Origin of the sequence: Streptomyces sp. NPDC048197 (assembly GCF_043202395.1) — a bacterium.
Lineage (GTDB): Bacteria > Actinomycetota > Actinomycetes > Streptomycetales > Streptomycetaceae > Streptomyces > Streptomyces siderophoricus.
Window position 1 is genome coordinate 56,512 of the sequence record NZ_JBIDAJ010000010.1, and the last position, 56,988, is coordinate 113,499.

48 protein-coding genes, 1 tRNA gene and 1 pseudogene (2 of these 50 cut by a window edge) are annotated in these 56,988 nt (G+C 72.1%); 11 read left to right on the plus strand and 39 right to left on the minus strand.

Annotated elements, in window-relative coordinates; genetic code table 11:
- Positions 1-133 carry the 5' end (the start) of a DUF397 domain-containing protein gene (locus tag ACGF4C_RS15965; protein WP_393566686.1) on the minus strand. It extends 149 nt beyond the left edge of the window, so 133 of the gene's 282 nt are visible here — the first part of the coding sequence; its start codon is at positions 131-133; its stop codon lies beyond the left edge, outside the window.
- A 7-nt stretch (positions 134-140) separates the two neighbouring features.
- Positions 141-1,007: a helix-turn-helix transcriptional regulator gene (locus tag ACGF4C_RS15970; RefSeq protein WP_030415680.1), complete on the minus strand. Its 867-nt coding sequence runs from the start codon at positions 1,005-1,007 to the stop codon at positions 141-143.
- Positions 1,008-1,116: 109 nt separating this feature from the next.
- Here ACGF4C_RS15970 and ACGF4C_RS15975 point away from each other — a divergent pair, with 109 nt between their 5' ends.
- Complete coding sequence (locus ACGF4C_RS15975; protein ID WP_393566688.1) at positions 1,117-1,608, plus strand: ATP-binding protein; 492 nt, start codon at positions 1,117-1,119, stop codon at positions 1,606-1,608.
- Positions 1,609-1,651: 43 nt separating this feature from the next.
- On the opposite strand, the gene ACGF4C_RS15980 is transcribed toward ACGF4C_RS15975, so the two are convergent.
- Positions 1,652-2,428, minus strand: coding sequence for an SGNH/GDSL hydrolase family protein (locus ACGF4C_RS15980; protein ID WP_393566933.1), 777 nt, complete (start codon positions 2,426-2,428; stop codon positions 1,652-1,654).
- Positions 2,429-2,747: 319 nt separating this feature from the next.
- Here ACGF4C_RS15980 and ACGF4C_RS15985 point away from each other — a divergent pair, with 319 nt between their 5' ends.
- Entirely contained in the window at positions 2,748-3,557 is an 810-nt protein-coding gene (locus tag ACGF4C_RS15985) for a tyrosine-protein phosphatase (RefSeq protein ID WP_393566690.1), read from the plus strand.
- Here ACGF4C_RS15985 and ACGF4C_RS15990 read toward each other — a convergent pair.
- The 17 genes from ACGF4C_RS15990 to ACGF4C_RS16070 all read right to left on the minus strand — a co-directional run bounded on the left by ACGF4C_RS15990 (position 3,547) and on the right by ACGF4C_RS16070 (position 23,911).
- On the minus strand, positions 3,547-4,698 hold the full coding sequence (locus ACGF4C_RS15990; RefSeq protein ID WP_393566935.1) for a serpin family protein: 1,152 nt from the start codon (positions 4,696-4,698) through the stop codon (positions 3,547-3,549). The two genes, ACGF4C_RS15985 and ACGF4C_RS15990, sit on opposite strands and share 11 nt — an antisense overlap.
- 54 nt (positions 4,699-4,752) lie before the next feature.
- A complete protein-coding gene (locus ACGF4C_RS15995; RefSeq protein WP_393566691.1) occupies positions 4,753-6,135 on the minus strand; it encodes an aspartate aminotransferase family protein in 1,383 nt (460 codons plus the stop codon).
- Complete coding sequence (dxs, locus tag ACGF4C_RS16000; protein WP_393566693.1) at positions 6,132-8,012, minus strand: 1-deoxy-D-xylulose-5-phosphate synthase; 1,881 nt, start codon at positions 8,010-8,012, stop codon at positions 6,132-6,134. The genes ACGF4C_RS15995 and dxs overlap by 4 nt, the downstream gene beginning before the upstream one ends.
- Positions 8,013-8,087: 75 nt before the next feature.
- Positions 8,088-9,113: an adenosyl-hopene transferase HpnH gene (gene hpnH / locus ACGF4C_RS16005; protein ID WP_030417106.1), complete on the minus strand. Its 1,026-nt coding sequence runs from the start codon at positions 9,111-9,113 to the stop codon at positions 8,088-8,090.
- A 5-nt stretch (positions 9,114-9,118) separates the two neighbouring features.
- Positions 9,119-9,787, minus strand: a complete 669-nt coding sequence (locus ACGF4C_RS16010; RefSeq protein ID WP_393566695.1) for a 1-hydroxy-2-methyl-2-butenyl 4-diphosphate reductase — start codon at positions 9,785-9,787, stop codon at positions 9,119-9,121.
- Positions 9,787-11,814: a squalene--hopene cyclase gene (gene shc, locus ACGF4C_RS16015; protein WP_393566697.1), complete on the minus strand. Its 2,028-nt coding sequence runs from the start codon at positions 11,812-11,814 to the stop codon at positions 9,787-9,789. Before shc ends, ACGF4C_RS16010 begins: the two co-directional genes overlap by 1 nt.
- A 168-nt stretch (positions 11,815-11,982) precedes the next feature.
- Positions 11,983-13,047, minus strand: coding sequence for a polyprenyl synthetase family protein (locus ACGF4C_RS16020; RefSeq protein ID WP_201804744.1), 1,065 nt, complete (start codon positions 13,045-13,047; stop codon positions 11,983-11,985).
- 53 nt (positions 13,048-13,100) lie between these two features.
- Entirely contained in the window at positions 13,101-14,507 is a 1,407-nt protein-coding gene (gene hpnE / locus ACGF4C_RS16025) for a hydroxysqualene dehydroxylase HpnE (RefSeq protein WP_393566699.1), read from the minus strand.
- Positions 14,508-14,607: 100 nt separating this feature from the next.
- Positions 14,608-15,561, minus strand: coding sequence for a presqualene diphosphate synthase HpnD (gene hpnD / locus ACGF4C_RS16030; RefSeq protein WP_393566701.1), 954 nt, complete (start codon positions 15,559-15,561; stop codon positions 14,608-14,610).
- A complete protein-coding gene (hpnC, locus tag ACGF4C_RS16035; protein ID WP_393566703.1) occupies positions 15,558-16,424 on the minus strand; it encodes a squalene synthase HpnC in 867 nt (288 codons plus the stop codon). The genes hpnD and hpnC overlap by 4 nt, the downstream gene beginning before the upstream one ends.
- 450 nt (positions 16,425-16,874) lie before the next feature.
- Positions 16,875-17,678 (minus strand): ABC transporter ATP-binding protein, encoded by an 804-nt coding sequence (locus tag ACGF4C_RS16040; RefSeq protein ID WP_201804759.1) that lies wholly within the window; start codon positions 17,676-17,678, stop codon positions 16,875-16,877.
- The gene (locus tag ACGF4C_RS16045) at positions 17,671-18,600 is read right to left on the minus strand and encodes an ABC transporter permease (protein ID WP_030416858.1); all 930 of its coding nucleotides are present in this window, start codon (positions 18,598-18,600) and stop codon (positions 17,671-17,673) included. The genes ACGF4C_RS16040 and ACGF4C_RS16045 overlap by 8 nt, the downstream gene beginning before the upstream one ends.
- Before the next feature lie 78 nt (positions 18,601-18,678).
- Complete coding sequence (locus ACGF4C_RS16050; protein WP_393566937.1) at positions 18,679-19,551, minus strand: glycosyltransferase family 2 protein; 873 nt, start codon at positions 19,549-19,551, stop codon at positions 18,679-18,681.
- Between the two features lie 14 nt (positions 19,552-19,565).
- The gene (locus ACGF4C_RS16055; protein ID WP_393566705.1) at positions 19,566-20,345 is read right to left on the minus strand and encodes a CDP-alcohol phosphatidyltransferase family protein; all 780 of its coding nucleotides are present in this window, start codon (positions 20,343-20,345) and stop codon (positions 19,566-19,568) included.
- Entirely contained in the window at positions 20,323-21,384 is a 1,062-nt protein-coding gene (locus ACGF4C_RS16060; protein WP_030416855.1) for an iron-containing alcohol dehydrogenase family protein, read from the minus strand. Before ACGF4C_RS16060 ends, ACGF4C_RS16055 begins: the two co-directional genes overlap by 23 nt.
- On the minus strand, positions 21,372-22,109 hold the full coding sequence (locus ACGF4C_RS16065; RefSeq protein ID WP_393566708.1) for a sugar phosphate nucleotidyltransferase: 738 nt from the start codon (positions 22,107-22,109) through the stop codon (positions 21,372-21,374). Before ACGF4C_RS16065 ends, ACGF4C_RS16060 begins: the two co-directional genes overlap by 13 nt.
- Positions 22,106-23,911: a DUF5941 domain-containing protein gene (locus ACGF4C_RS16070; protein WP_393566938.1), complete on the minus strand. Its 1,806-nt coding sequence runs from the start codon at positions 23,909-23,911 to the stop codon at positions 22,106-22,108. The genes ACGF4C_RS16065 and ACGF4C_RS16070 overlap by 4 nt, the downstream gene beginning before the upstream one ends.
- A gap of 559 nt (positions 23,912-24,470) precedes the next feature.
- On the opposite strand from ACGF4C_RS16070, the gene idi reads away from it, so the two are divergent.
- On the plus strand, positions 24,471-25,082 hold the full coding sequence (gene idi, locus ACGF4C_RS16075; RefSeq protein ID WP_201804768.1) for an isopentenyl-diphosphate Delta-isomerase: 612 nt from the start codon (positions 24,471-24,473) through the stop codon (positions 25,080-25,082).
- Here idi and ACGF4C_RS16080 read toward each other — a convergent pair.
- The 3 genes and pseudogenes from ACGF4C_RS16080 to ACGF4C_RS16090 form a co-directional block, all read right to left on the minus strand.
- Positions 25,057-25,548 (minus strand): ATP-binding protein, encoded by a 492-nt coding sequence (locus ACGF4C_RS16080; RefSeq protein WP_201804770.1) that lies wholly within the window; start codon positions 25,546-25,548, stop codon positions 25,057-25,059. The two genes, idi and ACGF4C_RS16080, sit on opposite strands and share 26 nt — an antisense overlap.
- Positions 25,549-25,806: 258 nt before the next feature.
- A tRNA-Met gene (locus tag ACGF4C_RS16085) sits at positions 25,807-25,880 on the minus strand.
- Between the two features lie 98 nt (positions 25,881-25,978).
- Positions 25,979-27,637: pseudogene (locus ACGF4C_RS16090) on the minus strand (ABC-F family ATP-binding cassette domain-containing protein).
- 54 nt (positions 27,638-27,691) lie between these two features.
- Here ACGF4C_RS16090 and ACGF4C_RS16095 point away from each other — a divergent pair.
- Complete coding sequence (locus ACGF4C_RS16095; protein ID WP_393566710.1) at positions 27,692-28,462, plus strand: enoyl-CoA hydratase/isomerase family protein; 771 nt, start codon at positions 27,692-27,694, stop codon at positions 28,460-28,462.
- Positions 28,463-28,468: 6 nt separating this feature from the next.
- On the opposite strand, the gene ACGF4C_RS16100 is transcribed toward ACGF4C_RS16095, so the two are convergent.
- Both ACGF4C_RS16100 and ACGF4C_RS16105 read right to left on the minus strand, forming a co-directional pair.
- Entirely contained in the window at positions 28,469-29,140 is a 672-nt protein-coding gene (locus tag ACGF4C_RS16100; protein WP_393566711.1) for a DJ-1/PfpI family protein, read from the minus strand.
- A gap of 53 nt (positions 29,141-29,193) precedes the next feature.
- Positions 29,194-30,156 carry a GlxA family transcriptional regulator gene (locus tag ACGF4C_RS16105; RefSeq protein WP_393566713.1) on the minus strand — a complete coding sequence of 321 codons (963 nt, stop codon included), beginning with the start codon at positions 30,154-30,156 and terminating at the stop codon, positions 29,194-29,196.
- A 151-nt stretch (positions 30,157-30,307) separates the two neighbouring features.
- Here ACGF4C_RS16105 and ACGF4C_RS16110 point away from each other — a divergent pair, with 151 nt between their 5' ends.
- The 3 genes from ACGF4C_RS16110 to ACGF4C_RS16120 all read left to right on the plus strand — a co-directional run bounded on the left by ACGF4C_RS16110 (position 30,308) and on the right by ACGF4C_RS16120 (position 35,361).
- The gene (locus tag ACGF4C_RS16110; protein WP_393566714.1) at positions 30,308-31,177 is read left to right on the plus strand and encodes a hypothetical protein; all 870 of its coding nucleotides are present in this window, start codon (positions 30,308-30,310) and stop codon (positions 31,175-31,177) included.
- 137 nt (positions 31,178-31,314) lie between these two features.
- Positions 31,315-33,762 carry a Tex family protein gene (locus ACGF4C_RS16115; RefSeq protein WP_393566716.1) on the plus strand — a complete coding sequence of 816 codons (2,448 nt, stop codon included), beginning with the start codon at positions 31,315-31,317 and terminating at the stop codon, positions 33,760-33,762.
- Between the two features lie 390 nt (positions 33,763-34,152).
- The gene (locus ACGF4C_RS16120) at positions 34,153-35,361 is read left to right on the plus strand and encodes a Cmx/CmrA family chloramphenicol efflux MFS transporter (RefSeq protein WP_393566718.1); all 1,209 of its coding nucleotides are present in this window, start codon (positions 34,153-34,155) and stop codon (positions 35,359-35,361) included.
- Here ACGF4C_RS16120 and ACGF4C_RS16125 read toward each other — a convergent pair.
- Positions 35,306-37,246, minus strand: coding sequence for an FUSC family protein (locus tag ACGF4C_RS16125; protein ID WP_393566720.1), 1,941 nt, complete (start codon positions 37,244-37,246; stop codon positions 35,306-35,308). The two genes, ACGF4C_RS16120 and ACGF4C_RS16125, sit on opposite strands and share 56 nt — an antisense overlap.
- Positions 37,247-37,461: 215 nt before the next feature.
- Here ACGF4C_RS16125 and ACGF4C_RS16130 point away from each other — a divergent pair, with 215 nt between their 5' ends.
- Complete coding sequence (locus ACGF4C_RS16130) at positions 37,462-38,463, plus strand: FAD-dependent oxidoreductase (protein ID WP_393566721.1); 1,002 nt, start codon at positions 37,462-37,464, stop codon at positions 38,461-38,463.
- A 211-nt stretch (positions 38,464-38,674) separates the two neighbouring features.
- On the opposite strand, the gene ACGF4C_RS16135 is transcribed toward ACGF4C_RS16130, so the two are convergent.
- The 3 genes from ACGF4C_RS16135 to ACGF4C_RS16145 form a co-directional block, all read right to left on the minus strand.
- Complete coding sequence (locus ACGF4C_RS16135; protein ID WP_393566940.1) at positions 38,675-40,033, minus strand: M14 family metallocarboxypeptidase; 1,359 nt, start codon at positions 40,031-40,033, stop codon at positions 38,675-38,677.
- Positions 40,034-40,367: 334 nt separating this feature from the next.
- Positions 40,368-42,338: a Xaa-Pro dipeptidyl-peptidase gene (locus ACGF4C_RS16140; RefSeq protein WP_393566723.1), complete on the minus strand. Its 1,971-nt coding sequence runs from the start codon at positions 42,336-42,338 to the stop codon at positions 40,368-40,370.
- Between the two features lie 79 nt (positions 42,339-42,417).
- The gene (locus ACGF4C_RS16145; RefSeq protein WP_393566724.1) at positions 42,418-42,657 is read right to left on the minus strand and encodes a hypothetical protein; all 240 of its coding nucleotides are present in this window, start codon (positions 42,655-42,657) and stop codon (positions 42,418-42,420) included.
- An 88-nt stretch (positions 42,658-42,745) separates the two neighbouring features.
- Here ACGF4C_RS16145 and ACGF4C_RS16150 point away from each other — a divergent pair, with 88 nt between their 5' ends.
- A complete protein-coding gene (locus ACGF4C_RS16150) occupies positions 42,746-44,233 on the plus strand; it encodes a M1 family metallopeptidase (protein WP_393566726.1) in 1,488 nt (495 codons plus the stop codon).
- A 95-nt stretch (positions 44,234-44,328) separates the two neighbouring features.
- Here the strand turns inward: ACGF4C_RS16150 and ACGF4C_RS16155 are convergent, their stop codons facing one another.
- Positions 44,329-45,192, minus strand: coding sequence for an oxygenase MpaB family protein (locus ACGF4C_RS16155; protein ID WP_393566728.1), 864 nt, complete (start codon positions 45,190-45,192; stop codon positions 44,329-44,331).
- Between the two features lie 177 nt (positions 45,193-45,369).
- Here ACGF4C_RS16155 and sph point away from each other — a divergent pair, with 177 nt between their 5' ends.
- A complete protein-coding gene (gene sph / locus ACGF4C_RS16160) occupies positions 45,370-46,359 on the plus strand; it encodes a sphingomyelin phosphodiesterase (protein ID WP_388962819.1) in 990 nt (329 codons plus the stop codon).
- A 68-nt stretch (positions 46,360-46,427) separates the two neighbouring features.
- Here sph and ACGF4C_RS16165 read toward each other — a convergent pair whose 3' ends face one another.
- From ACGF4C_RS16165 to ACGF4C_RS16175, 3 genes are all read right to left on the minus strand, one after another.
- Positions 46,428-46,910 (minus strand): macro domain-containing protein, encoded by a 483-nt coding sequence (locus ACGF4C_RS16165; RefSeq protein ID WP_393566730.1) that lies wholly within the window; start codon positions 46,908-46,910, stop codon positions 46,428-46,430.
- 155 nt (positions 46,911-47,065) lie between these two features.
- Positions 47,066-48,535: an amino acid permease gene (locus tag ACGF4C_RS16170; protein ID WP_393566732.1), complete on the minus strand. Its 1,470-nt coding sequence runs from the start codon at positions 48,533-48,535 to the stop codon at positions 47,066-47,068.
- A gap of 526 nt (positions 48,536-49,061) precedes the next feature.
- Complete coding sequence (locus tag ACGF4C_RS16175; protein WP_393566734.1) at positions 49,062-49,301, minus strand: hypothetical protein; 240 nt, start codon at positions 49,299-49,301, stop codon at positions 49,062-49,064.
- A 112-nt stretch (positions 49,302-49,413) separates the two neighbouring features.
- On the opposite strand from ACGF4C_RS16175, the gene ACGF4C_RS16180 reads away from it, so the two are divergent.
- A complete protein-coding gene (locus tag ACGF4C_RS16180) occupies positions 49,414-50,169 on the plus strand; it encodes a MerR family transcriptional regulator (protein ID WP_393566736.1) in 756 nt (251 codons plus the stop codon).
- 503 nt (positions 50,170-50,672) lie between these two features.
- Here the strand turns inward: ACGF4C_RS16180 and ACGF4C_RS16185 are convergent.
- The 6 genes from ACGF4C_RS16185 to ACGF4C_RS16210 all read right to left on the minus strand — a co-directional run.
- Positions 50,673-52,877, minus strand: coding sequence for a 3-hydroxyacyl-CoA dehydrogenase NAD-binding domain-containing protein (locus ACGF4C_RS16185; protein WP_393566738.1), 2,205 nt, complete (start codon positions 52,875-52,877; stop codon positions 50,673-50,675).
- A 33-nt stretch (positions 52,878-52,910) separates the two neighbouring features.
- Positions 52,911-54,125 carry an acetyl-CoA C-acetyltransferase gene (locus ACGF4C_RS16190; protein WP_030813100.1) on the minus strand — a complete coding sequence of 405 codons (1,215 nt, stop codon included), beginning with the start codon at positions 54,123-54,125 and terminating at the stop codon, positions 52,911-52,913.
- A 22-nt stretch (positions 54,126-54,147) separates the two neighbouring features.
- Positions 54,148-55,290: an acyl-CoA dehydrogenase family protein gene (locus tag ACGF4C_RS16195; protein WP_393566942.1), complete on the minus strand. Its 1,143-nt coding sequence runs from the start codon at positions 55,288-55,290 to the stop codon at positions 54,148-54,150.
- A 27-nt stretch (positions 55,291-55,317) separates the two neighbouring features.
- The gene (locus ACGF4C_RS16200) at positions 55,318-55,452 is read right to left on the minus strand and encodes a hypothetical protein (RefSeq protein ID WP_393566741.1); all 135 of its coding nucleotides are present in this window, start codon (positions 55,450-55,452) and stop codon (positions 55,318-55,320) included.
- A complete protein-coding gene (locus tag ACGF4C_RS16205; protein WP_393566743.1) occupies positions 55,452-56,633 on the minus strand; it encodes a CaiB/BaiF CoA transferase family protein in 1,182 nt (393 codons plus the stop codon). Before ACGF4C_RS16205 ends, ACGF4C_RS16200 begins: the two co-directional genes overlap by 1 nt.
- Positions 56,634-56,813: 180 nt before the next feature.
- Positions 56,814-56,988, minus strand: the end of a protein-coding gene (locus tag ACGF4C_RS16210) for an MmcQ/YjbR family DNA-binding protein (RefSeq protein WP_393566745.1). It continues 206 nt past the right edge of the window; the window shows 175 of its 381 coding nt (coding positions 207-381); its start codon lies off the right edge, out of view; the stop codon is at positions 56,814-56,816.

Here is a 56,988-nt window from a genome sequence, read left to right on the forward strand (position 1 = left end):
GGGCGATCCGGCCGTCCCCCAGCCGCATGGCCTCGACGCACTCGCCACCGTTTCCGCCGCTCCACGGTTTGTGCCAGCCCTCTGTGCCCAGTTCTTTGGCGGGCATGCCGTTGTAGATGCGTATGCGATCCATGGGGGGTTCAGATCTCCTTGCGAAAGCCACCCAGAATGGCCTCGGTGGTGTGTGCCGGCGCGGCCTGCGCACACATCCGGTCCAGGGCCTCCAGGTACTGCGAAACGTCGTTGCGCTGGTCGAAGTACACGGCTCCGACGAGGCTTTCCGTGTAGGCGATGTCCGGGAGTTCCGGGATCGGGAAACGGAAGATGTGGAAGGGTCCGTACATGGCGGGGTGCGGGCCGGCGGCGAAGGGCATCACCTGCAGCCGGACGTTCGGCAGCGCGGTGGCCTCCATGAGCCGGGTGATCTGGTCGCGCATCACCTTGGGCCCGCCGATCGGACGCCGCAGGACGGTCTCGTCCATGACCACCCAGAGCATCGGCGCGTTGTCGCGGGTCAGCAGGGACTGCCGTTCCCTGCGCAGGGCGACGATGCGGTCGATCTCCGCGCCGGAGGCGTGCGGCATCCCGGCACGGAGCACGGCGGTGGCGTAGTCCTCGGTCTGCAGCAGTCCGGGGACGTAGTGCGGTTGGTAGGCGCGGATGAGGTTGGCCTCGCCCTCCAGGCTGACGAAGGCGCTGAACCACTCGGGGAGGACGTCCCGGAAGCGGTGCCACCAGCCTGGCTTGTTGGCCTCGCGGGCCAGGCTCAGGAAGCCCTCGATCTCCTCCTCGTCGGTGACGCCGTAGGTCGCCAACAGCTTTTCGACGTAGGGGAGTTTGAGCCCGACCTCGGCCTTCTCCATCCGCCGGACGGTGGCGTGGGTCACGTCGAGCGCCGTGGCGGCCTGCTCGTAGGAGAGTCCCGCCTTCTCGCGCAGGTCCTGCAGTCGCTTGCCGAGCACCACCCGCAGGACGGTCGGTGCGCCTGCCGACCGTGGGTCCGCCACGTCCGATCGCCTCCAACTGACTTCAGTGTTCAGCAGTGTGTCATGCCGTCATCAGGACGAACAGACTGCACTGACGATTCTGCAAATTGCAGAGTGATCCTTGCCATCGGTGACCGACATCGCACATAGTTACGGCGTGGCTTCCTCCAACAACGCTCCCTCGTTAGGGCGCTGCGGCGGCTTCGTCGCCCAGCACCCGCAGGACGCGTTCCACTTGCCGGCGCGACGCACGTCCGTCCCCGAGGCGCGCAGACGCGTCCAGACGCTGCTCGCCGAGTGGGGCGCGGCTCAACAAGTCCGCGACGACGTGGAGTTGGTGGTCTCCGAGCTGTTCACCAATGCCGTGCGGCACACCGGCAGCGAGAAGGTCGGCTGTGAAATCGCCCTCATCGGCGCGCACATACGCATAGAGATCACGGACGAGGGCGACCCCGGGGGCTCGGCGCCGCAGATCCAGCCGGGCAGTCCGGACCAGGAGTGCGGCCGGGGGCTGTTCCTGGTCGGCGCGCTCTCCGACAGCTGGGGCTCGCGCCCGGACGACAGCGGGCGGGGCCGGGTGGTCTGGGCGGACCTGCCGTACTCCAGCGCTCCGGCGCACTGAAGGCCCCGTTCCGCCGTCGGCGGACGGGGCCTTCGTCAATGGTTCAGAGCGGCAGCAGGTCGGGCCGCTTGGGCTCGACGTGGTCGCCGGAGGACTCGCCACGCAGCCGGCGCCCGATCCACGGCACCAGATGCTCCCGCGCCCAGTGGATGTTGTTCCGCCGCGCCTCGGCGGCCGACCGCTCCGCCTCCGGCGGCCACGGCTGGTCCGGGTCGGCCGGCACCGGCAGGCCGAGCACCTGGGCGGCGCGCAGCGCCACACGGGTGTGGCCGTCGGCCGACAGGTGCAGCCGGTCCTCGCTCCAGGCCCGCCGGTCCTGTACGGACTTCAGCGACCACAGGTCGAGCACCGGGCAGCCGTGCCGGTCCGCGATGGCCCGGACGTGCGCCGTGTAGGTGGCGATCTTCCCGCGCAGGAGACCGAGCACCGGGACCCCGCGGGTGTCGAAGCCGGTGCAGAGCAGGACCGTGCCGACCGAGGCGCGCAGCTCGGCCACCGCCGCCTCGTAGCGCTCGGCGACCGCGTCCGGGTCGGAACCCGGCCGGAGGATGTCGTTGCCGCCGGCACAGAACGTCACCAGGTCGGGGGCCAGCTCCTTGGCCCGCGGCACCTGTTCCTCGACGATCTGGTCCAGCAGCCGCCCCCTGATGGCGAGGTTGGCGTAGCGGAAGGCACCCTCCGCCTGCTGGTCCGAGAGCAGGACCGCGAGGCGGTCCGCCCAACCGATGTACACCCCGTCAGGGCCGGGATCCCCGACCCCCTCTGTGAAGCTGTCCCCGACGGCTGCGTACGACCCGATGGCACCTGTGGCGCCGGTGATGAGGTCTTTCGACTCATCTGCAGCGCTCGTGGCGCCGCTGCTGATGTTCTTCGAATCGTCTGCCACGTCAGGACATACTTCACCTTGAGAAGTGACCTACGCCACCGTAACCAGGGGTTGACGAGGCGTGATTAATGCCACCAGGTCAAATTCTGCTCAAGTTGGAATAAGAATCGGTCATGGGTTGCTTCTTGAGCGCTTCCTCGCGCCCTGCGGCACTCCGATTGCGGCCTGATTTCCTATTGCATCAATGTCGTATCGTCGGGACTGCCCCGCCTCGTCGACGAGCAGCGTCGGCGACCGACCCAGAGGAGCGCCCGTGACGCAGCAGACGCCGCAGGTCCCGCAGGCCCAGCCGGAGCTCGCGGAGGTCCGCAACTTCCGCGACGTGGGCGGGCTGCCGACCGTGGACGGGCGTCGCGTACGGGAGGGCAGACTGTTCCGCAGCGGACACCTCGCCCACGCCACGGCGGAGGACACGGCGTTCCTGGCCGGCCTCGGGCTGCACACCGTCTTCGACTTCCGCAATGCCTCGGACATCAAGCTGGAGGGCCCCGACGTCCCGCTCCCCGGCGTGCGCAACGTGAACATCCCGCTGACCGACCCGGCCGACGGCGCCGAGTTCTGGACGATGGTCCGCGACGGCGAGCTGGAGCAACTGCGCACCGCGCTCGGCGACGGCAAGGCCGCGGCCCGGATGGCCGCCACCTACCGGCACATCATCACCACCCGCACCGAGGACCACAGCCGGGTGCTGCACGCGCTGGCCGAGGACAGCGTCCCCGCGCTGATGCACTGTGCGGCGGGCAAGGACCGGGCCGGCCTGTCCGTGGCCGTGACCCTGCTGGCGGTCGGGGTGGAGCGGGACGCCATCGAGGCCGACTACCTCAAGTCCAACGACCCGCACCGCCGCTACAAGATCCGCCGCTCCGACAACTCCGCGGTCGGGATGTCGCCGGAGGTCATGGAGCTGCTCTCGCCGCTGTTCGGCGCGCACACCGACTACCTCGCAGCCGCCTATGACGCGATCGAGCGGACCTGGGGCTCGACGGAGAAGTACCTGTCCGAGGGCCTGAAGCTGGCCCCCGAGACCCGCGAGCGGCTGCGCGAGGCGCTGCTCACCGACTGACCGGAGCGCCCTGGGGTTCGGCGACCCAGCCCGCCGTCAGCACCAGCCCCGACGCCCGGTGCACGGCGAGGAACCCGAAGGGCCGGTCGAAGCGGGCCGTGATCCGCAGCGCCTGGTACGGCGGGGGCGGCGGCACGGACCCCGCGGCGACCGGCATGACCGTGACGGCCGCCGCCCGGAAACCGAGCGCGCCGAAGGTCGCGGTGGCCTGCTGCCGGGCGGCCGACACCGCGAGCGGGTGGTCGCTGATGCCCGGGAAGTGCCCGCGGGAGGTATCCGCCGCGGCGGTCAGCCCGAACAGCTCCGGCCGCTTGAGCAGGTCGTGTGCGGCGTCGACGGTGAACCGCACGGTCGTGAGGTCCAGCCGCGGCACCCCGTCGTAGCTCGGCACCGTCGTCACCCGCAGCCCCGGCCCGGCGCCGTCGGTGAGCGCGGCACCGGACACCGCCGGGTACCGCCCGGCCAGCGCCTCGACGCCGTGTCCCAGCACCTCACCGCCCGGCACCCCGGACCCGCCGAGCAGCAGGTGGACGTCCAGGCCGTTGTCGCCCTCGACGCGTACGGCGGTCAGCGGGCCGGCCGGGGTGCCGTGCACCCGGACCTGCGCGGCCGCCGCCCCGGAGCGGCTCAGCGCGGTCACCTCGCGCCCCGCCCAGGGGCCTTCGGTGAGCCGCAGCGGGTGCTCCCCGAAGGGTTCCATCCAGGTCGTCCGCACCAGCAGCGCACTGGCCAGCACGAGCAGCAGGTCGGGGGTCACCTCGACCGGCATCCGCTCGACCATCCCGTCGGTGTGGCGCCGCGCCCAGACGTCCAGCGCCTCCTGGTCCGCCGCCGCGGCGCCGGTCAGCTCGCCGAGCGTGCCCGGCGCCAGACCCTCCCGCCACTCGGGGCGCAGTGACAGCGTGCGCCGGGCCCACAGCGCGGCCGCGGCACCCACGCCGTCGGCCTCGTCCAGCGCCGCGAGCAGCGAGCGGCCCTCGGCCGGCGCCCGCTCCGGGTCGGTGCCGAGCGCCTCGGCCAGCTCCGTACGGGCCGGGCCCGCCGAGGGGCCCGCGAGCAGCGCGAGCAGCGGCCAGACACCGGCCGCGGTGAGGACCGTGCCGGCCGGTCCCACCGCCTCCCGCGCCCAGCGTGCCGTCATGCCGTTCACGGACCGCACCGTCGTCCCGTCCGGCATCGCGTCCCCCCAGAGCTGTCAGCGGTGGGCGACCGCCTGTTTGACCAGCGTCCGCCCGAAGTCCCACATCAGGTTGCCGCCGCCGTGCGCGTCGTCCATGACGGCCGTGAAGGCGCCGACGAACCGGTCCACCTCCCGCTCGCCGATGATCAGCGGCGGGATCAGCTTAATGACCTCCAGGTGGTCGCCGGAGACCTGGGTGAGGATGCGGTGCCGCTGCAGCAGCGGCACCACGACCATCTGCGCGAACAGCCCCTTGCGGGCCGCCTGCAGCATCGTCCAGCGGCTGCGCAGCCCGAGCGAGGAGGGCCGGCCGAACTCGATGCCGATCATCAGGCCGCGGCCCCGCACGTCGTGCAGCAGCTCGTACTTCGGGATCAGCTCGGCGAGCCGGCCGCGGAGCAGATCGCCGGTGTGCCGGGCGTGCGCGACGGTCTGCTCGTCCTCCATCACCGCGAGGACCGCCAGACCGGCGGCCATCGCCTGGGCGTTGGAGCCGAAGCTGGCGGAGTGCACCAGTACGCGGTCCATGGACGAGTAGACCTTTTTGAAGATCCAGTCCTTGCCGAGGGTCGCGCCGACCGGGACGTAGCCGCCGGACAGTGCCTTGGCCACGCACACCAGGTCCGGTGCCACGCCGTCCTCGTGCTGGTAGGCGAAGAAGTCACCGGTGCGGCCGAGGCCGGTCTGCACCTCGTCGGCGATCAGCAGGGCCTTGTGCCGGTGCAGGAGGTCCTGCGCGGCCCGCAGATAGCCGGGCGGCGCCTCGTGCACGCCCTTGCCCTGGATCGGCTCGACGATCAGCGCGGCGACGTCGCCCTTCGTCAACTCCCGTGCCAGGGCGTCGAGATCACCGAGCGGCACGGCGGTGTCGGGCAGCAGCGGCGCGAAGCCGTCGCGGAAGCCGTCCTCGCCGTTGACGGAGAGGGAGCCGGTCGTCAGGCCGTGGAAGGCGTGGGTGCAGTACAGGATCCGCGGCCTCCCGGTCGCGTACCGCGCGAATTTCAGCGCGGTCTCCACGGCCTCGGTGCCGCTGTTGCCGAAGAAGACCCGGTCGAGGTGGGCGGCGTGGCCGAGCAGCTGCTCGGCGAGCAGGCCGGGCAGCGGCTGGCAGTCGAAGCGGGTGAGGTCGGGCAGCTGGGCGTCGAGGACGTCGTGCAGCGCCTTCCGTACGACGGGGTGGTGCCGGCCCAGGCCCATCACCCCGAAGCCGGCGAGCATGTCGAGGTAGTCCTGGCCTTCGGCGTCCCAGAAGTACGCGCCCTCGGCCCGCTCGTAGACCTTGTCGAAGCCGATGGTGTGCAGCATCCGCGGCAGCTGGTGGTTCAGATGGCGGGCGTGCAGGTCGTACCGCTCGCCGCCGCGCTCCGCGAGCAGCCGCGTCAGGTCGAATCCGGTCATGAGACGGTCTCCTTACGGGCCAGCGCGGCGCTGATCCGGCCGGCGATCTCGGCCGGGGTCAGGCCCAGGTCGGCCAGCAGCTCGGCCCGCTTGGCGTGCGGCAGGAACTGCTCGGGGATGCCGAAGGTGCGCAGCGGTACGTCGACGTCCGCGTCCCGCAGCGCCTGGCCGACCGCCCAGCCGACGCCACCGGTACGGCTGTTGTCCTCGACCACGGCCACCAGCGCGTGGTCGGCGGCGAGTTCGGCGACGGCCGGGTCGACCGGCTTGACCCAGCGCGGGTCGATGACCGTCGCGTCCACGCCGCGCGCCGCGAGCAGCTCGGCGACCCGCAGGCAGACCGGTGCCATCACGCCGACCGCGACCAGGAGGACGTCCGGGTGCGGTGCCCGGTGCAGGACGTCCACCCCGCCGATCCGGTCCACGGCCGGGATCGGGTCGTCCACCGATTCCTTGGGGAAGCGCAGCACGGTCGGTGCGTCGTCCACGTCGAGGGCCTCCCGCAGCTGGGCGCGGAGCTGGTCGGCGTCGCGCGGGGCGGCGATCCGCAGGCCGGGGACGACGCCGAGCACCGACAGGTCCCACATGCCGTTGTGGGAGGCGCCGTCGGTGCCGGTGACGCCGGCCCGGTCCAGGACGAAGGTCACACCGCACTTGTGCAGCGCGACGTCCATCAGGATCTGGTCGAAGGCGCGGTTGAGGAAGGTGGCGTAGACCGCGAAGACCGGGTGCAGGCCGCCGGTGGCCAGGCCCGCCGCGGAGACGGCCGCGTGCTGCTCGGCGATGCCCACGTCCCACACCCGGTCCGGGAACGCCTCGGCGAACTTCTGCAGGCCGACCGGCTGCAGCATCGCCGCCGTGAGGGCGACGACGTCCTCGCGTTCCGCGCCGATGCGGACCATTTCGTCGCCGAAGACGGACGTCCAGGACGGTGCGCCGGGCGGGGCGACCGGCGCGCAGGTCAGCGGGTCCATCACGCCGACGGTGTGGAAGTGGTCGGCCTCGTCCTCCAGGGCGGGCCGGTAACCGCGGCCCTTCTCCGTCAGGCAGTGCACCAGGACCGGGCCGTGGAATCCGGACGCGCGGCGCAGCGCCGATTCGACGGCCTCGATGTCGTGCCCGTCGATCGGGCCGAGGTACTTCAGGCCCAGGTCCTCGAACATGCCCTGCGGCGCGATGAAGTCCTTCAGGCCCTTCTTGGCACCGTGCAGCGTGCCGTAGAGCGGTTTGCCGACGACCGGGGTGCGCTCCAGCAGGTCCTTGCCGCGGGCCAGGAAACGCTCGTAGCCGTCGGTGGTGCGCAGGGTGGCGAGGTGGTTGGCCAGCCCGCCGATGGTCGGCGCGTAGGAGCGCTCGTTGTCGTTGACGACGATGACCAGCGGGCGGTCCTTGGCGGCCGCGATGTTGTTCAGCGCCTCCCAGGCCATGCCGCCGGTCAGCGCGCCGTCGCCGATGACCGCGACGACATGGTCCTTCTTCCCGCGCACCTGGTTGGCCTTGGCCAGACCGTCCGCCCAGCCCAGCACCGTCGAGGCGTGGCTGTTCTCGATGACGTCGTGCGCCGACTCCGCCCGCGAAGGGTAGCCCGACAGACCGCCCTTGGCCCGCAGCTTGGAGAAGTCCTGACGGCCGGTGAGCAGCTTGTGGACGTAGGACTGGTGGCCGGTGTCCCACAGGATGCGGTCGGCGGGCGAGTCGAAGACCCGGTGCAGGGCCATGGTCAGCTCGACCACGCCCAGGTTGGGGCCCAGATGGCCACCGGTGCGGGACACCGCGTGGACCAGGAAGTGCCGGATCTCCTCGGCGAGTTGGGGCAGGCGGTCGGCGGGGACCGCCTTGAGGTCACGCGGTCCGGTGAGGTGTTCCAGCATCGTCATGTTCGGTCCCCCTCGGGTCGTTCGGCGGCCGTGGCGGGGGGAGCCCGCCGCGGCGGGCTCCCCCGGACACGACGGTCAGCCGCGGTTTCCGGCGACGGTCTCCTTGGCCGCCCGGAGGGATTCCTTGAGGGAGCCCATGGTGGCGAGGACGGCGGTGGGTTCGTAGCCGCAGTGCGCCATGCAGTTGGCGCAGCGCGGGTCCTTGCCGCGGCCGTATTTGTCCCAGTCCGTCTCTTCGATGAGTTCCCGGTACGTCGGCACGTATCCATCGCTCATCAGGTAGCAGGGGCGCTGCCAGCCGAACAGCGAGTAGTTGGGGATCGCCCAGGCCGTGCACGGGAAGTCCGCCTTGCCCTCCAGGAAGTCCAGGAAGAGCGGGCTGTGGTTGAGCCGCCAGCGGCGCCGGTTGCCGCCGGCGAACGCCTTGCGGAACAGTTCCCGGGTCTGCTCGACGCCGAGGAAGTGTTCCTGGTCGGGGGCCTTCTCGTAGGCGTAGGCGGGCGACAGCATCATCTCGTCGACCTGGAGGTCGTCGTTGAGGAAGTTGAGGACCTCGATGACGGTCTGCGGGGTGTCGGTGTTGAAGAAGGTGGAGTTGGTGGTGACCCGGAATCCGCGCCGCTTGGCTTCCTTGATCGCCGCGACCGCCTCGTCGAACACGCCTTCCTTGGCGACGGATTCGTCGTGCCGTTCGCGCATTCCGTCGATGTGCACCGCGAACGCGAAATAGGGCGAGGGCGTGAACTCGTCCATCTTCTTGCGCAGCAACATGGCGTTGGTGCACAGGAACACATATTTCCGCTTGGCCACCAACTGCCGCACGATCTCGTCGATCTGCGGGTGCATCAGGGGTTCTCCGCCGGCGATGGAGACCATCGGGGCGCCGGACTCCAGCACCGCGCCGACCGCCTGGGCCACCGGCATCCGCTGCTTGAGCACCCCGGCCGGATGCTGGATCTTTCCGCAGCCCTCACACTTCAGATTGCATGCGAAGAGCGGTTCCAGCTCGACGATGAGGGGGAACTTCTCGCGCCGCCGGATCATCTTCTGTTCAAAAAGATAGGTCCCGACCCGGATGGACTGACGGAGTGGCATGGCCATCTGGCTCACCTCCTGGGGAGCAGCAAAGAACGGTGCCATTCATAGAAAACAGGAAGCACACTGCGCAGCACGCGGAAGGCCGATATTCCCCCGCGCACCGTGCCGATGCGGACGAGTTCATGTTCTGGAGCGTCCACGACCACCCGGACGGCCGCAACCGGACGGGCGCCGGCCCGCCGTGCCGTGCGGAGCGTGGCGGCGGACTCCATGTCCACCGCGATCGCGCCGGAGGCGTGCAGCTCGGCCCGTTCCGCGCCGCGTACGACGTGGTCGGAGCCGCGCAGCAGCCCGCGGTGCACGGTCAGGCCGCGCTGCCGCAGGGCGCCGACCAGCGGCCCGTTGTCGCGGCAGGGCACGTCCGGCAGGCCCGGGCGGTGGTCCCGGGTGGCCTCGGCGACGACCACGTCCCCGGGGCGCATACCGGGCGCGAGGCCGGCGCAGAAGCCGCTGGCGACGACGGGCGAACGGGCGGTGCCGGCGCCGTCACGCAGCGCATCGGCGAGGGCGCGTTCGGCCGCCTGGGGGCCCATGCCGGTGCGCAGCACGACCAGCCCGGGCCGGCTCTCGCCCGGCGCCACCGCCCGGTCTCCCCCGCGCAGCGCGAACCGTTCGATGCCGAGCGCACAGGCGACCAGCAGCGGGGGGTCCGCGCGCGCGGGGGACCGTCTCGGCATCAGGCCCCCACCGGTGCTCCGGCCGGGCCGCCGTTGACGTAGCGGCCCAGGGCGGTCAGTGGGAAAACCTGGCGGTAGAGGTGGTAGTTGATGGAGAAGTCCCAGGGGAAGCCGGTACCGGTGAAGTACGGCTCGTCCCAGGAACCGTCCTCGCGCTGGGTCGCGGCCAGATACCGCACCCCGCGCCGCACCGCCTCACCGTCCCGTTCACCGGCCGCGAGCAGCGCCATCAGCGCCCAGGCGGTCTGCGAGGCGGTCGAGGCGCCGCGCCCGGCCCAGGCGTCCTTCTCCGCGTACGACCGCTGGTCCTCGCCCCAGCCGCCGTCGTCGTTCTGCACCCGCTCCAGCCAGCCGACGGCGCGGCGCACGGCCGGGTGGGAGGCGGGGATGCCGGCCGCGGCGAGCGCGGGCAGCACCGAGCCGGTGCCGTAGACGTAGTTGGTGCCCCAGCGTCCGAACCAGGCGCCGCTGGGCTCCTGTTCGGCGAGCAGCCAGGCGATGCCGCGGCGGGTGCGCGGGTCGTGGGTGCGGCCGACCTCGGCGAGCATCTCCACGACGTGGGCGGTGACGTCGGCCGACGGCGGGTCGATGACCTCGCCGAAGTCGCAGAACGGCAAGCGGTTGGGGAACGGGCTGGTGTTGTCGACGTCGAAGGCGGCCCAGCCGCCGTCCCGGGACTGCATCCCGAAGTTCCAGCGCACCGCGCGGTCCACCGCGGCGGCCACCCGCTGCGGGTCGGGGTGCTTGACCCGGCGCAGGGCGAGCACCACCTCGGCGGTGTCGTCGATGTCCGGGTAGTTGTCGTTATGGAACTCGAACGCCCAGCCACCGGACGGGAGTTGGGGACGCTTGACGCTCCAGTCGCCGGGCCGGTCGATCTGCTCGGCGAGCATCCAGTCGGCGGCCTTGACCAGCTGCGGGTGGTCGGCGGGCAGTCCGGCGTCGGCGAGCGCGATGGTGGCGAGGCAGGTGTCCCAGACCGGGGACTGGCAGGCCTCGATCATCCGCGAACCGTCCTCGCGCCGGACCGCGAACCGGTCGAGGGAGGCCAGTCCCTCGCGCAGCACGGGGTGGTCGAGGTCGTAGCCGAGGAGGTGCAGGGCGATGATGGAGTACACGGCGGGCGGCTGGATGCCGCCCCAGCAGCCGTCGTTCTCCTGCCGTTCGACGATCCAGCGGGCCGCCGAGCGCATCGCGGTGCGGCGCAGCGTGCGCAGCGCGACCTTGTGGTAGGCCCGCAGCGCCTTGTCGAGGCGCTGGAAGACGCCGTCCCAGCTCATGGCCGGGGCGAGCGGGCGCGGCGGCGCGGGGCGGCGCGGATCGGTGTGCAGCTCGTCGAGGGCGAACGGCGCCGGGCGGACCGGGCGTTTGGCGGAGACGATGGTCAGCGGCACGATGGTCTGCCGCGCCCAGCACCCGAAGTCGTAGATGTTGAGCGGGAACCACTTCGGGAAGAAGATGAGTTCCGGTGGGAGCTGGGGCAGGTCGTCCCACTTCCACCAGCCGAAGAGGGCCAGCCAGATGCGGGTGAAGACCCGGGAGGCGGCGATCCCGCCCTGCTCGCGGATCCAGGCGGACGCGGCGGCCATGTGCGGGGCGTCGGTCGCGTCCCCGGCGAGCCGCAGGGCGACGTAGGCCTCGATGGTGGTGGAGAGTTCACCGGGCCCGCCGTGGAAGGTGGCCCAGGTGCCGTCGGTGCGCTGCTCGCCGCGGATGTGGCGGGCGGCGGCCTCGGTGGTCCGGGGGTCCGAGATGCCCAGGAACTGACGGAGCAGCAGGTCCTCGGCGTCCATCGTGACGTTGGTCTCGAGGTCGCCCTTCCACCATCCGGCCGGGTCCTGGACGGAGAGCAGATATTCGGTGGCCCGGGCGGTCGCGCGGCGGGCGGCCTCGGCCGTGTCCTCGGCGACGGCGGTGGCGGTGGCGGTCCTGCCGGCCGGTGCGGTGGTTTTCTCAGCGGTGGCATCGCTGGCCGAAGGGGCCCGGGGCGGCAGCGCCCCGGTGCTTCCGTCGGTCGTCGCTGTCATGGCTTCCCCTTCTGCAGTGAACTGTCAAAGCGTGCTCAGGGATTCCGTCGGCCGGCGCCCGTCCCCCACTGCCCTAAAGGCGTGGGTGGGGGCACCTCCCAGCGGTAGCTGGGGGAGTACCCCCAGGCACCGGCCGGCGACTGCGATCTATTCGTTGTCGATAGGGAGTCATCTTTCTCGTACGACGACGAAGTCCGCGAGGGCGACGAGCTGGGCCCGGACCTTCTCCGGCATGTCGATCTCGTCGAGCGCGGCGATGGCGGTGGCGTGCTGGCGGCGGGCCTCCTGGGAGGTCCACTCGCGGCCGCCGGCCTCCTCGATGAGGGCCGCCCGGGAGGCGAACTCCTCCTCGGTGAAGTCGGCGATCTCGGTCTCGCTCTTCTTGGCGTCGGCGGCCAGGATCCGGGCCAGCTGCTCGGAGGCCGGGCCGCCGGCGGCCAGCGCGGCGACGACCGGCAGCGACTTCTTCCGCTGCCGCAGGTCGCTCCAGGTCTGCTTGCCGGTGGCGTCCGGATCGCCCCAGATGCCCAGCAGGTCGTCGACGGCCTGGAAGGCCAGGCCGAGGTGGTAGCCGTACTTCTCCAGGGTGTCGGCGGTGCGGTCGTCGGCGCCGCCCAGGACCGCGCCGATGGAGACCGCGCAGGCCAGCAGCGCGCCGGTCTTGTTGCCCTCCATCTCCAGGCACTCTTCGACGGTGACCCGCTCGCGGTGCTCGTAGGAGATGTCCTGGGCCTGGCCGTCGATCAGCTTGCGGGTGGCCAGGGTCAGCCGGCGGGTGGCACGGCCGGCGTCGACGGTACCGAGCTCCAGCAGTATTTCGTTGGCGAGGGCGAACAGGGCGTCGCCGACGAGGATGGCCTGGGCCGGGCCGTGCACCTTCCAGACCGTGTCGCGGTGCCGGCGCTGTTCGTCGCCGTCCATCAGGTCGTCGTGCAGCAGCGAGAAGTTGTGCACCAGCTCGACGGCGACCGCGCCGGGGATGCCGACCTCGGGGGCCCGGCCGGCGACCTCGGCGGACAGCAGGGCGAGCGCGGGCCGGACGGCCTTGCCGCTGTCGCCCGATGCGGGGTTGCCGGTGGCGTCGATCCAGCCGAAGTGGTAGGCGGCGACGGTGTCCATGGGAGGGGCGAGCCGGCCCACGGCAGCACGCAGCACGGGAGTGGCGAGTGTCCGTCCGCGCTCCAGCAGCGCGGTGACGCTCTCGGTGTCGATAGCTGGGGAAGCCGGATTCACGGTTTCTCCTCTGTTTCCGATGCTCGTGCTCGTGCGAGCGCTGGTACTCGTAGTCATGCCGCCTCCTGAGGCAACTGGCCCTGGGGGAAGCCGAGTTCGTTGAGTGCCTCGCGAGCGGCGGCGGTGCCGCTGCGCACAGCGCTCTCCATGGTCGCGGGCCACCCGGTGGCGGTCCACGCGCCGGCCAGCAACAGGCCGGGGGCTTGGGTGCGGGCGGCGGGGCGGAGCCTGCCGACGCCCGGGGCGGGCGCGAAGGTCGCGGTGCGCTCGCGGGTGACGAAGAAGTCGATGATCCGGGCGCCCCGGGCGGCCGGCAGCAGCCGTTCCAGCTCGGGGAGGTAGCGGGCGCGGAGTTTGGCGACCGGCTGGTCGATCTCCTCCTGCGCGGCGGACTGCGACACGGCCAGGTACTGGCAGCGTTCGTTGCCCGGCGTCCGGGTCAGTCCGGAGGCGTCGGTGCGGTCGAAGACCCACTGGACGGGCGAACCGACCGCGGCGAAGAAGGGGCGGCGCAGGACCTTGCGGTCGTAGACGACGTGGAGGTTGAGGATCGGGGCGGTGCCGATGTCCAGCAGCCGGTCCCGGTCGGCCAGCGCCCCGGCGGGCAGCAGGGCGTGCGTCTCGCGCTGCGGTACGGCGAGGACGACGGTGTCCGCGGTGAGCCGCTCGCCGCCGTGCGGGCCGTTCTCCACCGCGACCTGCCAGCGGCCGTCGGTACGGTCGACGGACGCGGCGCGGGTGCGCAGCGCGATCCGCACCCCGGCCTTCTCCAGTGCCGTACCGGCGAGGGCGTCGTGCACGTCGCCGAGGGGGACCCGGGACCAGCCGATGTCGGCGGCGCCGGGTGCGGACAGCAGCCCGGTCTTGAAGACCTTGGCGGCCAGGCCCATCGAGGCGTCGCCGGCCCGGGCGTTGAGGGTGGCGATGCCGACCAGGTCCCACAGCGCCTCGACGGCCCGGGACGACTGGCCGTGGCGGCGCAGCCAGCTGCCGAAGTCGACGCCGTCCAGGACCGGGTCGGCCGGGTCGAGGCCCTTGAGCGCGAGGGTGGCGCGCACCACGCCGGCCCGCTCGGCCGGGGACAGGTGCGGATAGCCCGCGAGGCTGGCGGCGAGGTGCAGCGGGACGGGCAGGGCGGTGCGGCGCAGCCGGCCGAGCCGCATCCGGTCGGCGTCCAGGACGGGCACGTCCATCCGGTCCTGCAGGGGCACCAGATGGGCCGCGCCGAGCCGGTCCAGCATCTGCCCGTACGCGGTGCAGCAGCGCAGGTAGACGTGCTGGCCGTTGTCGACGCTCAGCTCACCGGCGGCCGAGTCGCGGCGGAAGGAGAAGACCAGTCCGCCGAGGCGGGGGCGGCCCTCGACGAGGGTGACCCGCAGCCCGGCGTCGGCCAGCGCGAGGGCGGCGGTGGTGCCCGCCAGCCCGCCGCCGACGACCACCGCGGTGGCTGTGGATGTCATGTGTGCTCCCCCCGTACGTGGGTCATGGACGCAGTCGCCCGGGGGAGGGTTGCCCGCGGTGCTGACGCGGGGTCACCGCTGTCGTGCGTGGCCCGGCCGGTCATCCGCGCCTCCGTACGGCCTGCCGGCGGCCGATCGCCCGCGCGTCGAGCCCGGACAGTCCGCGCACCGCGACGAACGCCTTCTCCCAGCCGGGCAGCGAGACCCGGCCGCGCAGCACCGCCTCGGGTTCGGCGGCGATCCGGGTGAGCAGGCGGTGGTAGATGCCGGCCATCGCGGCCACGCAGGCGCCGCTGCGCCGGTCGAGCATCGGCAGCAGCCGGAAGCCCTCGGCGAACAGCGCGCGGGCGCGTTGCACCTCGTGGTGGACCAGGCCGGCGAAGTCGGAGCCGGGCGGCGGGACGGGGTGGGCGAACCCGGCCGAGCAGCCGAACTTGGCGAGGTCCTCGGCGGGGAGATAGGTCCGGCCGTTGCCGGCGTCCTCGCGAACGTCCCGGAGGATGTTGGTCAGTTGGAGGGCCAGACCGAGGGTGTCGGCGTACTCGGCAGCGCGCTCGGTGTCCTGTGCGCCGGGCACGGTGCCGAACACGCCGAGCGAGAGCCGGCCGATGCCGCCGGCGACACAGCGGCAGTAGACCTTCAGCTCGTCCCAGGTCTCGTAGGTCTCGCCGCGCACGTCGGCCAGCACGCCGTCGATCAGCTCGTCGAGCGCGTCGAGCGGGATGGGGAAGCGGCGGGCGGCGTCGGCGAGGGCGACGGCCACCGGGTCGGTGTCGTCCTCATCGAGCCGGCCGTCCTTGATACGGGCCAGCAGCGCCCGGGTGTCCTCCAGGCGCTGCTGCTTGGCGGCGGTCTCCAGATTGCCGTCGCCGATGTCGTCGACCCGGCGGGAGAAGGCGTAGAGCGCCGACATCGCATGGCGCTTGTCGGTCGGCAGCAGCCGGATGCCGTAGGCGAAGTTGCGTGCCTGCTGCCCGGTGATGGCTTCGCAGTAGCGGTATGCAGCGAGCACCGGCGCGGACGCGTGTGCGGTTGCCTCCACGGTCCGACTCACCCCTCTCTTCGCAATGTCGCCCCCACCTCGCGCAGCATGCTGAGCTTGGTCGGTTTGGGCGGTCCAGGGAGTACGTCGTGTTCGGCGGCCGCGACCGCCTGGAGTGCGGCACGTCCGCCGGCGACGAAACCGGCCAGCAGCAGCTTGAGCCTGCCGTGGACGCTACCCACCAGCGCGGTGCCTTCATCCAGCAGGTCACGGGCGCGTTCCGCCTCGTAGGCGATCAGTGCGCGCACCGATGCGCCCCCGCTCGGCGCGGCCAGATCGGCCTCCGACACGCCGAAGCGTTTCAGGTCCTCGGCGGGGAGGTAGATGCGGTCGCGCCCGAGGTCCTCGGCCACGTCCTGGATGTGCTCGACGATTTGCAGGGCGGTGCAGACGGCGTCCGAGCGGCGGATGCGCTCGGGGCTGGCGGTGCCGGTGATGCCGAGGACGAGCCGGCCGACGGGGTTGGCGGACAGCTCGCAGTAGGCGACCAGGTCGTCGTAGGTGGCGTAGCGGCTCACCCGCTGGTCCTGGCGGTTGGCCTCGATCAGGCCGAGGAACGGTTCGGGGGTCAGCTCGCAGCGGCGGACGGTCGGGCCGAGGCGGCGCATCAGCGGGTGCTTGGGGCCGGGCGCGCGGTCGCTGAAGACGCGCTCCAGGTCCGCCGCCAGGGCGTCGAGCAGCGCGGGCCGGTCGTCGAACTGCGCCCGGTCGAGTCCGAGGAGTACGGCATCGGCGCCGCCGGGCGCGAGGTCGCCGTCACCGATGTCGTCGACGAGCCGGGCGAAGCCGTAGACGGCCATCAGGTCGGCCCGCCAGGCGCGGGGCAGGAAGAACGGCGCGACCGGGAAGTTCTCGTGTGCGGCCTGATCGAGCACGGTGCGCGTGTGGTCCCGCCGGTCACCCGCCGCCACCCTTCGGAGGAAGGCGCGACGCGCCCGCTCGTTGTCTCGGCTCACCGGGGGCTGCCCGGCGCATTTCGGTGCCGGAGCGAACCAGTAGCCATTGCCGTCACGTCTCCCGTTCTACACCGCCAAGCTAAAACATCCTATTTCGGACACGCCGCGGCCGACGACGCGCCCCGATCGAGCCCTCATCGCCCTCATGGGTGAGTATTGCCCGACTTGTGCCACTTGTGCTGTTCGGCACCCGTACAGCTTACGCCGTACATCTCCCTTGCGTCCGAGTGGGTACCGAAGCCCGGGGCAACGATCCGGTCAACATCCTTTCCGGACGAACTGTTCCCGTTGTCCGCGGAGTTGACCATTTCTTCACCGGCGAAGGCCCCCGCGGAGCGGACCGCGGGGGCCTTCCAGGTGTCCGGAGGACTACTTGCCGGTCTCCTTCTCGTAGGCCTTGATGACCTCGTCGGTGGGGCCGTCCATCAGCAGTTCGCCGCGTTCCAGCCACAGCACCCGGTCGCAGGTGTCGCGGATGGACTTGTTGTTGTGGCTGACCAGGAAGACCGTGCCGGCTTCCTTGCGCAGCTCGCGGATCCGGGCCTCGGAGCGCTTCTGGAAGGCCCGGTCGCCGGTGGCCAGGGCCTCGTCGATCATCAGCACGTCATGGTCCTTGGCCGCGGCGATGGAGAACCGCAGCCGCGCGGCCATGCCGGAGGAGTAGGTGCGCATCGGCAGCGAGATGAAGTCGCCCTTCTCGTTGATGCCGGAGAAGTCGACGATCCCGTCGTAGCGCTCACGGATCTGCTCGCGGCTCATGCCCATGGCCAGACCGCCGAGGACGACGTTCTTCTCGCCGGTCAGGTCGTTCATCAGGGCCGCGTTCACGCCCAGCAGGGAGGGCTGGCCGTGGGTGTAGACCTTGCCCCGCTCGGCCGGCAGCAGGCCGGCGACCGCCTTGAGCAGGGTGGACTTGCCCGAGCCGTTGGAGCCGATCAGGCCGATGGACTCGCCGCGGTAGGCGGTGAAGGAGACACCCTTGACCGCGTGCACCTCGCGCACACCGGTGGAGGGCTTGCGGCGGACGATGCGGTTCAGCGCCGCGGTGGCACTGCCCTTGCCGGCACCCGTGCCGTAGACGCGGTAGACGATGTGCAGATCGTCCGCGATCACCGTCGGGATCCGCTCCTGGGCGGCCGCCGTGGGCTGCACGCCGTTGTTCTGCTCAGCCACGTCCGTACCGCTCCTCAGCCTTCCAGAAGTACACAAAGCCCGCGACGCCCATCAGGAGCGCCCAGCCGCCGGCGAACGCCCACACGTGCGGGGGCAGCTTGTTGGCCGTGAAGCTGTCGATCAGCGCGAAGCGCATCAGGTCGATGTAGACCGCCGCCGGGTTGGCGTTGAGCAGGACCTCGACGAACTGCGGGACGTGCTTGCCCTTCAGGATCAGGTCGATGCTGAACATCACGCCGGACGCGTACATCCACGTCCGCATGATGAACGGCATCAGCTGCGCCAGGTCCGGGGTCTTGGAGCCCAGTCGCGCCATGACCATCGCCAGGCCGGTGTTGAAGACGAACTGGAGCAGCAGCGCCGGGAGCACCAGGAACCACGACCAGGTCGGCATCTGCCCGAAGCCGAGCAGGATCAGGACCAGCACACCCATGGAGAACAGCAGCTGCTGCAGCTGCATCAGGCAGAACGAGATCGGCAGGCAGGCCCGCGGGAAGTGCAGCGCCCGCACCAGACCGAGGTTGCCGGAGATCGCCCGCGTACCGGCCATCACCGAGCTCTGCGTGAAGGTGAAGATGAAGACGCCGGTCACCAGGAACGGCACGAAGTCGGGGACGCCCTTCCTCGTGCCGATCAGCAGACCGAAGATCAAGTAGTAGACGAGCGCGTTCAGCAGGGGCGTCGCCACCTGCCAGACCTGCCCCAGCTTGGCCTGGCTGTACTGCGCGGTCAGCTTGGCGCTGGCGAAGGCGGAGATGAAATGCCGCCGGTGCCACAGCTGCCGGACGTACTCGGGGAGGCTCGGACGCGCCCCGCTCTGCGCGAGCCCGTACTTCTGGGCCCGCTGAGCCGCGGTCAGCCCTTCGTCGGAAGCTGCCGGGGCACTCATGGCGACCGCACTGTCGTGCGTGGTCTCGCTCACAGTTGACACTTTCGTCCTCAAGGTGCGCTGCCGGGGCCACGCCCCGGTTCGCGCCTGATGCTCTCAGATACGAGCTTGTCAGATGACGGGAGGGCGGCCCAGTCGGGTCAGTCGCCAAACGGTAGCCCACTTCATGGGACGCCTGGGACCGCACGGGGTGGCCCAGCCCTCCTTGAAGCCGCCCAGCCAGGCCTGCAGCGCCGGTCGCGACGGGCGCCGGGCGAGGGTGAGCAGGAACCAGACACCCAGATAGACCGGAACCAGTGCGGCGGGGAGGTTGCGGCGGGCCAGCCAGACCCGGTTGCGGGCCACCATCCGGTGGTAGACCGCGTGCCGGGCCGGTGCCGTCGTCGGGTGGTACAGGACCATGTCCGACCGGTAGTCGATCATCCAGCCGGCGTTCAGCGCCCGCCAGGCCAGGTCGGTCTCCTCATGGGCGTAGAAGAAGTCGTCGGGCAGCCCGCCGACCTCCGCGAAGACCTTGGTGCGCACCGCGTTCGCGCCCCCGAGGAAGGTGGTCACCCGCGAGGACCGCATCGGGTCGGACGCGCGCAGCCGGGGGACGTGCCGGCGCTGGGTCTCGCCGGTGTCCGGGTCGGCGATCCGGAAGCTGACGATGCCGAGCTCCGGGTCCTTGGCGAACGCCTCGCGGCACAGCTCGGCGGTGTCCTCCCGCGCCAGCAGCCCGTCGTCGTCGAGGAAGAGCAGCACGTCCATCTCGCGGCCGGCCGGCCCGAACGCCTCGATGCCGACGTTCCGGCCGGCCGGGATGCCGACGTTCTCCGGGAGCTCGACGGTCCGCACGCCCTCCGGCAGCTCCGGCAGCGGCGAGCCGTTGCCGACCACGGCGACCTCGATCGGATCGCCGTCCTGCTTGGCCACCGAGTCCAGCAGCGCACGCAGCTCCTCGGGGCGGTTGCCCATGGTGATGATCACCGCACCGACGCGCATCTGGGACGCCCCCGTCACTTGAGCCTGCTGGAGGCGAGGATGGACACGAGGTGGAGCAGCGTCTGGAGGAGCGCGATGCCGGCGAGCACCGCGACGCCCAGCCGCGAGAAGAACAGGTCGCCCCGGATCTGGTCCACGACCGCGAGGGCCAGGATCAGCAGGGACGCCTCGACGCCGAGGATCAGCCGGTGGAACTTCAGCGCCGCGGCGGCCCTGCGGGCCAGCGCCATGCCGGAGGAGCGCATCTCGGAGGCGGTCTCCTTGACCTGCTCCTTGCCGCTCTGCGCGCGGGCCACGCCGACCAGGTCCGTCTCCGCCTTGATCAGGATGGCGCCGAGGGCGGCCAGCGTGCCGAGGAAGGCCCACAGCCAGTCGATCCGGCCCGGGCCCCACAGGTCGGCGGCGCGCAGGCCGAAGCCGACGAGCACGGCGGCGTCGGTGAGGTACGCGCCGACGCGGTCCATCCAGACACCGGTGAGCGAGTACTGCTTGCGCCACCGGGCGATCTCGCCGTCGACGCAGTCGAGCAGCAGGTACAGCTGCACCATCAGCACGCCGAGCACGGCGCCCCAGACCCCCGGCACCAGCAGGGCCGGGGCGGCGAGGACGCCGAAGAGGGTCATCAGGTAGGTCAGCTGGTTGGGCGTGACCCGGGTGTTCACCAGGTGCCGGTCGATGCGCAGCGAGATCTCGCGCATGTAGAGCCGGCCGGCCCAGTGCTCGCCGCTCCGCCGGTCCTTCACCCCCGGGGGGTGAACGACCGGCCGGAGCTCAGCTACCGATGGCTTGTGCATAGTCGGCGTAAGCGTCCCTGATCTGGTCGGTGGACAGGTCGAGGTGCTCCAGGATCGTGTAGCGCCCGGGGCGGGTCTTGGGTGCGTACGCGACGGCCTCGACGAATTCCTCGTCGGTGAAGCCGATCTCACCCGGCGTGACCGGCAGTCCGTGCCGGCGCAGTACCTCGACCATCAGGTCCCGGGTCTCCTTGTCCCCGCGCAGGTGCGTGGCGAAGGCGGCACCGAGGCCGCACTGCTCGCCGTGGCTCGCCGCGCGCTTGGGGTACAGGATGTCCAGGGCGTGGTTGATCTCGTGGCAGGCGCCGGACGCCGGGCGGCTGTCGCCGGCCACCGACATCGAGATGCCGGTGAGGACCAGGCCCTCGGCGAGCACCTGGAGGAAGGAGTCCTCACCGACGCCGCCGGGGTGCCGGAGCACCGCCTCGCCGGCCTGGCGCGCCATGGCGGCGGCCAGTCCGTCGATCGCCTCGCCGGTCTCGCGGTGCGAGAGCTCCCAGTCCGCGACCGCGGAGATGTTGGAGATCGCGTCGCCGATGCCGGAGCGGACGAACCGGACCGGGGCCTCCCGGATGATGTCGAGGTCGATCACCACGGCGATCGGGTTCGGCACACCGTAGGAGCCGCGGCCGGCGTCGTTGTCCAGGGTGGCGACCGGCGAGCACAGACCGTCGTGCGACAGGTTCGTCGCGACGGCCACCAGCGGCAGCCCGATCCGTGCGGCGGCGAACTTGGCGCAGTCGATGATCTTGCCGCCGCCGAGGCCCACGACCGCGTCGTAGTGCCCCTTCTTCATGGCGTCGGCGAGCTTGATCGCGTCGTCCAGGGTGCCGCCGCCGACCTCGTACCACTCGGCCCCCGGCAGCGCGGGGGACAGCCGCTCACGCAGCCGCGCCCCCGAGCCGCCGCTGATCGCGATGGCGAGCTTGCCGGACGCGGAGATGCGCTGATCGGCCAGCAGGCCCGCCAGGTCGTCCAGGGCGCCGGCGTTGATGTCGACGACGACCGGGGACGGAATGAGGCGGGTCAGTACTGGCATGCGATGTCACGGCCCTTCGCCAGGTCGTCGTGGTTGTCGATCTCGACCCACTTGACGTCGCCGATCGGTGCCACGTCCACCTTGAAGCCGCGGTTGACCAGCTCCTGGTAGCCGTCCTCGTAGTAGAGGTCGGGGTCCCGCTCGAAGGTGGTCTTCAGGGCGTCGGCCAGCTCGGCGGCGGCGGAGCCCTCGATGAGGGTGACACCGATGTACTCACCGGTCGCCTCGGCCGGGTCCATCAGCTTGGTGATCTTCTGGACGCCCTTCTCGGGGTCCACGACGACCTTCATCTCCTCGTCGGCGAGCTGCTTGACGGTGTCCAGCGCGAGGATGATCTTCTGGCCGTTGCCGCGGGCGGCGAGCAGGGTCTGCTCGACGGAGACCGGGTGCACGGTGTCGCCGTTGGCGAGGATCACGTCGTGCTGGAGGGCGTCACGGCCGCACCACAGGGAGTAGGCGTTGTTCCACTCCTCGGCCTTGTCGTTGTCGATCAGGGTGAGCTTGAGGCCGTACTTCTGCTCCAGGGCCTCCTTGCGCTCGTACACGGCCTCCTTGCGGTAGCCGACGATGATCGCGACCTCGGTCAGGCCGATCTCGGCGAAGTTGCCGAGGGTCAGGTCGAGGATGGTGGTGTCCCCGTCGACCGGCACCAGAGCCTTCGGCAGGGTGTCGGTGTAGGGGCGCAGACGCCGTCCGGCGCCGGCAGCCAGCACGAGGCCGATCATGCGGGTTCTCCTTCATCGTGTACGGCGGGTGCTCCGGAAGAGACCCAGAAGCGGATGCTCTCGATGAGCACCAGCAGCGCAAGGACCACGGCCAGGGCCGTGAGCGCGATTGTGAAACCTTCAGGGGACAGCGCGGCTGCCAGGACGGTCACTACGAGGACGCGTCCCTCGTGGCCGCCGGTTGCCCGGACCAGCCACCGCGGCGGGGCCCCGGTGCCACCGCGGATGCGGTAGACGGTGTCGTAGTGATGGTAGGCGACGGCCGCGACCAGCCCGAATGCCGCGGGGAGCGCTCCGGGCACGTCCGCGCGGGCGGCCAGAACGAGGATCGTGACGTACTCGCCGGCCCGGAAGAAAGGCGGGACGAGCCAGTCGAGGGCGCCCTTGAGCGGCCGGGACACCGCCGCACCGGCCAGCAGCGCGGAGCAGACGGCGACGCCCACGGTGAGCCAGGACGCCGGGTCCTTCTCGAAGATCACCCAGACCAGCAGCACCGCGGCCGAGAGAAATGCCATAGCCGGGGCGAGGAAGGAACCGGTGCGGCCGCGGCCGCGCGCACCGCGGGCGATCAGCTCGGCGAGCGGCCCGGAGTCGGCGAGGTCGGCCAGCGCCCGGGCGGCGCGGTCGGTGCGCCGGGCCCGCCGGGTCAGGGAGCGCAGCACCCGGCCGGCCGTGGTGTAGCAGGCGGCCAGCGCACAGCCGATGAGCAGGGCGTAGAAGACGATGCGCGGGGTGGTCAGCGCCGTGAGGACGGCGATCATGGCCCAGCGTTCGCCGATCGGCAGCACGATCATGCGGCGGACCCAGACCGTCCAGCCGACGCTGTCGAGCTTGTCGGAGAGCGCCGCGGTCGGGCTGGTGTTGCCGGTCGCGTCGTGGTTGGCCTCGTTGAAGGCGAAGTCGACGACGTGCCGGCAGGTCTGCAGGACCATCGCGCCGAGCGCCAGGGCCCATACGTCGTCCCCGCCGCGGGCGGCACCAAGCGCCAGCCCAGCGTAATAGGCGTACTCCTTGGCCCGGTCGAAGGTGGCGTCCAGCCAGGCGCCCAGCGTCGAGTACTGCAGCGAGTAGCGGGCGAGCTGCCCGTCGGTGCAGTCCAGGACGAAGGAGAGGAGCAGCAGGACCCCCGCGGCGACGAAGCCGGCGCGGGTGCCGGTGGCCGCGCCGCCGGCCGCTATCAGTGCGGTGAGCAGGGACGCGGTGGTGACCTGGTTGGGGGTGAGGCCGCGGCGCGCGCACCAGCGGGCGAGGTAGCGGGAGTACGGGCTGATGCAGAAGGTCGTGAAGAAGCCGTCGCGGGACTTCACCGCGGTGCGCAGCCGTACCGCCTCGTCGTCGACGGCCGCGACCGCCTCGCGGGCCTCCTCGCGCTGGGCGGGGGTGAGCGCGACGGTGGCGACCAGGCTGCCGAGCTCGACACGGTGCAGACCGATGTCGTCACGGTCCAGGGAGTCCGTGAGCGTCTCGGTGAGGACGTCCGTGAGGTGGGCGGTGCCGGCGCCGACCGGGATCCGGCCGGCCGCGCGGGCCAGCGCCGGGCGGGCCGCGGCCTGGGCGGTGAGCGCGCCCGGCACGGCGGCGGCCGGGAAGCGGGGGTCGGTCAGCGCGAGCCGCAGGGCGTGCAGGTGGCCGACGAAGCGGGGGTCGACGAGGGCGACCCGCTCCTGTGCGGGCACCTCGGCGAGCAGCGCGGCGGCGGAGGCGGCGTCGTCCGCCGTACGGACGTCGAAGCCCAGCGTCCGCAGGTCGGCTTCGAGCGGCGACCCGGCGACCGGCGGACCGGTGAGGATGGCGGTCGACAGACGAACTCACTCCTTGGAGGCTGACAAGGCAGCGCCGGTCGATCCGCATTCGATACGGACTACCCGGGCAGCGGGCGTGGCACACCGGGCGCCCGGAGGGCCGGATGGCACGTCGGCAGAGGCTATCGGATCGCCGGATGCGGCCGTTCACCGCGCATTCACCGCACGATCGAGTGACCGACGGCTGCGCCTGCCGCGATCATCATGGTGGATGGGGTGGCGCATGAACAACTGGCCGGTGATCGGGGCCGCCGTTCCGGTGCCGGTTATGAGCGGGCTGGTCACGGGGCGGGCGGGTTGTGCCGCGAGGCGTGTGGCGAGGGCCATGCCGGCCTGCGGGGAGCGCCCGCGGCCGGTGCGGTGGCCGCTGCGGGGGCCGGGGGACGCTTCGCGCGGTGCCTCGGGGCGGCCGTCCGATGTGGTCCCTCTCACGGTGGATGCCAGGTGGGCGCACTCCCGGCCGGACGCGCGGGAGGTGTGGCGCCGCGCACCCGCTCTGCCGGTGATGCGGACCCGGCTAGGGCAGACTTGACGTCGAAGACCGACGACAAGGATGGGCATGCCGATCACACCTGCCAACGGACAGACCGCCGAGGACACGGCGGTGCGCACGCCGGGCGGCGCCGCCGAACCGATCATGCTGGAGCTGGTCGACGAGGACGGTACGACGATCGGCACCGCGGAGAAGCTCGCGGCGCACCAGCCTCCGGGGCAGCTGCACCGGGCGTTCTCGGTCTTCCTCTTCGACGAGAAGGGCCGGCTGCTGCTCCAGCGCCGGGCGCTGGGGAAGTACCACTCCCCCGGTGTGTGGTCCAACACCTGCTGCGGTCACCCGTATCCCGGTGAGGCGCCGTTCGCTGCGGCGGCCCGCCGGACCGCGGAGGAGCTGGGTGTGGCGCCCGCGCTGCTGGCCGAGGCGGGCACGGTGCGCTACAACCATCCCGATCCGTCCTCCGGGCTCGTGGAGCAGGAGTACAACCACCTGTTCGTGGGCCTGGTGCGGGCCGAGCCGGCACCGGACCCGGAGGAGATCGGCGAGATCGCGTTCGTGACGCCGGCGGAGCTGGCCGAGCGGCATGCCGAGGCGCCGTTCTCCGCGTGGTTCATGACCGTGCTGGACGCGGCGCGTCCGGCGGTGCGGGAGCTCACCGGGCGGTCGGCGGGCTGGTAGCCAGTGGGGTGAGCGGCAGTTCGGCCCAGATGGCCTTGCCGCCGCCGGCCGTGTGCTCGACATCGCATTTGCCGCCCACCTGGGCCGTGACGGTCTTGACCAGCCACAGCCCGCGCCCCCCGACGTCGCCCTCGTCCGCCTCCAGTGCCTTGGGGCGGTAGGGGTGGTCGTCCTCGACCGCGACCCGCAGCCAGTTGGCGCCGATGGTGACCTGGACGGCGATCTGCGGGGAGAGCAGGGCGGCGTGCCGGACGGCGTTGGTGACCAGTTCGGAGACGATGAGCAGCAGGCCGTCCATGATGTCGGCGGCGACCGGCACGTGCTGTTCGGCGAGCAGGTCCCGGACCGCATGGCGCGCCTGCGGCACCGAGGACTCCAGTGCCGGTGCGGTGAAGCGCCAGACACCTTCGTACGCGAGCGGGGAGGTCAGCTCGTCGGGGGGTTCTGCGGGGGGTCCGGAAGGCATCCTCACAGGAAGAGTGTTGAGAATGCGCTGGTCCGGACCGGCCCGCTGAACACAAGTCAGCGCCTATCGACGGCTTTTGGCGGATTCCGAGAGTTTCCCGCGGGCTGCGGACCGGCCCTGTTCTCTTTGTGCCGGGTTCGTGGATTCCACGGGAACGGCACCCCTACGATCCCGCCATCGGGCTCGCCCTGCCCGGGCGGCGGGGGCGGACAGCACGGCAGGCCCGGTGCCGGAGCACCGGGCCTGCCGTGTGTGCAGTAGCGGGGACAGGATTTGAACCTGCGACCTCTGGGTTATGAGCCCAGCGAGCTACCGAGCTGCTCCACCCCGCGTCGGTTTCCCCCACCTTACGGGTCGCCCGCCGCAGATCCAAATCGATAAACCGACCGGCCGCGGGCGGGCGCCCCGCCTCGGTCCCGGCCCGCCCGGTTCACACCGCCCGGTCGGTGATCCGCCCGGCCTCGACCTCGATCCGCCGCGTGGTGTGCACCGCGTCCAGCATCCGCCGGTCGTGGGTCACCAGCAGCAGCGTGCCCGGGTACGAGGCGAGCGCCGACTCCAGCTGCTCGATGGCCGGCAGGTCCAGGTGGTTGGTCGGCTCGTCCAGGACGAGGAGGTTGACCCCGCGCCCCTGGAGGAGGGCCAGCGCGGCCCGGGTGCGCTCCCCCGGCGAGAGGGTGTGCGCCGGGCGCAGCACATGGGCCGCCTTCAGCCCGAACTTCGCGAGCAGGGTGCGGACGTCGGCGGGCGGCAGGTCCGGCACGGCGGCCCGGAAGGCGTCCATCAGCGGCCGGTCGCCGAGATGGTGCCCGCCGAAGAGCCGGCCGCGGGCCTGCTCGATCTCGCCGACCACCACGCCCGGGCCGAGCGCGGCCTGCCCGGCGTCCAGCGGGAGCCGGCCGAGCAGGGCGGCCAGCAGGGTGGACTTGCCGGAGCCGTTGGGACCGGTGATGGCGACCCGGTCCGCCCAGTCGATCTGCAGGTCCACCGGGCCGAAGCGGAAGTCACCGCGCCGGACCGCGGCCCCGCGCAGGGTCGCGACGACCGCGCCGGCCCGGGGCGCCGCGGCGATCTCCATCCGCAGCTCCCACTCCTTGCGCGGTTCCGCCACCACCTCCAGCCGCTCGATCAGGCGCTGGGTCTGCTTGGCCTTGGCGGCCTGCTTCTCGGTGGCCTCGACCCGGCCCTTGCGGGCGATCTTGTCGTTGTCGGGGGCCTTGCGGCGGGCGTTCTTGACGCCCTTCTCCATCCAGTTGCGCTGGGTGTGGGCGCGGGTCTCCAGGGCGGCCTTGGTCTCGGCGTACTCCTCGTACTGCTCGCGGGCGTGCCGCCGGGCCCGCTCGCGCTCCTCCAGGTAGGAGGCGTAGCCGCCGCCGTAGACGTTGACCTGCTGCTGGGCGAGGTCGAGTTAGACCACGCGGTTGACGGTGCGGGTCAGGAACTCGCGGTCGTGGCTGACCAGGACGGTGCCGGCGCGCAGCCCGGTGACGAACTCCTCCAGCCGGTGCAGACCGTCCAGGTCCAGATCGTTGGTCGGCTCGTCCAGCAGGAAGACGTCGTAACGGGAGAGCAGCAGGGAGGCGAGCGAGGCCCGGGCGGCCTGTCCGCCGGAGAGGGCGGTCATCGGCTGGTCGAGGCCGACGGTGAGGCCGAGCTGGGCCGCGGTCTCCTCGGCGCGTTCGTCGAGGTCGGCGGCGCCGAGGTCGAGCCAGCGCGTGAAGGCCGTGTCGTAGGTGTCGTCGGCGCCGGGGCGCTCCTCGGCCAGGGCCTGGGTGGCGGCGTCCAGGGCACGCTGGGCATCGGCCACGCCCGTACGGCGGGCGAGGAAGGCCCGTACGGTCTCCCCGGGGCGGCGGTCGGGCTCCTGCGGGAGGTGGCCGACGGTGGCGGTGGGCGGGCTGAGGGAGAGCGCGCCCTCCTCCGGGGTGTCCAGCCCGGCCAGCAGGCGCAGCAGGGTGGACTTGCCCGCGCCGTTGGCGCCGACGAGGCCGATGACGTCCCCGGGGGCGACGACCAGATCGAGACCGGAGAAGAGGATGCGCTCGCCGTGGCCGGCGGCGAGGTCTTTGGCGACGAGGGTTGCTGACATCAGACCGTCGATCGTAGTCGGCCGCCCGGGCCGCGGTCGCTCTAATATCCGGGCATGGAACCGGGCCTCACGACGCACGTCAGCGACGGCACAGCGACCGTCACCATCAGCAACACCGGCAAGCGCAATGCGATGACCGTCCAGATGTGGCGGGATCTGCCGCCCCTGCTGGCGCGGCTGGCGGCGGACCGGGCGGTGCGGTCGCTGGTGCTGACCGGCGCCGGCGGGACGTTCTGCGCGGGCGCGGACATCGCCTCGCTGCGCGGGACGGCCGGGGAGTCGCAGGGGCTGGCGGTGGCGGCCGAGGAGGCGCTGGCCGCCTTCCCGAAGCCGACGCTGGCGGCGATACGCGGCTACTGCGTGGGCGGCGGCGCCCAGTTGGCGGCCGCCTGCGATCTGCGGTTCGCGGAGGAGGGGGCGCTGTTCGGGGTGACGCCGGCCAAGCTGGCGGTGGTCTACCCGGCGTCGGCCACCCGGCGGCTGGTCCGGCTGGTCGGGCTGTCGGCCGCCAAGTACCTGTTGTTCTCCGGGGAGTTGATCGACTGCGCGCGGGCGCTGCGGACCGGGCTGGTGGACGAGGTGCTGGCCGAGGGCGAGCTGGGCAAGCGGGTCGCGGAGTTCTCCGCCGTACTGGCGAGCCGGTCGCTGCTGACGCAGACGGCGGCGAAGGAGCTGGCCAACGGCACCTGGGACGTGCCGCCGGACGAGGCGGAGGAGCGCGGCGCCCACTGGGCGGAGCAGGCCCGGGCGAGCGGCGACACCGCCGAGGGTGCCGCCGCCTTCCTGGAGCGCAGGCCGCCGCGGTTCACCTGGCCCGCGGAGTGAGGGGCGCTACGCCCACTGCCCCTGTGCCTGCTGTTCCCGCTCCCCGGTGAGCACGGACCGGCCGAGGTCCCGCAGCGCCGCGGTGACCTCGGCCGGTGCCTTGTCCGGGGAGCCCGCGTCGTAGGGCGGCTGCGGGTCGTACTCGATGCCGAGCTGGATGGTCTGGGCCGCGGTGTCCCCGGCGATCCGGCCGGCCAGCGCCAGTCCCATGTCGATGCCGGACGAGACCCCGGCCGCGGTGACGTACTTGCCGTCGAAGACCACCCGTTCCCCGGTCGGCTCGGCGCCCAGGGCCGGCAGCAGGTCCAGGGCGAGCCAGTGGGAGGTGGCCCGGCGGCCCTTGAGGAGGCCGGCCGCGGCCAGGATGAGGGAGCCGGTGCACACCGAGGTGGTCCAGGTGGTGGTGGTGTCCACGGCGCGGATCCAGTCGTGCAGCGGCCCGTCCGCCATGTGCACGGTCTGCCCGGGGCCGCCGGGGACGACGAGGATGTCGGGCGCGGTGACCTCGTCCAGCGCGGCGTCCGCGACCAGCCCCACGGAACCGGTGTCGCTGCGGTACGTCCCGGCGCGTTCGGCGACGAACACCGTCTCGGCGCCCGGGAGGCGGCTGAGCGTCTCGTAGGGGCCGATGGCGTCCAGGGTGGTGAAGCGGTCGTAGAGGAGGATCGTGATCTGCATGGCGTTTCCCGTCTGGAGGAGTGGCTCGGAGGAGTCGGACGGCGGGCGGCCGCTCAGTGGCCCGCGGGGGCCGGCTGGAAGCGGCGGCGGTATTCGGCCGGGGAGGCGGCCAGGGCGCGGAGGAAGGCGCGGCGCATCGCCTCGGGGGTGCCGTAGCCGCAGTGGCGGGCCACCTGGGCGATGCCGTCGGCGGTGTCCTCCAGGCAGCGGCGGGCGGCCTCCAGCCGTACCCGGTCGACATAGCGGCCCGGCGTCATGCCGACCTCGTCGCGGAACGCCCGGGCGAAGTGGCGCGGGGAGAGCCCGGCGCGGGCGGCGAGCGCGTCGACGGACAGGTCGGCGGCCGGGTGCTCGGTGATCCACTGCTGGACGTCGCGCAGCGGCCGCCGCTGCGCGGTCTGGACGGCGAGCTGGGCGCTGAACTGCTTCTGGTTGCCCGGCCGGCGCAGGAACACCACCAGGTGCCGGGCGATGGCGAGCGCGAGGTCCCGGCCGAGGTCCTCCTCCACCAGGGCCAGCGCCAGGTCGATGCCGGCCGTCACGCCCGCGGAGGTGGCCAGGTCGCCGTCCCGCACGTAGATCGGGTCGGCCTCCACCCGCACCGCGGGGAACCGTTCGGCGAGGGTGTCGCACAGCATCCAGTGGGTGGTCGCGCGCCGGCCGTCCAGCAGCCCGGCCTCGGCCAGCAGCAGCGCCCCGCTGCACACCGAGACCTTGCGCCGGGCCCGGTGGGCGTTGTCCCGCAGCCAGTCGACCAGCCGCGGGTCGGGGGTGCGGGTGCCCTGGCCGCCCGGGACCAGCAGGGTGTGCGGGGGCCCGGCGGCGGCGAGCGTGGTGTCGGGGACCAGGGTCAGCCCGCTGGTGGTGCGCACCGGGGAGCCGTCCAGGGCGGCCGTACGGATCCGGTAGGCGCCGGGAACGGCCTGCCCGGCACCGCTGAATACCTCCACCGGCCCGGTGACGTCCAGGGCCTGCACGCCGTCGAAGAGGACGACCAGCACCTCGCGCTGTTCCATGCCGTCCATCCTGGGCAGCGGCGCCGATGGCGGCAATGTCGGGCTTCCCACCTTTCCTGCCATTGCCTGGTCAGGGCAACCGCGGAAGTCTTCGTGGGGCCGTCGGGGCCCTGCCCCCGATGCCATACCGACGGGTCGGTACCCTGCCCCCATGACCTCTCACAGCGCACTGCCCGAGCGGGCCGGCCGCACGTGCCACAACGTCATCAACCCCTTCCACTCCACGCACTACTTCGCGCCGGAGCTTGCCGCCGAGATGGCCAAGGCCGGGGTCGAGGACGCCAGGGCCGGCTACTTCGTCTGCCGCAGCGCGGCGATGGGGGCGGTCGGTCCCGGCACCGTCGCGGCCACCTTCTACAACTTCAAGTACGAGCTGATCGCCCGGCACCTGCCGGAGGTGTGGCAGAAGACCACCCCGCAGGACGTGCTCGACGCCCGGCTGCGCGCCGCCGACGCCACCCTGCGCCGGCTGCTCGGCGACGAGGCGGTGACGTCACCGGAGATGGCGGAGGCCGCCGGGCTGGCACTGCGCGCCACCGAGGCGTGCAGCCGCAGGGCCCGGCCGCTGTACGCCGCGCACGCCGACCTCCCGGTGCCGAAGGCGCCGCACCTGGCCTACTGGCACGCCGCGACCCTGCTGCGCGAACACCGCGGCGACGGCCACCTGGTGGCGCTGCTGGACGCCGAACTGGACGGTCTGGAGGCGCTGGTCACCCACACCGCCACCGGCCGCGGTATGAGCCCCCGGGGTGTCCTTGCGACCCGCGGCTGGTCCGAGGAGGACTGGCAGGCCGCCCAGGAGCGGCTGCGGTCCCGCGGTCTCCTGGACGGCGAGGGGCAGTTGACCGAAACCGGCATACAGCTGCGCAAGGACCTGGAGGAGACCACCGACCGCCTGGACCGGGCCCCGTACGAGCACCTGGGCGCGGCGGGCGTGGCCCGGCTCACCGAGCTGGCCACCGGCTTCACCACCGCCGTCATGAACGCCGGCGCGTTCCCCGCCGCGCTGTTCGGCAAGTAGGCCGCGCGCGGCCACCGGGGTGGGCCGGCACCGCGCGCACCCCGGTGCCGCCCACCGGCTGGGCGGCGCGACAGTCCGCCCGGTCACCCGGCACAATGCAAGGCTCAAGCAAGAGCTGGAAGGCGGGCAGGATCAACGTGACGGCAGCCACTGAGCCCATCGGGGCCCTCGGATCCATCGAAGCGCGGATCGCCGGGGAGCTCGGCGTCAAGGAGCGGCAGGTGAAGGCCGCGGTCGAACTGCTCGACGGTGGCTCGACCGTCCCGTTCATCGCGCGCTACCGCAAGGAAGCCACCGAGATGCTCGACGACGCGCAGCTGCGCTCGCTGGAGGAGCGGCTGCGCTACCTGCGGGAGCTGGAGGAGCGGCGCACCGCGGTGCTGGAGTCCGTACGGTCCCAGGGCAAGCTGGACGCCGCCCTGGAGGCGCAGATCCGCGGCGCCGACTCCAAGGCCCGGCTGGAGGACATCTACCTCCCGTTCAAGCCCAAGCGCCGCACCAAGGCGCAGATCGCGCGTGAGGCGGGCCTGGAGCCGCTCGCCGACGGGCTGCTCGCCGACCCTTCCGTGGAGCCGGCCGCGGCCGCCGCGGCCTTCGTGGACCCGGAGAAGGGTGTCGCCGATGCGGCGGCCGCCCTGGACGGGGCGCGGGCCGTCCTGACCGAGCGGTTCAGCGAGGACGCGGACCTGATCGGTGAGCTGCGGGAGCGGATGTGGTCGCGCGGCCGGATGTCGGCGAAGGTGCGCGAGGGCAAGGAGGAGGCCGGCGCGAAGTTCGCCGACTACTTCGACTTCGCCGAGCCGTTCACCGAGCTGCCCTCGCACCGGGTGCTGGCGATGTTCCGCGGCGAGAAGGAGGAGGTCCTCGACCTCACCCTGGAGCCGGAGGACCTGTCGGCGGCCACCGAGGGGCCGAGCTCCTACGAGCGGTCCATCGCCGCGAAGTTCGGGATCGCGGACCGCGGGCGCCCGGCCGACCCGTGGCTGCTGGACACCGTCCGCTGGGCCTGGCGCACCCGCGTCCAGGTGCACCTGGGCATCGATCTGCGGCTGCGGCTGCGGCAGGCCGCCGAGGACGAGGCGGTGCGGGTCTTCGCGTCGAACCTGCGCGACCTGCTGCTCGCGGCGCCGGCCGGCACCCGCGCCACGATGGGCCTGGACCCCGGCTTCCGTACGGGCGTGAAGGTCGCGGTCGTGGACGCCACGGGCAAGGTGGCCGCCACCGACACGATCTACCCGCACGTCCCGCAGCAGAAGTGGGACGCCTCGCTGGCCACCCTGGCGAAGCTGGCCCGCGAGCACCGGGTCGAGCTGATCGCGATCGGCAACGGCACCGCCTCCCGCGAGACCGACAAGCTGGCCACCGACCTGATCGCGGCACAGCCGGAGCTGAAGCTGACGAAGGTGATGGTGTCCGAGGCCGGCGCCTCGGTCTACTCCGCGTCCGCCTTCGCCTCCCAGGAACTGCCGGACCTGGACGTGTCGTTGCGCGGTGCGGTGTCCATCGCCCGCCGTCTGCAGGACCCGCTGGCCGAGCTGGTCAAGATCGACCCGAAGTCGATCGGGGTCGGGCAGTACCAGCACGACCTGTCCGAGGTGAAGCTGTCGCGCTCGCTGGACGCGGTGGTCGAGGACTGCGTCAACGGCGTCGGCGTGGACGTCAACACCGCCTCCGCGCCGCTGCTGTCGCGGGTGTCGGGCATCGGTTCCGGCCTGGCCGAGAACATCGTCGCGCACCGCGACACCAACGGCCCGTTCCGCTCCCGCAAGGCCCTCAAGGACGTGGCTCGGCTCGGCCCGAAGGCGTACGAGCAGTGCGCGGGCTTCCTGCGGATCCGGGGCGGCGACGACCCGCTGGACGCCTCCAGCGTGCACCCGGAGGCGTATCCGGTGGTGCGCCGGATGGTGAAGTCGGCGGGCACCGAGGTCGGTTCGCTGATCGGCAACGCGGCGGTGCTGCGCACCCTGAAGCCGGCCGAGTTCGTCGACGACTCCTTCGGTCTGCCGACGGTGACCGACATCCTCCAGGAGCTGGAGAAGCCGGGCCGGGACCCGCGTCCGGTGTTCCGGACCGCGACCTTCAAGGAGGGCGTGGAGAAGATCGGCGACCTGGAGCCCGGGATGCTCCTGGAAGGTGTGGTGACCAACGTCGCCGCCTTCGGGGCGTTCGTGGACGTCGGCGTCCACCAGGACGGTCTGGTCCACGTGTCGGCGATGTCGCGGACCTTCGTCAAGGACCCGCGGGACGTGGTGAAGCCGGGCGACATCGTGCGGGTCAAGGTGCTCGACGTCGACATCCCGCGCAAGCGGATCTCGCTGACCCTGCGTCTGGACGACGAGCCCGGCAAGGGCGCCCCCGCGGGCGGCGGCGAGCGCCGCGCCGGTGCGGGCGGCGGCCGCGGGCCGCGCGACGGCGGCCGGGGCGGCGCACCGCGGCAGCGCCAGGCTGCCGGCGGCCGGCAGGGCGGCGGCGGGCGGGGCGGTGACCGCCGCGGCGGTGGCCGGGACGCCGGGCCGGCCAACGACGCCATGGCGGACGCGCTGCGCCGGGCCGGGCTGCTCGGCAAGGACGGCAGCGGCCGCTGACCGGACCGCCGGACCGGACGGGCCCCGGGGAGTCTCCTGACCCCCGGGGCCCAGCTGTGTGTGCGTCCTTAATTGCGTGGACCGGCCCGGCGGGCCGCCGTTAGGCTGCGCCTCATGTCCAGCCCCGAGGCGTCAAGACGCCGGCCACCGGCCGTCCGGTGGCTTTTCGCGTTGCCTCGCCGGCCCGGCATTGCGCCGTAGTGCCGTCACTCCCCTGTGCTCCGCCGCCACCGGATCGTCGTCGCCTGCCGTGCGCGCGCCGTCGTGCGCCCGGCCTTCCCATCTGACGTCCCGTCAGGATCCGTGCCAGAACCTCAGGTGCCCGAGCGTTCCGCTGCGCCCCTGTGAGGTGACGCACGTCGATCCACACTGTGGTTGCGGAGTGTTGTTGTGCCCTTCTTCCTCCATCTGCTCGGACTCGCCGTCTTCGCGCAAGGCACCTCCGAGTTCATGCTGTCCGGCCTGCTGCCGGACATCGCCGCCGATCTGCACGTCCCGCTGTCCGCGGCGGGGTCGCTGACCTCGGCGTTCGCCGTCGGAATGATCGTCGGGGCGCCGCTGATGGCGCTGCTCGCCCGGCGCTGGCCGCGCCGCCGGGCGCTGCTGGCGTTCCTGGTCACGTTCCTGCTGGTCCACGTGGCCGGCGCGGTCACCACCAGCTTCGCGGTGCTGCTGGCCACCCGGGTCGTCGCGGCCCTGGCCAACGCCGGGTTCCTCGCCGTGGCCCTGGCCACCGCGACGTCCGTGGTCGCCCCGGACGCCAAGGGCCGGGCCACCTCCGTGCTGCTCGGCGGCACCACCCTGGCCTGTGTCGCGGGCGTGCCCGCCGGTGCGCTGCTCGGCGCGGCGTGGGGATGGCGCTCGGCGTTCTGGGCGGTCGCCGCGGTGTCGGTGCCGGCCGTGGTGGCGATCGTCCGGTCGGTCCCGGCCGACGGCGGGCGGGCCGCGGACGGCGACACCGTGCGGGCGCGGGCCGAGCTGCGGACGCTGCGCTCGCCGCGGCTGCTGCTGGTCCTGCTCCTGGGCGCGCTGGTGAACGGCGCGACCTTCTGCACCTTCACCTATCTCGCGCCGCTGGTCACCGACGTCGCCGGGATCGGCACCGGCTGGGTGCCGGCCGTACTGGCGCTCTTCGGCCTGGGCTCGTTCGCCGGTGTGCGCGCCGGCGGGCGGCTGGCCGACACCCGTCCGGTGCCGCTGCTGCTGGCCGGCGGGGCGGCACTGCTCGCCGGATGGGCCCTGCTGGCGCTGACGGCCGGCAGCCCGGTGGCGGCCGTGCTGCTCGTCCCCGCCCTGGGGGCGCTGTCGTTCGGGGTCGGCTCCACCCTGGTCGCGCAGGCGCTCTACGCGGCGACCGGGGCGCCGACCCTGGCCGGCGGGTTCGCCACCGCGGCGCTCAACGTGGGTGCCGCGCTGGGCCCGTGGCTGGGCGGCGCCGCCCTCGCCGCCGGTTTCGGCTACCGGGCACCGGTCGGGGTCAGCGTCCTGCTCATGGCATTCGCGCTGGCGGTGGGCACAGCGGCCCTCGCCGCTGCCCGCCGGCTCACCCCGCCCCGGCGTGCCCCCGGATGCGTTCCAGTTCCGCCGCGACGTCGGTGAGCGCGGCGCAGTCCGGGTCGGCCCGCAGCTCGACGTCCGGCAAACCGGCGTCGGGCCGGCGCCCGGGATCCTCCAGTGCGCCGGCCATCGCCAGGAGCGCCCGGCACAGCCGCTCGGCCTCCTCGGTGCCCGGGCGCCGGGCGCCGTGGTCGAGACGTACCGCGCAGGCGGTCGCGGCGTCCACGATGCGTTCGGCGGCGGTGACCACGGCCGGCCAGTCGGGGTTGCGGTCGCGGGCGGCCAGGAGCTCGGCGGCGGCCGTCTCCGCGGCCGCCCGGGCCTCCCCCAGCGCCCGGTACGCGGCCCGGCGGAGCGCCAGCCGCTCGGCGGGGTCGGTGCCGGGCCGGGCCGAAAGGACGTGCCGCAGGAAGCGTTCGGTGGCCCGCAGCGCCGCGGTGACCCGCTGCCCGACCCGGCGGCGCGGGTCCGCGAGCCGCGGCAGATGTCCCACCACGAGCACGATGCCGCAGGCGATGGAGGTGTCGACGATCCGCTCGACGGCGGCCTCCCGGGCACCGCTGACGTACACGAACGACAGCACCATGAGGGTGATCGCCACGGTCTGCAGCGCGAAGTGCCGGGTGGCGAACGGCAGCAGCGCCCCGCCCACCCCCGCCACCAGGGCCGGCCACCACTCCCCCGTCAGCAGCAGACCGGCCCCGGCGAAGACCAGCACCCCGGCGACGGTCCCGGCGAAGCGGTTGACGGTACGGGAGAACAGCGGGCCCAGGTCCGGCTTGACCAGGAAGGTGGCGGTGGCCGGCAGCCAGTACCAGTGGTCCGCCCGCAGCAGCAGCGCCACCGCCGCACTCGCCGCGATGCAGAGCGCGACCCGCAGGCCGTAGTCCCGCCCGGCCGGGCCGAGGAGTTCGTGCCCGCGCCGCGCCGGTTCCGGCCGCCCCGGCCGGGGCCGGGACCGGGTCAGCGGCTCGTTGCGGGCGAACGCCACCGCCGCGTCCAGCAGCGCCTGGTCGAAGGCGCCGCGGCCGGGCGTGCTGGTCTCGGGGGCGGACAGCCGGCCCGGCGGCCGCCCGGTGCGCAGCGCGGCGGCGAACCGGCGGGGGCTGTCGGCGACCCGCGCCGGCAGCGGACGGCCCTCCCACAGCAGCGCGACACTGGCCTCGCACAACGCGGTGGCCGCGGCGAACCGTTCGGCCAGCAGGAGTTCGTCCGGGTCGACCGGGCGGCGCAGCAGCCGGTCCGTCAGCAGACGCAGCCGCAGTGCCTCGTCGGCGCGGTCCAGTGCGGCGCTGAGCCGGCGCCGGGCGGGCTCCGCACCGGGCCCGCCGGCCGCGCCCAGGGCGTCGGCCAGCGCGTCGAAGACCGTGGCGACCGCGGCCCGCTCACCGCTCAGCGCACCGCCCACCGGGCGCGGCGGCCGCAGCACCAGCCGCAGCAGGAGCAGCCACAGGCAGCCGGCGAGCAGGATCAGTGCCTTGGCCCACGGTGCGCCGGGCAGCGGCATCCCGGCGCCCAGGACCGTGGTGGCCAGCATCTGCATCCCGGCGTTCGAGCGGACCGGACCGGCGACGCTGCCCGCGCCGGAGACGAAACCGACCGCGAACAGCGCCGGCACGACCCACCAGCCCGCGTCCACTTCCCGCAGCGAGGCGCCGATCAGCATCCCGAGCGCCGAGGCCAGCGCGGGCAGGCCGATGTGCACGACACCGGTGCGGCGGGTGCCGGGGCGGTCGTTGACGCCGGCCAGCATGGAACCGAGCGCGGCGAGCACACCGGGCGCCGGATGGCCGGTGGCGATGCCCGCGCCGAGCAGCGGCCCGGCGCAGAGCGCACCGCGGGCGACGGCGGCCCAGGGCACGGGCAGCCGCTGCCAGCGGAACGGGTGGGCGAGCCAGGCGGGCACGGCGCGCGGCGCGCGGAGCATGGGTCTCCTTGGTCGACGGCTTACGGACGGCGGGCGGATCCGAGGGGCGACATCGGCCGACGGGTGCTGCTCCCCAGCCTAAGGTCCTGGTTTGTCCGCACCGCTGCCGGAGGGTTACCGCAAGATCACCAATGGCGGAAGTCCGGCTTCCGCGACGACCACCGGGTGCCTCGCCGGAGGGGACACCTCGTGGGGCTGCGCCCTAGCATCCCGCCATGACGAGCGACACGGGCACGGACGAGGTGTGGGTGGTCGGCGGTGGCGTCATCGGGCTGACGTCGGCGGTGGCGCTGGCGGAGGACGGCCACCGGGTGCGGGTGGTGAGCCGGGACGCGGCGGACGCGACGACCTCCGCGGTCGCCGGCGGGCTGTGCTGGCCGTACCGCATCCGGCCCTACGAGCGGGCGGTGGCCTGGTCCGTACGGTCCCTGGAGGTGCTGTCCGCTCTGGCGCGGCGACCGGAGGAGACCGGCGCCCGGCTGGTGACGGGCACCCTGGCGGCCGCCGCGCCGGGCGACGACGACGGGCTCTCCGCGTGGTACGAGGCCGTTCCCGGGCTGCGGCCGGCCCGCCCGGACGAGCTCCCCGCGGGCATCGCGGCGGGGTGGCGGGCGCGCACCCCGTTGGTGGACATGCCGGCCCATCTGCGCTACCTGGAGCGGCGGCTGGCCGCGGCCGGCGGCACCCTGGAACGCCGGGCGCTGTCCTCCCTGGAGGAGGCCGGGCGGGCCGCCGAGGTGGTGGTGAACTGCTCCGGCCTGGGCGCACGTGAGCTCGTCCCGGACCCACAAGTACAGCCGGTGCAAGGTCAGTTGGTAATCGTCGCGAACCCGGGTGTGCGGGAGTGGTTCGTGGCCGCGGACGGCGGCGCGACGGACACCACCTACCTGCTGCCGCAGCCGTACGGACTGGTACTCGGCGGTACCGCCCGCGAGGGCGCCTGGTCGCGGGAGCCTGATCCGGCGGTGGCGGCGGCGATCGTGGCGCGCTGTGCCGGCCCCTTCCCCGAGGTGGCACGGGCCCGGGTCCTGGCGCACAGGGTCGGCCTGCGCCCCGCGCGCCCCGCGGTACGCCTGGAGGCGGAGCGCTTGCCGGGCGACGCCTGGTGCGTCCACAACTACGGCCACGGGGGCGCGGGGGTGACCGTGGCGTGGGGGTGCGCCGACGAAGTGGTGGGGTGGGTGCGGAAAATTCTGGGCCGGGTGGGGCGGGAGTAGGCGGCTGGGAAGGGGCCGAGTAGGCGGCTGGAGTGGGTCGGGAGCAGACGGCTGAGGCGGGAGCGGCGGTTACTCTCTGCCCGCCGGGGGCACACCGCCCGCCCGGGGACGTTCCGGTTACGGCGTACGGGCCGGCCGCCGATGTCCGGGCACGGTGACGGGCCGGCCGCGGATGTCCGACTACGGCGTACGGGCCGGCCAAGGACCCTGGTTACGGCGTACGGGCCGACCCAGGGCAGGTGGCCAGTGGTGTGGCGGACGTGAGGTGGTAGGCGGCCCGGCCGTCCAGCAGGAGCGGAACGAGGTTGCGCAGGGACTGGCGCAGCGGCACGACGACCGAGCCGTCCGCGTCCCGGAGGACGGTCACTCCGTGCAGCGCGAGCTCGTCGCGGATCTGCGCGAACTGCTCCGGGGCGAGCCGGTAGCCGCACGGCGGGTCGGTCAGGACCTGGCCGGGGGCGGGCGGCTCGTTGTCCGCGCCGCCGAGGTGGACCGGGCCACGGTCGGCGTAACCGGTGAGCCGGGCGGCGGTGGTGGCCGCCTCGATGCGCCGCCGGTGCTGCACGAGGAAGCCGAACGCGCCTTTCAGGGCGGCGAGTTGGGAGGTGACCCGGCGTCTGTTGTTGAGCGCCGGGTCGGCCTTCTCGGCGGCGGTGAGGGCATCGACCCGGGTCTCGACGAGCAGCCCGACGGAGCCCTTCACCCCGGCCGTGTTGCGCAGGATGCGTTCCTGGCCGTCGCCCGCGACCTGCTTGACGGGGTCACCGGTCTCCGGGTCGGTCCAGATGCCGTAGACACCGGTGCTGAATCCGGCCCTCCGCACGGCCGGGGCGACGAAGTCCTGGGAGAGCGAGGTGGCTTCCCGGTGCACGGGGGCCGCGGTGTTGAGGTTGCGCGGCCACAGCGACAGCAGGTCCTTCATGTAGTACGGCACGGTGGGGCCGTATTCATGCAGGTCGTAGACGGTGTCGGGACGGTAGTCGCGCAGCACCCGGGCCATGGCGCGGGCCTCGGCGGTCTTCAGGGCGAGATGGTCGCGGTTGATGTCCGTGCCCTCGGAGTTGCCGCGGGTGTCGGCGGCCCGGCCGTCGGGGTTGGCGGTGGGGACGACCAGCACGCTGGTCCGCGCGAGGAAGCGCCGGGTGGCCCGGTCCGTGGCGTAGGCGAGGTCGCGGACGGTGGTGAGGCAGGCCTCGCGTCCGGAGGGCTCGTCGCCGTGCTGGGAGCAGATGAGCAGTACGGAGTTGCCGCGCCGTACGGCGGCCGGGGAGGCGGGGGCCGGGGCGCCGATGCGGACGAGCCGGAGCGGGCGGCCCTGCGCGGTGGTGCCGATCCGGTCGATGCGGACGCGCGGGGTGGCACGGTCGACGGTGGCCAGAAAACGCTGTTCCTCGAAGTCGCTGGTCCAGCGGGCGCCATGGCTGGCCTCAAATCCCGTACGGGGCAAGTGGGTTCCGGTCGCGCGGGCGGGTGCGGCCGGCAGGGTCGCGCCGAGGGTGGCGGTCAGACCGAAGGCCAGCGTCGCGAGGACGAGGCGACGAGTACGGGTACGGGTACGGGTACGGAGCATCACGGGCGGGTGCCTCCCTTGGGTGAGCGGTGGGGGTCGTCGGGGGCGGTGGGGGGCCGTTGGGGTGCGGTACGGGGGCCGGCTGTGCGGTGCGGGGGGTGCGGGGTGTGGTGCTGGCCGGGGTGGAGGCGGCGGGCCGGGGGGGCGGCGGCCGGGGGGCGTTGCGGGGCCGCCCGCAGTGGGCGGCCCCTGACCCCCTAGCCCTCGGGGTGTCTCCCTGGCCCGGCCTTACCGGGGAGACCGGCCCTACCGAAGACCGGCCTCACCGAAGACCGGCCTCACCGAAGACCGGCCGTACCGGAGATCGGCCTTACCGGGGAGACACCCCCGGCGGTCATTGCCCGCCGGGCATCCGGCTGATCGAGCGCGGCGGGGCGATCCCGTCCAGCGGTGCCGTCCGGTGGGCGGGGGCAGGGGCGGACGCATGTGCCGTGGCCCGTGCGAGGGCCGCGGGGCCGCCGGTCAGCGGCAGGCGTGCGGACGTGCGGGACAGGTCGAGGGTGAGGGTGGGCCGGGACGAGGGCGGGTCGATCAGCCCGGCGTCGGTCCCGGCCACGATCAGGGCGAGGCGGTGCCCGGCGGGCACGATGTGGTCGGTGGCGGCCAGGTCAAGGGTGAGGGTGTAGGGCTTGCCCGGGGTGAGCGGGCGGCCCTTGTGGGGGTCGGCGTAGTTTCCGAGGTCCGCCCAGCCGCGGCTGAGGACGGTGTACGCGACCTTCTCGGTGTCGGCGGCGGTCTCCTTGAAGCAGCCGGTGTCCCCGTTGTTGCCCGCGCCCCAGCAGGTGCGTCTGTCGAGGGTGGTGATGCCCTCGCCGTCGGCTCCGTAGTTGCGGATGGTGTCGGGGCCGAGGTCCACCAGGACGGCGGAGAGGTGGGCGGTGGAGGTGCTCGGGGTGACGGTGACGGTCACCGATCCCGAGCCGGACAACCGCAGGGGCGTGCGCAACTCCCCGGTGCTGAACCCGGCCTTGGCGGGCGTCGGCCGGTCGATGTGGGCCGCCCAGTCGGCCTCACCGAGCCGGGGGTCGTCGGTGAAGGTCTCGGTGGTGCCCCGGGGCGCCTTACGGGTGCCGAGGACGCCGACGCCGGGTTCCTGGCCCGGTCGCGGGCGCAGTGTGGTGGCCGTGGTGCCGGGCGCCGGCCACTGCGGGTCGGTGGACCAGACGCCGGGCGAACGCTCGACATCGGCCATCGGGGCGCGGTCGATGCCGTTGTCGTAACCCAGCAGATAGTGGTCGAACCAGTGGTGCAGGGTGGTGACCCAGTCCGTGCGCCGGTAGTCGAAGGGGTCGACGTGCCCGGTCTGCGAGAGCCAGATCTTGCGCGCGACGCCGTGCCGGGCGAGCGCGTCCCACCACTGACCGGCGTGCCGGGTACGGACGTTGAGGTCCTGCATGCCGTGGACCAGGAAGACGCTGGCCCGGACCTTGCCGGCGTTGCGGACGTAGTCCCGTTCGGTCCACAGCGCGGTCCAGTCACCGCTGCGCGGGGCCCCGTCGGCGAGCTTCTTCTGTACGGCGGCGCATCGTTTCTGCGCGTCCGGGCTGTCGACCGCGTGGGCGAGCGCGTCCGGGCCGGAGTCGTAGAGCGGGGCGCCCTTGGCGAAGTAGTAGTCGTACCAGGAGGAGATGCCGGCGATCGGGACGATGGTTTTCAGCCCCTTGACGCCGGTGGCCGCGACGCCGTTGGCGATGGTGGCGTCCCAGCTCTTGCCGATCATGCCGGTGCTGCCGTTGTACCAGTCGGCGGTGACGGGTCTGCCTCCGGTGCGGGCGGTGTAGGCGCGGCCCCGGCCGCCCAGCCAGTCGACGACGGCCTTGGCCGACTGGATGTCGGAGCGGCCGCCGACGTCGACGCAGCCGTCCGAGCGGTTGGTGCCGGCCAGGTCGACGAGGACGGTCGCATAGCCGCGCGGCACGAAGTAGTTGTCGTAGAAGAGCGGGAACTGGACCGGCCGGCCATGGGCGTCGTAGGTCTTCTTCTGGCTCTCGTTGCCGCGTCCGCAGCAGGAGTAGTACGGGCTGGCGTCCATGATCACCGGTATCCGCCGGCCCTGCCGGGCCGGTTCGGACGGCCGCACGATGTCGACGGCGACGCGGTCGGTCCGCCCGTCCGCATCGCCGTCGATCCGGGTGTCGACCCAGACCGATTCGCGTATCGCGTGGTCGTACGAGTACACGGGTCTGCTCTCGCCGGGTGCCGCCTGCGCGGCGGCCGGCCCGATCAGTGCGGACAGCAGGGCGGCGACGGCCGCCAGCACCAACGCTGTGAAGGGGATGCGGGGAAACCGCGCAGGGTTCGTCACGGGCGGACCGTAGCGCGGCTCAACTCCCGTGCGTAAGGGTGCGGATGACGACGACTGTGCGGCCGGCGACGCCCGGCACCTACGGGTCGTACGAGACCGGCCGGGGCGTCGGGTCCGGAGGGGGCGCCGGGACCGGCGGGGACGCCAGGTCCTCCAGTGGGGATGTCAGGTCCTCCAGTGGGGACGCCAGGTCCGGCCGGGACGTCGGGTCCAGGGAACCCGGTGGCGATATCGCGTCCGGTCCGACGGGGTGCATGGGTGCACAGCGCCGGCCGGGCGTACGACCTGGCCGGGCCAGTTGGTGGTTCATGTCGGTCATGTGTCAGATCCGGCCATGTCCATGACGTTGCCCCGGTGGGCTGTCTAGGGTCTGAACCAGAGCCATCCCCCTACGAGTTGGAGGACTCGTGCGTCACAGACTCCTCGTCCCGGGCGCGGCCGCGCTCAGTCTGCTGCTGGCGATCCCGGCTTCCGCGGCCGACTTCTCCCCGGGCGCTCCGGGCGTGGGCGACACCTACTACCCCGAGAGCGGAAACGGCGGATACGACGTTTCCCACTACGACCTGCGGCTCAAGTACCAGCCGAAGACGGACCTCCTGGAGGGCACGGCGACGCTGCTCGCCACGACCACCCAGGACCTCTCCCGCTTCAACCTGGACTTCGGCCTCAAGGTCAGCGAGATACGGGTCAACGGCAAGAAGGCCACCTTCGCCACGTCCGGCAAGCACGAGCTGGAGGTCACCCCGGCCGCGCCGCTGGAGAAGGGCCGGCAGATCAGCGTCGTCGTGCGCTATGCGGGCAAGCCCTCCGAGCTGAAGATCGACGACTTCACCGCCTGGGCCCGTACGCCCGACGGCGCGGTGATCGCCCAGGAGCCGGACTCCGCCGTGTGGTGGTTCCCGAGCAACGACCACCCCACCGACAAGGCGACCTACGACATCTCGGTCGCGGTCCCGGACGGCACCCAGGCACTCAGCAACGGCGTGCTGGCCTCGCAGACCTCCAAGCTCGGCTGGACCCGCTACAACTGGCGCTCGGACCAGCCGCAGGCGACGTATCTGACGACGCTGGCGGTCGGCAAATTCGACATCACCACCGACACCACGGCGAACGGCCTGCCGGTGATCAACGCCGTCAGCAAGGACCTCGGCGCGAACGAGGGGTCGGCGCGGGCGAGCATCGAGCGCACCACCGAGATCACCGAGTGGCTGGAAAGCGTCTTCGGGCCGTACCCGTTCAACGCGGTCGGCGGCTATGTCCCCAACGTGCCGGCCCGGTACGCCCTGGAGACCCAGACCCGCCCGTTCTACGGCAAGAAGGCCTTCGACCGGGGCACCAACGTCTCGGTCGTGGTGCACGAGCTTGCGCACCAGTGGTACGGCGACAGCGTTTCCCTCAAGGACTGGAAGGACATCTGGATCAACGAGGGCTTCGCCGCCTACAGCCAGTGGCTGTGGTCGGAGAAGGAGGGCGAGGGCACGGCGCAGGAACTCGCGGACTACGTCTACGCCCAGCACCCGGCCGACGACCCGTTCTGGAAGGTCAAGCCGGGCAACCCGGGCGCGGAGAACCAGTTCGACGGGGCCGTCTACGACCGTGGCGCGCTCGCCCTGCAGGCGCTGCGCAACAAGGTCGGCGACAAGGTCTTCTTCGGCCTCCTGAAGTCCTGGCCCACCGAGCACAAGTACGGCAACGCCTCGGTGGCCGACTTCGTGGCGTTCGCCGAGAAGAAGTCCGGCAAGCAGCTGGCCGGGTTCTTCGACACCTGGCTGTTCCAGCCGTCCAAGCCCGCGAGCGGCGCGGCCAAGCGGGCCCTGGGTGCACCCCGCGGCCCGGTGGCGCAGCCGAAGTCCTGGAAGCAGATCGCGGCCACGCACGACGTGCACGGGCACTGAAGCCCGGCCGCACGCCGGTCGTGAAGCGCTGAACGGGGTGGAGCCGGGGCCGTCGTCCCCCGGCTCCACCCTCGCCGGTCGTCCGCCGGTCGCCGCTACCGGACCGCCGCCTGCCGCGCCGCACGCCGGGCGCGGCGGGCGATCGGCATGAAGCGCAGCCGCTCCGGAAGGGCCGGGACCACCACACGCACCACGCGTCCGAAGCGGCGCAGCCGGCGCTCCTGCGCCTCGGTCCACTCCAGGCCGATGGCGCGCCGGGCGTCCGGCGGCATCAGGCCGATGCTGACGAACCGTCGGAAGCGGGCGAACCGCGGGCGCAGCCAGGGCCAGACCAGCCGGAGCAGCAGCCGCAGCCAGCGCGGGCCGCGGTCGGGCACCGGGAGCGGCGGGTCGGGGTCGATCAACTCCCGCACCACCGCGGTCGCTTCGAGCTCGGTACCGAGGACCCGGCGGTAGTACGGCCAGAACTCCTCGATGGTCGGCGGCATATCGCGGTCCTGGATGCCCAGCACCCGCCCGACCTGGAGCCATTCCGCGTACAGCTGCCGCTCCTGCGCCTCGGAGAAGGGGCGGCCGAGATAACGCTGGGCGTGCCGGAAGACGGGGTACCCGGTGGCGTGCACCCAGGCGTAGTTCGCGGGGGTGAGCGCGTGGTACGGGCGGCCGTGCGCGTCGGTACCCTCGATGGTCCGGTGCAGCCGGCGCAGCCGGCGCCCCTCTTCGGCCGCGCCGTCGCCACCGTAGACCCACAGCTGCAGCGAGACCAGCGACCGCTCGCCACGGCCCCACGGGTCGGTCCGGAAGAGGGAGTGGTCGTCCACTCCGGCTCCCACCGCGGGGTGCGCGACCTGCATGGTCAGCGCCGGCGGCAGGGTGAGCAGCATGCGGATGTCCCCGGCCAACGACCAGAGGACGCCACCGACCGGCGGGGGCTTTGGCTGGTTTTTCTCCGTATTCATAGCATTTCTCATGATACGGCGCCCACCGGCGACGTGCGGGCAGCGGTATCCCTGCCCATGCCGTGCGGGCCCGGCCCTGTGTGTACATCTCATACCTCCCAGACGGTTACCTAGAAGTAATGTCAACTGGTTGGATGGCGCCGCCGGACCAAATCCCCACCCCCATAGGGAGATTCAGTGTCGAACCCAGCGCCGCGCACGCCGTCCGCAGCGGGCCTTCGCACCGCCGCTCTCGCCGCGGTCCTCGCCGCCGCGACCGTGACCGCCGCGTCCCCCACCGCCTCGGCCGCCACCGCTCCCCATCTGAAGGTGCTGAGCTACAACACCTTCCTGATGAGCAAGAACCTCTATCCCAACTGGGGCCAGGACCACCGTGCCGAGGCGATCGCGGCCGCGGACTTCTTCCAGGGCAATGACGTCGTCGTGCTCCAGGAAGCGTTCGACAACTCCTCCTCCGATGCGCTGAAGTCCCGGGCCGCCGGGCAGTATCCGCACCAGACTCCGGTGGTGGGCCGGAGCAGGAGCGGCTGGGACGCCACCGGCGGCGCCTACTCGGCCGTCACTCCGGAAGACGGCGGGGTGACCCTGCTGAGCAAGTGGCCGATCCTGCGCAAGGAGCAGTACATCTACAAGGACGCCTGCGGTTCGGACTCCTTCTCCAACAAGGGCTTCGTCTATGCCGTGCTGGACGTGAACGGCGCCAAGGTGCACGTCGTCGGCACCCACACCCAGTCCACCGACTCGGGCTGCAAGGCGGGCGAGGCGGCCGCGGACCGCGCCAAGCAGCTCAAGGAGATCGACGCCTTCCTGGACGCCAAGAACATCCCGGCGGACGAAGAGGTCATGGTCGCCGGCGACCTGAACGTCGACTCCCACAGCGCGGAGTACAACGCCCTGCTCAGCAACGGCGATCTGGCCCCGGCCGACAGCCGCACCGGGCACCCGTACTCCTTCGACACCCAGGAAAACTCCATCGCGAAGTACCGCTATCCCGACGATCCCCGCGAGGACCTGGACTACGTGCTGCACCGCAACGGCCATGCCCGGCCCGCCGACTGGCAGAACGAAGTGGTCAAGGAGGAGTCCGCGCCCTGGACCGTCTCCAGCTGGGGCAAGGACTACACCTACACCAACCTCAGCGATCACTACCCGCTGATCGGCGGCTGAGCCCGGGCCCCTCCCGCGGCCGGCGGGCGAGGAGTCAGTGGTCGTGGACCCTCTGTCGTCGTGGACCGTCAGTGGTCGTAGACCGTGACCGGTATGCCGCGCCGGGTGAGCCGCTCGGCTATCAGCGGCTCCACCCGGGACCACTTCCCGCCCGCCAGGCCGCAGCCGATCCGCGGCATGTGGACCGACGCCCCGAGCTCCGTGGCCCGGTCCGCCACCCGGCCGAGCCCGGCGTCGATGGCCTCGTACCGGACCGGGACGCCCTTACTGCCCGTCCTTATGCCCCGCTGGCCGACCACGTTGGCCACCCACAGCCGGTCGGCGACCTGGACGAACTGGGCGGCGCCCAGCCCGAAGTCGTTGCCCGCCCGCTCGCGGTGCCATCTGCGGTAGGCCGCCTCGGGCTCCGGCCAGCGGCGGGAAAGCGCGAGGACGAAGCCCTTGCCCCAGCCGCCCAGGTCGTTGCAGACATGCGTGATGATCTTGACGCCCTTGCCCTGTGGTGCGGTGGCGTCCCCCTTGACGTAGGAAATCCCCGTGTTCTCCGTCATGTGTTCACAGTAGAGCCGACCACTGACAATCGACCGGGACCGCGCGACGGCCGGGCGCGAACGGGCCCGACCGCCGCGCATGCACGAGGGCGGCCGCGGCGGCCTTCCGGCCCGCCGCGACCGCCCTGTCGTACTCAGGCGCCGCTGGTGCGCGACTACTCCGCCGCTTGCAGCTCCTCGCGTTCCCTGGCGATCCGGGCCACCCGGCCGCGGACCCCGAACCAGCCGGCGACCAGCGCGGCGGCGAGGACCGGGATCAGCAGCACGGTCTTGCGGCCGACACCGTCGTCGAACCACATCAGCACGATGACGCCGAGCAGGAAGACGATGGTGGCGATGTCCGTGACCGGGGTGCCCGGCAGCCGGAACTTCGGCCGCTCCAGCGTCCCCTCCTTCGTGCGGCGCACGAAAACCATGTGGCAGATCATGATCGTGCACCAGGTGCTGATGATGCCCAGCGCCGCGATGTTCAGCACGATCTCGAACGCCTCACCCGGGAGCCAGTAGTTCAACCCGACACCGAGCACGCACACCGCGGAGGTGAGCATGATGCCGCCGTACGGCACCTGGTTGCGGTTCATCCGGCCGGCGAACTTGGGCGCGGAGCCCGCCATCGACATGGAGCGCAGGATCCGGCCGGTCGAGTACAGACCGGAGTTCAGGCTGGACATGGCCGCGGTCAGCACGACGAGGTTCATCACGTCGCCGGCCGCCGGGACACCGACGTTGGACAGCACGGTGACGAACGGGCTCTGGCCGGCGGTGTACTTGTTCCACGGCAGCAGCATCGCCAGCAGGATCACCGAGCCGACGTAGAAGACGCCCACCCGCCACATGATGGAGTTGACGGCCTTCGGCACGACCTTCTGCGGCTCACCAGTCTCACCTGCGGTGACGCCGACGAGCTCGACCGCCGAGTAGGCGAAGACCACGCCCTGGAGCACGATCACCACGGGCAGCAGACCGGTCGGGAAGATTCCACCGTGGTCGGTGATCAGGTTCAGCCCCGGCGCATGGCCGCCGACCGGGTGGTGGGTGGCCAGCAGGAAGATGCCGATGAACATGAACACGACCAGCGCGGCGACCTTGATGATCGCGAACCAGAACTCCAGCTCACCGAAGATCTTCACGGAGATCAGGTTCACCGTCAGCACGACCGCCAGCGCGATCAGCGCCATCACCCACTGCGGGATGTCGGTGAACAGGCTCCAGTAGTGCGTGTAGAGCGCGATCGCGGTGATGTCGGCGATACCGGTCGTCGACCAGTTCACGACGTACATCCAGCCGGCGACGTAGGCGCCCTTCTCCCCCAGGAACTCACGGGCGTAGGAGACGAACGACCCGGACGAGGGGCGGTGCAGCACCAGCTCGCCGAGGGCGCGCACGACGAAGAAGGCGAAGAGGCCGCAGACCGCGTACGCGACGGCCAGCGCGGGACCGGCGGAGTGCAGCCGGCCGCCGGCGCCCAGGAACAGGCCGGTGCCGATCGCGCCGCCGATGGCGATCATGTTGATGTGCCGGCCCTTGAGGCCCTTGCTGTACCCCGCGTCGCCCGCGTCCTGCTGCGCGCCGCTCCCCCCGTCAGGTGACCTGTGGGCTGTCTCGGTGACGGTTTCTGTGCTCACTGCTGGTGCATCTCGCTTTCGGGCAGGCGCTTGAGCCATGACCGGATCCCGCGGATCGCGCGGACGGCCGACGGCACACCTTCCCCGAAGACCGCCCCTCCGTCTGTGGGCAAGATCACAGCGTGTATAGGCCATCCAAGATTTGTCCCTATTTGGCGCGAAATTTCCGGCGACACATTTTCAAGGACCGGGCGAGTTCGCCCGTTTCCGGCCCTCTTTCCTCGCCCAGCCACCCAAACTTCTTGACCTGTTCCCTTCGCTTTCCAGTCGGTTTCCACTCGCTTCAGGCACACACGCGCCCCCACGACGGCCCGCTCGACGTCCACCTGCCCCTCGAGACCCGACCAGCCTGACGGCGCGCCCTCGATCCCCTGGCGCGCTGCCCTCGATCCCATCCCGGCGCGGCCCACGCCCGACTCAGGGGGCCGGACCAGCAGTGCGACCTCCGTACGACGCAACGGCCTCCGTACGACGCGACCGCGACCGCCGTACGACCGGACCACACGCGCCCGGCCGTCGCCGGGCGTCAGCGCTGCCCGCCGTCACCGATCGCGAACCAACCGTCGGGGCGGATCGCGGGCTCCACGACCCCGTCGACCCGCAGGCACCGCCGCGCACCCCGCACCCCGCACCCCGCACCCACCGTCCGCCGGACCTCGATCTCCTCGTCCTCGGCGGTGCGCAGCTCAACACCGCCGATCGGGCGGCCGACTGCGATCCCCAGGCATCCACGATCACCCCCGAGACCGGCCCAGGACCGCACCACATCCGGGGGGGCTTCCGTGCGGAGGCACTCGCCACCCCAGGCTTCCTTTTCCCCGGCTCCAGAAGGTTCTGCAAGGTTTCACAAGAGTGGTGAGACAGCAATACTGTTGAACATGGAGTCCGCCACCGATCTGACGGTCGACGAACTGGCCGCCCGCGCCGGCGTCACCGTCCGCACGATCCGCTTCTACAGCACCCGCGGTCTGCTGCCACCGCCGGAGATCGGCCCCCGCCGGGTCGGCCGCTACGGCCCGGACCACCTCTCGCGGCTTGCCCTCATCGAGGAACTCCAGCACCAGGGCCTCACCCTGTCGGCCATCGAGCGCTACCTGGAGCAGCTGCCGCCCGACCTGAGCGCCCAGGACCTGGCCATCCACCGTGCACTGGTGGCGAGTTGGGTCCCGGACAAGGCCGAGGACGCCACCCGTGACCAGTTGGAGCGACGGGTCGGCCGGAAGCTGACCGAGGAGGACCTGGACCGGCTGGCGGCCATGGGCGTGCTCGTACGAACCGAGGACCCGCAGGTCTTCCGCGTCGACCCCGGGCTGCTGCACCTTGGCGCGCGCCTGCTGGACGTACCGATCGCACTGGAGGCCATCCTCGCGGCGCGCACCGTCGTCATCGAGCACACCCGCTCGGCAGCCCGTGAGCTGAGCCGGCTGTTCAAGGACGAGGTATGGGGCCCGCACCGGGAGGGTGGGCCGGACGCGGAGGAGATGGCGCGGATGAAGTCACTCTCGGCTCACATGCAGCCGATGGTGGTACAGGCACTGGTCACCGCCTTCCAGCGCTCGATGAAGCAGGAACTGCGGGAGTGGTTCGGTACGGAAGGCGCTCCGGACCAGAGGGACGGCACCCCGGAGGAGTGAGCCCGAGCCCCGAGCCCCAATCCCCTGAGGAGGAACGAGGAGGGGCAGAGCCCACAGGAGCCACCCGCGGGGGCCACCTGCGGGAGCCGTCCGCGGGAGCCAGGGGCCCGCAGGGCGAGCGGGTGTGGTGACCCGCGGGAAGCGAGCGGTTGGGCAGGGAGCCAGCAGTAGGTGGTAGAGCGCGCGCTGGCTCGTCCGCCCTACTTCCCTCCCCTACCCCCTCCCCTACTCCATGCCCTACGCCCTGGACGTCGCCCCTCCGGTGCCTTGTGTGCCGCTCCTTCATATTACGGCAACGATTACGGAGAGTGATTAGTTCCCACCTTCGCTACTTTCTGTAGTCAAAGAGCGGGCAGTAAATGAGCAAGCAGTAGGGCGGAGGGCAGGTGAGGAGGCGAGGCGGGCCAGCAGGCGGGCAGGCGGCGAGGGCAGTAAGCATCCGCGCCCGCCCTCCCCCGGCCCCGCCCCGCTCCTCGCCCCTGCCCCCGCCCGGCCCCGGCACGTCAGTCGGTGAGCTTCTCGCCTCTTTCGGCCTTTTCGACCAGCAGTGCGGGGGGCGCGAAGCGGTCGCCGTAGGCCGTCTGGAGTTCCCGGGCGCGGGTGACGAAGCCGGGGAGGCCGACGAGGTCCTCGCGGCCCGGGCCGCCCTGGTAGCCGTTGATGTACTGGATCACGCCGCCGGTCCATCCCGGGAAGCCGATGCCGAAGATGGAGCCGATGTTGGCGTCGGCGACCGAGGTGAGGACGCCCTCCTCGAAGCAGCGGACGGTGTCCAGCGCCTCGGAGAAGAGCATGCGTTCCTGCATGTCGATGAAGGGGATCTCGGCGCCTTCGCGGGCGAAGTGCTCGCGCAGGCCCGGCCACAGACCGGTGCGCCGGCCGTCCTCGCCGTACTCGTAGAAACCGGCTCCCCCGCTCCGGCCGGGGCGGCCGAACTCGTCGACCATCCGGTCGATGACCTCGTCCGCCGGGTGCGGCTGCCAGGCGGCGCCGGCCTCCTCGGCGGCCCGTCGGGTCTCCTCGCGGATCTTGCGCGGCAGCGTCAGGGTCAGTTCGTCCATCAGGGACAGCACCTTGGCGGGGTAGCCGGCCTGGGCGGCGGCCTGTTCGACGGAGGCCGGTTCCAGGCCCTCGCCGATCATCGCCACGCCCTCGTTGATGAACTGGCCGATGACGCGGGAGGTGAAGAAGCCCCGCGAGTCGTTGACCACGATCGGCGTCTTCTTGATCTGGCGGACCAGGTCGAAGGCGCGGGCCAGTGCCTCGTCGCCGGTCCGCCCGCCCTTGATGATCTCGACCAGCGGCATCTTGTCGACCGGTGAGAAGAAGTGCAGTCCGATGAAGTCCTGGTCCCGCTCGACGCCTTCGGCCAGCAGCGTGATGGGGAGGGTGGAGGTGTTGGAGCACAGCAGGGCGTCGGGCGCGACGATGTGCTGGATCTCCTTGAACACCTTGTGCTTGAGGGCGATGTCCTCGAAGACCGCCTCGATGACGGCGTCGCAGCCCGCGAGGTCGGCGGGCTCGGCGGTGGGCGTGATCCGGGCGAGCAGTTCGTCGCGCTGCTGCTCGGTGGTACGGCCTCGGGAGAGCGCCTTGTCGAGCAGCCCCTCCGAGTACGCCTTGCCCTTCTGCGCCGCCTCCAGGGTGACGTCCTTGAGGACGACCTGGATGCCTGCCTTGGCGCAGGCGTAGGCGATTCCGGCGCCCATCATGCCGGCGCCGAGCACGGCGACCTTCTCGACCGTGCGGGGTTCGATGCCCTTGGGGCGGTTGGCGCCGGAGTTGACGGCCTGGAGGTCGAAGAAGAAGGCCTGGATCATGTTCTTGGAGACCTGGCCGGTGACCAGCTCGACGAAGTACCGCGCCTCGATGGTCTGCGCGGTCTCGAAGTCGACCTGGGAGCCTTCGACGGCCGCGGCGAGGATGTTGCGCGGGGCCGGGTACGGCGCGCCGTTGAGCTGCTTCTTGAGGTTGGCGGGGAACGCGGGGAGGTTGGCCGCGAACTTCGGCTGGGCGGGGGTGCCGCCGGGGATGCGGTAGCCCTTGGCGTCCCAGGGCTGCTGGGACTCGGGGTGTTCGTCGATGAAGGCGCGGGCCTTGGTGAGGAGTTCGTCGGGGGTGGCCGCGACGTCGTGGATCAGTCCGGCGTCCTTGGCGCGGGTGGCGTTGTACTGGGTGCCCTGGAGCAGCACCTTCAGCAGGGCGTCGGCGATGCCGAGCAGTCGTACGGTGCGGGTGACGCCGCCGGCGGCGGGCAGCAGGCCGAGGGTGACCTCGGGCAGGCCGATCTTGGTGGCGGGGGTGTCGAGGGCGATGCGGTGGTGGCAGGCCAGCGCGATCTCGTAACCGCCGCCCAGCGCGGCGCCGTTGATGGCGGCGACGACGGGCTTGCCGAGTGTCTCCAGGCGGCGCAGATCGCGCTTGATGCCCAGGCCGGACTCGAAGGCCTGCTGGGCCTGGGCGGGGGTGACGGCGATCAGGTCGCGGAGGTCTCCGCCGGCGAAGAAGGTCTTCTTGGCGGAGGTGATGATGATGCCGCGGATGCTGTCCTTCTCGGCCTCCAGGCGGTCGACGACCGCGGTGAGGGAGGTCTTGAAGGCGTTGTTCATGGTGTTGGCGGACTGGGCGGGGTCGTCCAGGACCAGGGTGACGACGCCGGTCTCGTCCTTTTCCCAGCGGATGGTCGACAAAGCTGCGGGTTCACTCATGGTGCGTACTCCGTGGTGGGTGGGACGAGGGGGTCAGAGGCGCTCGATGACGGTGGCGATGCCCATGCCGCCGCCGACGCAGAGGGTGGCCAGGCCGTAGCGCTTGTCCTGTCGTTCGAGTTCGTCGACGAGGGTGCCGAGGATCATGGCGCCGGTCGCGCCGAGGGGGTGGCCCAGGGCGATGGCGCCGCCGTTGACGTTGACCTTGTCGAGGCTCAGGCCCATGTCCTTGACGAAGCGGAGGACGACGGCGGCGAAGGCTTCGTTGATCTCGACCAGGTCGATGTCGTCGATGGTCAGGCCGGCCTTGGCGAGCGCCTTGCGGCTGGCGGGGGCGGGGCCGGTGAGCATGATCGTCGGTTCGGAGCCGGAGACCGCGGCGGAGAGGATCCGGGCCCTGGGGGTGAGGCCGTAGCGTTCGCCGACCTCCTTGTTGCCGATGGCGACGAGGGCGGCGCCGTCGACGATGCCGGAGGAGTTGCCGGCGTGGTGGACGTGGTCGATCTTCTCGACCCAGTGGTATTTCTGCAGGGCGACCGCGTCGAATCCGCCGGCGTCCCCGATGGTGGCGAAGGACGGCTTGAGGGCGGCCAGGGAGTCGGCGGTGGTGCCGGGGCGCATGTGCTCGTCGTGGTCGAGGACGGTGAGGCCGTTGCGGTCGCGTACGGGGACGACGGACCGGTCGAAGCGGCCGTCCTTCCATGCGGCGGCGGCCCGTTCCTGCGACAGCGCGGCGAATTCGTCGACGTCGCGCCGGCTGTAGCCCTCGATGGTGGCGATGAGGTCGGCGCCGATGCCCTGGGGGACGAAGCCGGTGTCGAAGTTGGTCATCGGGTCGGCGAACCAGGCGCCGCCGTCGGATGCCATCGGGACCCGTGACATGGATTCGACGCCGCCGGCGAGGACGAGGTCTTCCCAGCCGGAACGGACCTTGGCAGCGGCCATGTTGACGGCTTCGAGGCCGGAGGCACAGAAGCGGTTCTCCTGGACGCCGGCGACGGTGTCGGGCAGGCCGGCGGCGATCGCGGCGATCCGGGCGATGTCGGAGCCCTGGTCGCCGACGGGGCCGACGACGCCGAGGACGATGTCGTCGATCGCGGCCGGGTCGAGGCCGGGGAAGCGTCGGCGTACTTCGTGGATCAGGCCGACGACCAGGTCGATCGGCTTGGTGCCGTGCAGCGCGCCGTTGGCCTTGCCGCGGCCGCGGGGGGTGCGGATCGCGTCGTATACGTACGCTTCGGAACTCACTGGTAAGCCTTTCCGGGGAGGGTTAGCCGAGCAGGGAGCGGCCGATGATCTCCTTCATGATCTCGGTCGTCCCGCCGTAGATGGTCTGGATGCGGCCGTCGGTGAAGGCCTTGGCGACGCGGTATTCGGTCATGTAGCCGTAGCCGCCGTGGAGTTGGAGGCAGCGGTCGGCGACGCGCTTCTGGAGTTCGGTGGCCCACCACTTGGCCATGGAGGCGTGTACGGCGTCGAGGGTGCCGTCGGAGTGGTCGGCGATGCAGCGGTCGAGGAAGGTGCGGGTGACGGCGCATTCGGTGGCCATTTCGGCGATCTCGAAGCGGATGTGCTGGAGCTTGGACAGCGGCCGTCCGAAGGCCTCGCGTTCCTTGACGTATTGGGTGGTGATCTCCAGGAGGTGCTCGGCGGCGGCGATGCCGGCGACGGCTATGCCCATGCGTTCCTGTGCGAGGTTGGTCATGAGGTGGATGAAGGCGCCGTTGAGCCGGCCGAGGAGGTTCTCCTTGGGGACGCGTACGTCGTGGAAGAACAGTTCGGCGGTGTCCTGGGATTTCTGTCCGATCTTGTCGAGGTTGCGGCCGCGTTCGAAGCCTGCCGTGCCGCGTTCGACGACGAGCAGTGACAGGCCGTGTGCGCCGCCCTCGGGTGTGGTCTTGGCGACGACGATGACGAGGTCGGCGAGGATGCCGTTGGAGATGAACGTCTTGGAGCCGTTCAGCAGCCAGTGGTCGCCCTTGTCCTCGGCGGTGGTGCGGATGCCCTGGAGGTCGGAGCCGGCGCCCGGTTCGGTCATGGCGATGGCGGTGATGATCTCGCCGGTGCAGAAGCCGGGGAGCCAGCGCCGTTTCTGTTCGTCGGTGGCGAGGGAGGTCAGGTAGGGGCCGATGATGTCGTTGTGCAGGCCCAGGGCGAGTCCGGGGGCGCCGGCGCGGGTGAATTCCTCGGCGAGGACGGCGCTGTAGCGGAAGTCGGGGTTGCCTCCGCCGCCGTACTCCTCGGGCACCGCCATGCCCAGCAGGCCCTGTCTGCCGGCCGCGCGCCAGGCGTCGCGGCTGACGATGCCGTCCTTCTCCCATTGTTCGTAGTGGGGCGTCACCTCCTTGGCGAGGAAGGTGCGGACGGTTTCCCGGAAGGCCTCGTGGTCCTCGGTGAAGATCTGGCGCGGCAACTGGGCGGTCATCTCGGCGGGCCCTCCTCAGAGCCGGTTCTTGACGGTCTTGGTGGGCTCGGCGGCCCGGGTGTCGGCCTGGGCGGCCGGTTCGAGGGCGGGGGTGTGCTCGGTGGCCCGGGGCGGGTCGGCCGGGTAGCGGAGTGGGGTGGTGAGCTTCATCAGTGGGCCGCGTCCTTGTGCTCGGTGCGGTCCGGGGTGCCGGTGGGGCGTTCGGTGGGCGGGGGGCGGAGGCTGGGGGCCTGCCAGTCGCGGGCGATGTCCTCGGTGTCCGCGCCGGGCCGGGCGGGTGGTGTGCGGACGGCGCCCGGGGTGTGCGAGAAGCGGGGTGCGGGGGCCGGCTGGGTGATGCCGCTGTGGTCGACGAAGGTGCCGCGGGCAGCGAGGTGCGGGTGGTGCGGCGCCTCGCGCAGGGAGAGCACCGGTGCGACGCAGGCGTCGGAGTGCTGGAAGACGGTGGTCCATTCGTCCCTGGTGCGGGTCTTGAAGCGGGCCGCGATCGCGGTGCGCAGTTCGTCCCAGGCGGCGAGGTCGTCCCGTGCCGGGGCCTCGTTCTCGATGCCCAGCAGCCGGATGAATTCGCCGTAGAAGCGCTTCTCCAGGGCGCCGACGGCCATGTACCCGCCGTCGGCGGTCTCGTAGGTGTCGTAGAACGGTGTCCCGCCGTCGAGCAGGTTGGCGCCGCGCCGGTCCTGCCAGCCACCGGCGGCCAGCATGCCGTGGATCATCGCCGTCAGATGGGCGGTGCCGTCGACGATCGCGGCGTCCACGACCTGGCCCCGGCCGCCTTCGGTGCGGGCGTGCTGGAGGGCGGCGAGGACGCCGATGACGAGGTAGAGGGAGCCGCCGGCGTAGTCGCCGAGGAGGTTGGCGGGGAGGGCGGGCGGACCGTCGGGCGGACCGATCATTCCGAGGGCGCCGGTGATGGCGATGTAGCCGATGTCGTGTCCGGCGGTGTCGGCGAGCGGGCCCTGCTGGCCCCAGCCGGTCATCCGGCCGTAGACCAGCTTGGGGTTGCGCGCCAGGCACTCCTCGGGGCCGACGCCGAGCCGCTCGGCCACGCCGGGGCGGTAGCCCTCCAGCAGTACGTCGGCGCGTTCGGCAAGGTCGAGGACCTGGGCGACGCCCCGGGGAGTCTTCAGGTCCACCAGCACGGAGCGCTTGTTCCGGTTGGTGATGTCGTAGGCCGGGTCGATGGCCAGTCCGGCTCCGCCGGGCCGGTCGACGCGGACGACGTCGGCGCCGAGGTCGGCCAGCAACATGGCCGCGAACGGCCCCGGGCCGATGCCCGCGAGCTCGACGACCCGTACGCCGTGCAGCGGGCCGTTGTCCGACTCCGTCATCGCGCCCCATGCCCTTCCGCACTGTGACACTTCTGATGTAACACTCGTGATGTTAAGAACGTGTTCCACTTTCCACAAGCCCCCCTGTTCCAAGTGGCGACCACGCGGAAAGGCCCGTGCCGACGAGGTTCAACTGCCCTCGCCGCCACGGGCCTTTGCGCGCCTGCTGCCGCTGCGCCGCTATCCCCCGTCGAGCTCGGCGATGAGCTTCTTGGGGGCTATGACGCGGTACGACTCCTCCGCCCAGTCGCAGAGCAGCTCGGCCGGTGGCATCCCCTGCTCGTCGAGCGGGATCCGCACCCAGCCGGCCTTGCCCAGGCCGTAGCCCGCCGGCTCGGCGCCGGGCGAGCTCAGG

Bases quoted from the DNA above. Each gene is read 5' to 3' on its own strand.
- ACGF4C_RS16145 (WP_393566724.1), bottom strand. From the start codon at position 42,657: ATGACCGACATGAACCACCAACTGGCCCGGCCAGGTCGTACGCCCGGC.
- ACGF4C_RS16200 (WP_393566741.1), bottom strand. From the start codon at position 55,452: ATGAAGCTCACCACCCCACTCCGCTACCCGGCCGACCCGCCCCGGGCC.
- ACGF4C_RS16050 (WP_393566937.1), bottom strand. From the start codon at position 19,551: ATGCGCGTCGGTGCGGTGATCATCACCATGGGCAACCGCCCCGAGGAG.
- ACGF4C_RS16125 (WP_393566720.1), bottom strand. From the start codon at position 37,246: ATGCTCCGCGCGCCGCGCGCCGTGCCCGCCTGGCTCGCCCACCCGTTC.
- ACGF4C_RS16065 (WP_393566708.1), bottom strand. From the start codon at position 22,109: ATGATCGGCCTCGTGCTGGCTGCCGGCGCCGGACGGCGTCTGCGCCCC.
- ACGF4C_RS16095 (WP_393566710.1), top strand. From the start codon at position 27,692: ATGGAACCGGGCCTCACGACGCACGTCAGCGACGGCACAGCGACCGTC.
- ACGF4C_RS16105 (WP_393566713.1), bottom strand. From the start codon at position 30,156: ATGGAACAGCGCGAGGTGCTGGTCGTCCTCTTCGACGGCGTGCAGGCC.
- hpnE (WP_393566699.1), bottom strand. From the start codon at position 14,507: ATGACATCCACAGCCACCGCGGTGGTCGTCGGCGGCGGGCTGGCGGGC.
- ACGF4C_RS16180 (WP_393566736.1), top strand. From the start codon at position 49,414: ATGGAGTCCGCCACCGATCTGACGGTCGACGAACTGGCCGCCCGCGCC.
- dxs (WP_393566693.1), bottom strand. From the start codon at position 8,012: ATGACGATGCTGGAACACCTCACCGGACCGCGTGACCTCAAGGCGGTC.
- ACGF4C_RS16185 (WP_393566738.1), bottom strand. From the start codon at position 52,877: ATGAGTGAACCCGCAGCTTTGTCGACCATCCGCTGGGAAAAGGACGAG.
- ACGF4C_RS16135 (WP_393566940.1), bottom strand. From the start codon at position 40,033: ATGCTCCGTACCCGTACCCGTACCCGTACTCGTCGCCTCGTCCTCGCG.
- ACGF4C_RS16060 (WP_030416855.1), bottom strand. From the start codon at position 21,384: ATGCCAGTACTGACCCGCCTCATTCCGTCCCCGGTCGTCGTCGACATC.
- ACGF4C_RS16130 (WP_393566721.1), top strand. From the start codon at position 37,462: ATGACGAGCGACACGGGCACGGACGAGGTGTGGGTGGTCGGCGGTGGC.
- hpnH (WP_030417106.1), bottom strand. From the start codon at position 9,113: ATGGCCATGCCACTCCGTCAGTCCATCCGGGTCGGGACCTATCTTTTT.
- ACGF4C_RS15995 (WP_393566691.1), bottom strand. From the start codon at position 6,135: ATGACCGGATTCGACCTGACGCGGCTGCTCGCGGAGCGCGGCGGCGAG.
- ACGF4C_RS16110 (WP_393566714.1), top strand. From the start codon at position 30,308: ATGACCTCTCACAGCGCACTGCCCGAGCGGGCCGGCCGCACGTGCCAC.
- idi (WP_201804768.1), top strand. From the start codon at position 24,471: ATGCCGATCACACCTGCCAACGGACAGACCGCCGAGGACACGGCGGTG.
- ACGF4C_RS16205 (WP_393566743.1), bottom strand. From the start codon at position 56,633: ATGACGGAGTCGGACAACGGCCCGCTGCACGGCGTACGGGTCGTCGAG.
- ACGF4C_RS16010 (WP_393566695.1), bottom strand. From the start codon at position 9,787: ATGCCGAGACGGTCCCCCGCGCGCGCGGACCCCCCGCTGCTGGTCGCC.
- ACGF4C_RS16165 (WP_393566730.1), bottom strand. From the start codon at position 46,910: ATGACGGAGAACACGGGGATTTCCTACGTCAAGGGGGACGCCACCGCA.
- ACGF4C_RS16080 (WP_201804770.1), bottom strand. From the start codon at position 25,548: ATGCCTTCCGGACCCCCCGCAGAACCCCCCGACGAGCTGACCTCCCCG.
- ACGF4C_RS16100 (WP_393566711.1), bottom strand. From the start codon at position 29,140: ATGCAGATCACGATCCTCCTCTACGACCGCTTCACCACCCTGGACGCC.
- shc (WP_393566697.1), bottom strand. From the start codon at position 11,814: ATGACAGCGACGACCGACGGAAGCACCGGGGCGCTGCCGCCCCGGGCC.
- ACGF4C_RS16155 (WP_393566728.1), bottom strand. From the start codon at position 45,192: ATGAATACGGAGAAAAACCAGCCAAAGCCCCCGCCGGTCGGTGGCGTC.
- ACGF4C_RS15990 (WP_393566935.1), bottom strand. From the start codon at position 4,698: ATGACGGCACGCTGGGCGCGGGAGGCGGTGGGACCGGCCGGCACGGTC.
- ACGF4C_RS16055 (WP_393566705.1), bottom strand. From the start codon at position 20,345: ATGCACAAGCCATCGGTAGCTGAGCTCCGGCCGGTCGTTCACCCCCCG.